This window comes from Pseudomonas sp. NBRC 111130, assembly GCF_001320485.1.
GTDB classification, from domain to species: domain Bacteria; phylum Pseudomonadota; class Gammaproteobacteria; order Pseudomonadales; family Pseudomonadaceae; genus Aquipseudomonas; species Aquipseudomonas vlassakiae.
Genome location: NZ_BCBG01000036.1, coordinates 1 through 54,018, shown reverse-complemented (window position 1 = coordinate 54,018; position 54,018 = coordinate 1). Strand labels below are relative to the sequence as shown.

Below are 54,018 nucleotides of genomic sequence, written 5' to 3'. Positions count from 1 at the left end.
CGCCGCCAAACTATCGGCATACGCCTGCAGCCGTCCAATCCCTTGTGAACACCCGTTCACCCAGCCCTCTCTCTCCCGTACACTGCGCGATTGCGACAGTGTTTGTCGCATTGCCGAAAGCCTGGCTAAAACAGGGTTTTGCGCTGTAACAAGTTGTCGCTTGGCCGCAAGGACAGGCGCGGTTCAGTCCTTACAATCCCCCCATCGCTCGCCACTTCCAGGCCAGCGTTCCTCTTCAGGAGACTCAGATGTCCGTTGAGCAAGCCCCGGTGCAACGTGCCGATTTCGACCAGGTCATGGTCCCCAATTATTCTCCGGCGGCCTTCATTCCTGTGCGAGGCGAGGGTTCCCGCGTCTGGGACCAGTCGGGCCGCGAACTCATCGACTTTGCCGGCGGCATCGCGGTGAACGCCCTGGGCCATTGCCACCCGGCCCTGGTCAAGGCCCTGACCGAACAGGCCAACACCCTCTGGCACGTATCCAACGTATTCACCAACGAACCAGCCCTGCGCCTGGCGCACAAGCTGGTCGATGCCACCTTTGCCGACCGGGCGTTCTTTTGCAACTCCGGCGCCGAGTCCAACGAGGCCGCCTTCAAGCTGGCCCGTCGCGTCGCCCATGACCGCTTCGGCCCTGAGAAGCACGAGATCATCTCTACCGTGAACAGCTTCCACGGTCGCACCCTGTTCACCGTCAGCGTCGGTGGCCAGCCCAAGTACTCCGACGGCTTCGGCCCGAAGATCACCGGCATCAGCCATGTGCCCTACAACGACCTGGAAGCGTTGAAGGCACAGATTTCCGACAAGACCTGCGCCGTGGTGATCGAACCGATCCAGGGCGAAAGTGGCGTGGTACCGGCCGACAAGGCTTACCTGGAAGGCGCGCGCAAGCTGTGCGACGAGCACAATGCCCTGCTGATCTTCGACGAAGTGCAGACTGGCGTTGGTCGCACCGGCTCGCTGTACGCTTACCAGCACTTCGGCGTGACCCCGGACATTCTGACCAGTGCCAAGAGCCTGGGCGGCGGTTTCCCGATCGGCGCCATGCTGACCACCACCGACATCGCCAAGCACCTGGCGGTCGGCACCCACGGCACCACCTACGGCGGCAACCCGCTGGGCTGCGCCGTCGCCTGCGCGGTGCTGGACGTGGTCAATACCCCGCAAACCCTGGCGGGCATCAAGGCCAAGCACGAGCGCTTCAAGTCCCGCCTGGAAAAGATCGGCCAGCAGTACGGTCTGTTCAGCCAGGTACGGGGCGTCGGCCTGCTGATCGGCTGCGTGCTGTCCGAAGCCTGGAAGGGCAAGGCCAAGGACGTGCTCAACGCTGCTGAAAAAGACGGCGTGATGGTGTTGCAGGCCGGCCCGGATGTGGTCCGCTTCGCGCCAAGCCTGGTGGTCGAAGATGCCGACATCGATGAAGGACTCGATCGCTTCGAACGCGCTGTGGCGCAACTGACCCAAGGCTGATCGGCCTGCGGTCCGTTCACCGGCCGGGGCCGTTCGAGGCCTCGGGCCGGTGAACCTCGAATTCCAGTGCGGGGGCTGATACGCCCGCCGATTTTCCGTGCCGTCGTGAATGGCCCGTTTTTCCAAAGGAGTGACACCATGCTGGTGATGCGCCCCGCGCAAATGGCTGATCTGAACGAAGTGCAGCGCATGGCTGCCGACAGCCCCGTTGGTGTCACCTCGCTGCCGGACGATGCCGCCCGCCTGGGCGACAAGATTGCCGCCTCGGAAACCTCCTTCGCCGCTGAAGTCAGCTTCAACGGTGAAGAAAGCTACTTCTTCGTGCTCGAGGACAGCGAGACGGGCAAGCTTTCGGGGTGTTCGGCCATCGTCGCCTCGGCTGGCTATTCCGAGCCGTTCTACAGCTTCCGCAACGAAACCTTCGTGCATGCTTCGCGTGAACTGAAGATTCACAACAAGATCCACGTCCTCTCGTTGTGCCACGACCTGACCGGCAACAGCCTGCTGACCAGCTTCTATGTGTTGCCGGAACTGGTGAACAGTGGCTGGGCCGAGCTCAACTCCCGTGGCCGCCTGCTGTTCATGGCCTCGCATCCGGAGCGCTTCGCCGACTCGGTGGTTACCGAGATCGTCGGCTACAGCGACGAACAAGGCGAATCGCCGTTCTGGGATGCCATCGGTCGCAACTTCTTCGACCTCAACTATGCCCACGCCGAGCGCCTGTGTGGCCTCAAGAGCCGCACCTTCCTCGCCGAACTGATGCCGCATTACCCGATCTACGTGCCACTGCTGCCCGACGACGCCCAGGAAGCGATGGGCCAGGTGCACCCACGGGCACAGATCACCTTCGACATCCTCATGCGCGAAGGCTTCGAGACCGAGCACTACATCGATATCTTCGACGGCGGCCCGACGCTGCATGCGCGTACCTCGGGCATTCGCTCGATCGCCCAGAGCCGCGTGGTGCCGGTCAAGGTGGACGACACCCCGGTCAAGGGCGGTCGTCCTTACCTGGTGTGCAACGGCCAGTTGCAGGATTACCGCGCCGTGCTGCTGGAGCTGGACTGGGTGCCGGGCAAGCCGGTCAGCCTCAGCAGCCAGGCGGCCGAAGCCCTCGGTGTTGGGGAAGGCGCCAGCGTGCGCCTGGTCGCCGCCTGAGCCACGGTGCGCTAGCCGGGAGAACCGGCGGTATAGAGAGTCACGCGGCAGGCACTGGCCACCGCACAAGGAGATAGCATGATCGTTCGTCCTGTACGCAGCAGCGATTTACCCGCGCTGATCGAATTGGCCCGCAGCACCGGCACTACCGGGCTGACCACCTTGCCGGCCAACGAGGAGCGCCTTGGCCACCGCGTCGGCTGGGCTGAAAAGAGCTTCCGCGGAGAAGCCGAGCGTGGCGACACCGACTACCTGTTCGTGCTGGAGAACGATGAGGGCCTGGTGGTTGGCATCAGCGCCGTCGCCGGCGCCGTGGGCCTGCGTGAGCCTTGGTACAACTACCGGGTCGGCCTGACGGTCAGCGCCTCCCAGGAGCTGAAGATCTACCGCGAAATCCCCACGCTGTTCCTGGCCAACGACCTGACCGGCAACTCCGAGCTGTGCTCGCTGTTCCTGCGCAGCGATTACCGCTCCGGGCTCAACGGCCGCCTGCTGTCGCGTGCGCGCATGCTGTTCATTGCCGAGTTCCCTGAACTGTTCGGCAACAAGATCATCGCTGAAATGCGCGGCATGTCCGACGAGCAGGGACGTTCGCCATTCTGGGAAAGCCTGGGCCGGCACTTCTTCAAGATGGAATTCAGCCAGGCCGACTACCTCACTGGCGTGGGCAACAAGTCGTTCATTGCCGAGCTGATGCCCAAGTTCCCGCTGTACACCTGCTTCCTGTCCGAAGCTGCGCGCAATGTCATCGGCCGTGTGCACACCGACACCGAACCTGCGCTGGCGATGCTCAAGCAGGAAGGCTTCAGCTACCAGGGCTATGTCGATATCTTCGATGCCGGCCCGGCCATCGAATGCGAGACGTCGAAGATCCGCGCCGTGCGCGACAGCGAGACCCTTGTGCTGGCCGTGGGCACGCCGGGTGATGACGCGACCCCTTACATCATTCACAACCGCAAGCGCGACGACTGCCGCATCACCGCAGCCCCCGCGCGCCTCGCCGCGGGCACCCTGGTGGTCGACCCGCTGACCGCCAAGCGCCTGCGCATGGGCGCCGGCGACAACGTACGCGCCGTGCCGCTGTCGGCAAGCCGGGAGGCCCAGTAAATGACTACGCATTACATCGCAGGCAACTGGCTGGCAGGCCAGGGCGAAGCCCTGCAGTCGCTCAACCCGGTGACCCAGGCGGTCGTCTGGCAAGGGCAGGGGGCCGATGCCGGCCAGGTCGACGCAGCCGTCAAGGCGGCTCGCCAGGCGTTCCCGGCCTGGGCGCAACTGAGCCTGGAGGCCCGCATCGAGGTGCTGGAGAAGTTCGCCGAGCAGCTGAAGCAGCATGCCGAGGCATTGGCACATTGCATCGGTGAGGAAACCGGCAAGCCGCTGTGGGAATCGGCCACGGAAGTGACCAGCATGGTCAACAAGGTAGCGATTTCCGTGCAGAGCTACCGCGAACGTACCGGCGAGAAGAGTGGCCCGCTGGCCGATGCCACCGCCGTGCTGCGGCACAAGCCCCACGGCGTGGTGGCGGTGTTCGGCCCGTACAACTTCCCCGGACATTTGCCCAATGGCCACATCGTGCCGGCACTGTTGGCGGGCAATTGCGTGGTGTTCAAACCCAGCGAGCTGACCCCCAAGGTCGCCGAACTGACGGTCAACTGCTGGATCGCCGCTGGCCTGCCGGCCGGTGTGCTCAACCTGGTGCAGGGCGCCCGTGAAACCGGTGTGGCGCTGGCCGCCAACCCGGGTATCGATGGCCTGTTCTTCACCGGCTCCAGCCGCACCGGCAACCTGCTGCACCAGCAGTTCGCCGGCAGGCCGGAGAAGATCCTCGCCCTGGAAATGGGCGGTAACAACCCGCTGGTGGTGGATGAGGTCAAGGACCTTGATGCCGCGGTGTACACCATCATCCAGTCGGCATTCATTTCTGCCGGCCAGCGCTGCACCTGTGCGCGCCGTCTGCTGGTACCGCAGGGCGCCTGGGGCGATGCGCTGATCGCGAGGCTGGTCGAGGTGTGCCGCAGCATTACCGTCGGCGCCTTCGACCAACAGCCGGCACCTTTCATGGGCTCGGTGATCTCGTTGCAGGCTGCGCAGGCATTGATGACGGCCCAGGCCGAACTGCTGGCCAAAGGTGCGCTGGAGCTGCTGGCAATGACCCAGCCCCAGGCCGACGCCGCGCTGCTCACCCCGGGTATTGTGGATGTGACTGCGCTGGCCGAGCGCCCGGACGAAGAGTTCTTCGGCCCGTTGCTGCAGGTTATCCGCTACGCCGACTTCGATGCCGCCATCGACGAGGCCAACAACACCCAGTACGGCCTGGCCGCCGGCCTGCTGTCCGATTCCCGGGCGCGTTACCAGTACTTCTGGCTGCGCAGCCGCGCCGGTATCGTCAACTGGAACAAACAGCTGACCGGCGCCGCCAGCAGTGCGCCGTTCGGTGGGGTCGGTGCCAGTGGTAACCACCGCGCCAGTGCTTACTACGCAGCCGATTACTGCGCTTACCCCGTGGCTTCGCTGGAGACCGCCAGCCTTGCCCTGCCGGCGACCCTGACGCCGGGCGTCACCCTATAACAACAGGTCACGGAGCCTAGCCGATGAAATCCTATGAAGTGAATTTTGATGGCCTGGTGGGGCCAACCCACAACTACGGCGGCCTGTCCTACGGTAACGTGGCTTCGCAGAGCAACAGCCAGCAAGGGTCAAACCCGCGGGAAGCGGCGCGCCAGGGCCTGGCCAAGATGAAAGCGCTGGCCGACCTGGGCTTCAAGCAGGGCGTGCTGGCGCCGCAGGAACGCCCGGACGTGGCCGCCCTGCGCCGCCTGGGCTTCAGCGGCAGCGATGCCGAGGTGATTCGGCGTGCCGCCAAGGAGGCCATGCCACTGCTGGTCGCCAGCTGCTCGGCCTCAAGCATGTGGGTGGCCAACGCCGCCACCGTCAGCCCGAGCGCCGACACGGCCGATGGTCGCGTGCACTTCACGGCTGCCAACCTCAACTGCAAGTACCACCGCAGCATCGAACACCCGACAACCAGCCGTGTGCTGGCGGCGATGTTCAACGACGACAAGCACTTCGCCCACCACGAAGCGCTGCCCGCCGTGGCGCAGTTCGGCGATGAAGGCGCGGCCAACCATACGCGCTTCTGCCGCGAATACGGTGAAGCCGGGGTGGAGTTCTTCGTCTATGGCCGCAGTGCCTTCGATAGCCGCTACCCCGCGCCGCAGAAGTATCCGGCGCGGCAAACGCTGGAGGCCTCCCAGGCTGTGGCGCGGCTGCACGGCCTGAACGAGGACGGTGTGGTCTACGCTCAACAGAACCCGGCGGTGATCGACCAGGGCGTGTTTCACAACGATGTGATTTCGGTCGGTAACGGTGAAGTGCTTTTCTATCATGAGGACGCTTTCCTCGAGACTGACGCGGTGCTTGGCCAGCTGCAGGCTAAACTGGCCAGCAAGGGTGGCAACTTCCAGGCCATCCGTGTGCCGCGTGCGGCGGTGACGGTAGAAGATGCCGTGCGCTCCTACCTGTTCAACAGCCAGCTGCTCAGCCGTGACGATGGCTCGATGCTGCTGGTGGTGCCGGAAGAGTGCCGCAACAATGAGCGGGTCTGGGCCTATCTGGGGCAGTTGACCGCCCAAGGCGGTGCGGTGAAGGAGGTCAAGGTGTTCGACCTCAAGCAGAGCATGCAGAACGGCGGTGGCCCGGCTTGCCTGCGGTTGCGCGTGGCATTGAAGGAATCGGAACTGGCAGCGGTCAATCCAGGCGTTATCATGACCGCCCCGCTGTACGACACTCTGCTGCAGTGGGTCGACAAGCACTACCGCGATCGCCTTGGCGAAGCCGACCTTGCCGACCCGCAGCTGCTGCTGGAGTGCCGCACCGCGCTGGATGAATTGACCCAGATCCTGAAGTTGGGCTCGGTGTACCCGTTCCAACGCCAACCTTGAAGAGAGAATTTGCAATGACCGACGCCCTGCGCCTGATCCTCGAAGATGTAGACGGCACCCAGCTGGAAACCTCCTGCACCCGTTTTGCCATTGTCTGGCAAGGCAAGGAAGTGTGGGTCCAGCAGGACGGCCGTGGCCAGCTGCTGATCGGCGTGGATGTCGAGGAAGGCGATGTCGAATACGCCAACCTGCTGCTGCGTCCGATGGCCACCAACCTGGTCAGCCTGCAGCTGGAAATGGAGCCGGCGGAAGTCGGCGAAGAGGACGATCATGTCCATGGCCCTGACTGCGGCCACCACCACTAAGGAAGCGCCTATGCTCGCCCTTGGCAAATTGCTCGAGCTGACCCTGACCGATCACGAACCGGCCGAGAAGACCCAAGTGACAACCAAGGGCGTGCGCTTGCGCTGGTTGGGGGAGGGCGCACTGGAAGTGCGTCCGCCCGAAAACGAGGATTGTGGGCTCGATCTGCTGCTGTCGGCCGGTATTCACGGTAACGAAACAGCACCGATCGAACTGCTCGAAAGGCTCCTGCATGGCGTGGCCAATGGCAAGATCAAGCCGCGAGCACGGATTCTGTTCCTGTTCGGCAACCCGGTCGCCATCCGCAAGGGCGAGCGTTTTATCGAGCAGGATATCAACCGGCTGTTCAACGGTCGTCATGAGCTCTCCAGTGGGTTCGAGGCATTGCGTGCTGCCGAGCTGGAACAGTTCGCCCGGGTGTTCTTCAGCAAGCCTGGGCGTACCCGCCTGCATTACGACCTGCATACCGCCATCCGTGGTTCGAAGATCGAGCAGTTCGCCCTTTACCCTTACAAGGAGGGGCGCAAGCATTCCCGTCGCGAGCTGGCCCGCCTGGCTGCTGCCGGCATGGAGGCGGTGCTGTTGCAAAGCAAGTCATCCATCACCTTCAGTGCCTTCACCTACGAGCAACTGGATGCCGAGGCGTTCACCCTGGAGCTGGGCAAGGCGCGGCCGTTCGGGCAGAACGAGCTCGTCAACCTCGACAGGCTTGAGGAACGGTTGATTCATATCATCGAGGATACCGAGCCTGAAATCGACGGCTCGCTGGACGGCCTCAAGCTGTTCAGCGTCGCCCGCGAGATCATCAAGCACAGCGACAACTTCCACCTGCACCTGCCGGCGGACATCGAAAACTTCTCCGAGCTGAGCAAAGGGTACTTGTTGGCCGAGGACCTGGCGGAGATGCGCTGGGTGGTGGAGGAGGAGGGGGCGCGGATCATTTTTCCCAATCCCAGGGTCAAGAATGGCCTGCGCGCCGGCATCCTGATCGTGCCTGATTCGGGGCAGCGCCTGGGCTGAGGCCGTGGCCGCCGCTGAAAACGGCGGCAGGTTGTCGGATCCGATCGCTGATGAAAACCTTTTAATTCACCGCCTGTTCCATTTTCCCTTCCCTTGGGCGGTAATTGGCTTGCCAGTGGCGAAAGGCTGCATTTAGCATCCGGGCATGTCATTTTCGTTTGCAAGCGCCTTGAAAGCCGTCCAATCGACGCTTTCTATCGCATAAACACACTGCACCTTGCTTGCAGGACCGATATAATGCGGCCCTTTGCCGTCGTTTCGTCGACGTGTTTGCCCCCTAGGGCCGCCGTTTCCGTGGAAGAACCTATGAAAAGCGCAGAAATCCGTGAAGCCTTCCTCCGCTTCTTCGAAGAGCAGGGCCATACCCGAGTCGCCTCCAGTTCGCTGATCCCGAACAACGACCCGACCCTGCTGTTCACCAACGCTGGCATGAACCAGTTCAAGGACTGCTTCCTCGGTGCCGAGAAGCGTGCCTACACCCGCGCTGTCAGCAGCCAGAAGTGCGTGCGTGCCGGTGGCAAGCACAACGACCTGGAAAACGTCGGCTACACCGCGCGTCACCACACCTTCTTCGAAATGCTGGGTAACTTCAGCTTCGGCGACTATTTCAAGCGCGATGCGATCACCTTCGCCTGGACCTTCCTGACCTCCGACAAGTGGCTGAACCTGCCCAAGGAAAAGCTCTGGGTCACCGTCTACGCCTCCGACGACGAAGCCTACGACATCTGGACCAAGGAAGTCGGCGTGCCGGCCGAGCGCATGGTGCGCATCGGCGACAACAAAGGCGCCCCATACGCCTCCGACAACTTCTGGACCATGGGTGACACCGGCCCGTGCGGCCCTTGCACCGAGATCTTCTACGACCACGGCGCCGACATCTGGGGTGGCCCACCCGGCTCGCCGGAAGAAGACGGCGACCGCTACATCGAGATCTGGAACAACGTCTTCATGCAGTTCAACCGCACCGCCGACGGCGTGCTGCACCCGCTGCCAGCGCCGTCGGTGGATACCGGCATGGGCCTGGAGCGCATCAGTGCGGTCATGCAGCACGTGCACTCGAACTACGAGATCGACCTCTTCCAGAACCTGCTGTCTGCCGCGGCCAAGGCCATCGGCTGCAGCAACGACGGCCAGGCTTCGCTGAAAGTGGTTGCCGACCACATCCGTTCCTGCGGCTTCCTGATTGCCGACGGCGTACTGCCGTCCAACGAAGGCCGTGGCTACGTGCTGCGCCGCATCATTCGCCGCGCTTGCCGTCACGGCAACAAGCTGGGCGCCAAGGGCAGCTTCTTCTACCAGATCGTCGCTGCGCTGGCCGCCGAGATGGGCGAGGCCTTCCCCGAGCTGAAGAGCCAGCAGGCGCACATCGAGCGCGTGCTCAAGGCCGAGGAAGAACAGTTCGCCAAGACCCTGGAGCAGGGCCTGCGCATCCTCGAGCAGGACCTGGCTCAGCTCAAGGGCGACGTGGTCCCGGGCGACGTGGTGTTCAAGCTGTACGACACCTACGGTTTCCCGATGGACCTGACCGCCGACATCGCTCGCGAGCGCGAGCTGACCATCGACGAAGCCGGCTTCGAGCGTGAAATGGAAGCCCAACGCGAGCGTGCCCGCTCTGCCAGCAGCTTCGGCATGGACTACAACAGCCTGGTCAAGATCGACAGCGCCACCGAGTTCCTCGGCTATGACGCCACCGAAGGCCAGGGCAAGATCATCGCCCTGTACAAGGACGGCCAGTCTGTCGACCAGTTGGGTGAAGGCGAGCAGGGCGTCGTGGTGCTCGACCGCACCCCGTTCTATGCCGAATCCGGTGGCCAGGTCGGCGACAGCGGCTTCCTGCAGGCCGGCGCAGCGCGCTTCGACGTGCGCGACACCACCAAGACCGGCGGTGCTTTCCTGCACCACGGCGTGGTCGCCAGCGGTGCGCTGGTCATCGGCTCGCCTGTCGAGGCCAAGGTCGATGCCGACGTGCAGCACGCCACCTCGCTGAACCACTCGGCCACTCACCTGCTGCACGAAGCGCTGCGCCAGGTGCTGGGCGAGCACGTACAGCAGAAAGGCTCGCTGGTCGACAGCCAGCGCCTGCGTTTCGACTTCAGCCACTTCGAGGCGGTATCGCCTGCGCAGATCAAGGCCCTGGAAGACATCGTCAACCGTGAAGTGCGCAAGAACACCCCGGTTGAAACCGAGCTGACCGATATCGAAACCGCCAAGGCCAAGGGCGCCATGGCCCTGTTCGGCGAGAAGTACGGTGACACCGTGCGCGTGCTGAGCATGGGCGGCGATTTCTCCGTCGAGCTGTGCGGCGGTATCCACGCCAAGCGCACCGGCGATATCAGTCTGTTCAAGATCATCAGCGAAGGCGGCGTGGCCTCGGGTGTGCGCCGTATCGAAGCGGTTACCGGTGCCGCTGCACTGGCCTACCTGAACGCTGCCGAAGAGCAGGTCAAGGAAGCCGCGCAGCTGGTCAAGGGCAACCGTGACAACCTGATCGACAAGCTGTCGGCTGTGCTCGAGCGCAACCGCCAGCTGGAAAAGCAGCTCGAGCAGCTGCAGGCCAAGGCCGCCAGCGCCGCCGGGGACGATCTCTCCAATGCGGCCGTTGAGGTCAAAGGTGTCAAGGTGCTTGCCGCCCGCCTGGATGGGCAGGATGGCAAGGCACTCCTGGCGCTGGTCGATCAGCTGAAGAACAAGCTCGGCCACGCAGTGATCCTGCTGGGCAGCGAGCATGAGGGCAAGGTCGTGCTGGTGGCCGGCGTGACCAAGGACCTCTCCAGCCAACTCAAGGCTGGTGACCTGATGAAACAAGCCGCTGCGGCAGTGGGTGGCAAGGGCGGTGGCCGTCCGGACATGGCCCAGGGTGGTGGCGTCGACGTCGCTGCGCTGGACCAGGCGCTGGCGCTGGCCGTGCCGTTCGCAGAGCAGGGACTTTGAGATGAAGGGGCGGGTGGTCTAGTCATCTGCTCCTTCATGTTGGATGGTTTTTTTGAGGCCCGGTACGGGCTGAGGCACCATTGAAATGGCGTTGATCGTACAGAAATTTGGCGGCACCTCTGTCGGTTCCATCGAGCGGATCGAGCAGGTAGCCGAAAAGGTCAAGAAACACCGTGAAGCGGGCGACGACCTGGTGGTTGTGCTGTCGGCCATGAGCGGTGAAACCAATCGCCTGATCGATCTGGCCAAGCAGATCACCGATCAGCCGGTTCCGCGTGAGCTGGATGTGATCGTGTCGACCGGTGAGCAGGTCACCATTGCCCTGTTGACCATGGCCTTGATCAAGCGTGGTGTGCCAGCGGTGTCCTACACCGGCAACCAGGTGCGCATCCTCACCGACAGCGCGCACAACAAGGCGCGCATCCTGCAGATCGACGACCAGAAGATCCGTGCCGACCTCAAGGAAGGCCGCGTGGTCGTGGTGGCCGGTTTCCAGGGTGTCGACGAGCACGGCAGCATCACCACCCTCGGCCGTGGTGGCTCCGACACCACCGGCGTGGCCCTGGCGGCTGCGCTCAAGGCTGACGAGTGCCAGATCTACACCGACGTCGATGGCGTCTACACCACCGACCCGCGTGTTGTGCCGCAGGCGCAGCGCCTGGAGAAGATCACCTTCGAAGAGATGCTGGAAATGGCCAGCCTTGGTTCCAAGGTGTTGCAGATCCGCTCGGTGGAGTTCGCCGGCAAGTACAACGTTCCGCTGCGCGTGCTGCACAGCTTCAAGGAGGGTCCAGGTACCCTCATTACCATTGATGAAGAGGAATCCATGGAACAGCCGATCATTTCCGGTATCGCCTTCAACCGTGATGAGGCCAAGCTGACCATTCGTGGCGTACCGGACACCCCGGGCGTTGCCTTCAAGATCCTCGGCCCGATCAGCGCTTCGAACATCGAGGTGGACATGATCGTGCAGAACGTTTCCCACGATAACACCACCGACTTCACCTTCACCGTGCACCGCAACGAGTACGAGAAGGCCTACAGCGTGCTGGAAAGCACCGCGCGTGAGATCGGTGCCCGTGAAGTGATAGGCGACACCAAGATCGCCAAGGTGTCGATCGTCGGCGTTGGCATGCGCTCCCACGCGGGCGTTGCCAGCCGCATGTTCGAAGCCCTGGCCAAGGAGAGCATCAACATCCAGATGATCTCCACCTCCGAAATCAAGGTCTCGGTGGTCATTGAAGAGAAGTACCTGGAGTTGGCCGTACGCGCGCTGCACACCGCGTTCGAACTTGACGCTCCGGCCCGACAGGGCGAGTAACGCCTTGCCTGGAGGGCGCGGCTTGGCCGCGCCCTTCGCGTTTCTGGTCGCCACGCAGGCGTTGGCCTGCCAGCGGGGCGATCATCCAGGCCATGTGCGTCGTCCGCGCTCAGGCCTGACATCCCAAGACTGTAATCCCTGAATGTTTTGCGTAAGGAGAAAGCTATGTTGATTCTGACTCGTCGGTGCGCCGAGAGCCTGATCATTGGAGACGGCGAGATCACCGTGACGGTGCTTGGCGTGAAAGGCAACCAGGTGCGTATTGGTGTCAGCGCCCCTAAAGAAGTGGCCGTTCACCGCGAAGAAATCTACCTGCGGATCAAGAAAGAGAAGGACGAGGAGCCAAGCCTTTAATTTTTTTGAAGTTTTTTTCAAAAAAAGGGTTGCAAACGAGGAAGAGCCTGTTTAATATTCGCCTCGTGTTGCGGTGAGGTGGCCGAGTGGCCGAAGGCGCTCCCCTGCTAAGGGAGTATACCTCATAAGGGTATCGGGGGTTCGAATCCCCCCTTCACCGCCATTATTTGCGTAGGGCGCTGTAAACGGTAAGAACGCTAAGTCGTTGAAGTTAAACGAAAAAGTTCTTGCAAAAATGTTTCAGCGAACTATCATGCGCGGCAAGACACGGACTCATAGCTCAGCTGGATAGAGTACTCGGCTACGAACCGAGCGGTCGCAGGTTCGAATCCTGCTGAGTCCGCCACTTTTGAAGTGGCTTTGCATGCAAGGCTGCTTCAAATCACCAGTGGTAACCTGGTCTAAAATTACCAAACGCGGACTCATAGCTCAGCTGGATAGAGTACTCGGCTACGAACCGAGCGGTCGCAGGTTCGAATCCTGCTGAGTCCGCCACTTTTTTGAAGTGGCTCTGCTTGCAAAGTCGCTTCATGCGCCAGCGGTATCTGGTTTGAAACTGCCAACCACGGACTCATAGCTCAGCTGGATAGAGTACTCGGCTACGAACCGAGCGGTCGCAGGTTCGAATCCTGCTGAGTCCGCCACTTTTGAAGTGGCTCTGCTTGCAAAGTCGCTTCATTCACCAGCGGTATCTGGTTTGAAACTGCCACCCACGGACTCATAGCTCAGCTGGATAGAGTACTCGGCTACGAACCGAGCGGTCGCAGGTTCGAATCCTGCTGAGTCCGCCATACACGATAAGAAGCCCGCTCACTTGAGCGGGCTTTTTGTTTTTCTCTTTCACTGTTTTGTCAGTGATGCCTGACTAGACTGCACAGTAACCAGCCCGACTGACTTTTGCGCGGTAGATGTGTTCTTTATCACGCGCATGCCGTCGCACAGGTGGCATCGAGCGTTGTCCCAGCTTTATCTCGCAAACGATTGTTCTGGCCGAAATTTTAAGCGATCTGACAGCTCAGGCAGTGTATGATTGCGCCCGTCAGCCCCGCCGGGGCTTGTGGAAAACCACCATGGACTTACCCAGTAGTTACTCCCTAACAAGTTTCTTACAGCTAGATCTGACTGATTGATTCTCCCGGCGTGCTCCGCTGCTGGGAGTGGAGTTCGCCTATGACTGAAGTAGAAGTAAAGAAAGCTCAAGAGAGCCTGCAGGATCGCCTGGCCCAGGTGGTCGAACTGCTGCAGCGCCAACGTGTGGTGGAAGACCTGACCCACCGTCAGGAAGGTCAGCACAACGACCTGGTTGAAAACCTCGTCCACCGTCAGAATCTGGTCGACCTGCAGCGCAAGCTGGACGACCTGCACCCTGCCGACATCGCCTACATCCTCGAAGCCTTGCCCTTGCAAGACCGTCTGACCGTCTGGCAGCTGGTGCGCTCGGACCGCGACGGCGACATCCTCCTCGAGGTTTCCGACTCTGTTCGTCAGTCGCTGATCGCCGACATGGACGATCACGAAATCCTGGCTGCCGCCAAGGAAATGGACGCCGACGAACTGGCCGACCTGGCGCCAGAGCTGCCGCGTGACGTGGTTCACGAACTGATGGAAAGCCTCGATGCCCAGCAGCGCGAGCGGGTGCGCTCGGCACTGAGTTACGACGAGGAGCAGGTCGGTGCGCTGATGGACTTCGAGATGGTCACCATCCGCGAAGACGTCAGCCTGGAAGTGGTGCTGCGTTACCTGCGCCGCCTGAAAGAGCTGCCCAACCATACCGACAAGCTGTTCGTGGTCGATTATGAAGGCATTCTCAAGGGCGTATTGCCAATCAAGCGCCTGTTGGTCAACGACCCAGAGAAGAAAGTGGCGGAGGTCATGGCGACCGACCCCGTGTCTTTCCATCCTGAGGAAGATGCCTACGACGCGGCTCAGGCCTTCGAGCGTTATGACCTGGTTTCGGCGCCAGTGGTCGACAAGGGTGATCGTCTGATCGGCCGTCTGACGATTGACGAAATGGTCGACCTGATCCGTGAGGAGAGCGAAAGCGAAGTCCTCAACATGGCCGGTTTGCGTGAAGAGGAAGACATCTTCGCCTCGGTCTGGCGTTCGCTGCGCAACCGTTGGGCCTGGCTGGCGATCAACCTGATTACCGCCTTTGTCGCCTCACGGGTGATCGGTTTGTTCGAAGGATCGATCGAGAAGCTGGTGGCGCTGGCTGCGCTGATGCCAATCGTTGCCGGTATTGGTGGCAACTCGGGCAACCAGACCATCACCATGATCGTCCGTGCCATGGCGCTGGACCAGGTGTCGCCGGGCAATACCAGCCGGCTGATGCGCAAGGAGCTGGCGGTGGGGCTGCTCAATGGCCTGGTCTGGGGTGGGGTCATCGGCGCGGTGGCCTTCTGGCTCTATGGCAGCTGGTCTCTTGGCGTGGTGATGACCGCCGCCATGACGCTGAACCTGTTGCTGGCGGCCTTCATGGGCGTGCTGATTCCCATGACCCTGACGCGCCTGGGGCGCGATCCGGCCATGGGCTCGAGCGTGATGATCACCGCCGTGACCGACAGTGGCGGCTTCTTCATCTTCCTGGGCCTGGCGACACTGTTCCTGCTCTGAGACGGATCATGCAGGAGCGGCCGTGTCGCTTTTAAGACGCAACCAAAAAAGCCAGCATACGCTGGCTTTTTCGTGTCTGCTCGCTGCCGGCCTCAGGAGGCGTCGGCGGCCATTTCCACATCGTGAGCGATGAGGGCCACCAGCGCATTCTGCTGGCGGTGTGACAGCTGGCGGAAACGTTGCAGGAGCTCGCGCTCATGCAGCGACAGCTCCGGGCTGTCCAGGCGCATGCTCAGCTCGTCGCCCAGCGCACCTTCCTGGATAAGGCTCTGCTCCAGGCGCGCGATGATCTCGGAGTTCATGCTGCGGTGATGGTTGCGCGCTACCTCGGCAATGCGCTCACGCATCCCGTCTGGCAGGCGGACGACGAACTTGTCAGCGGTGCGGCTCGAATAAATAGCCTGTTTCATTGGGCGCATATAAATTGACCGGATTTACTGGTTCAGGGGAAGCGGTTCTCAAATTGGCCGCACGGGGTGGAAGTACGACCGTGGCGACGACAAAATGTTCAACCGTCATGAATATTTGGAAGGTCATCTTGCCTCATGGTCGCCGTTTCCTTGGCGTCAATTCTGTGACAAATAGTGAGCCGGATAAAGGCTTTTTGCCAGTACCAATTATCAGAAATGAGTACTGGTTTGAAAAGTTTTACATCATCCGGCCCGTCGCACCGTCAGCCTTTTGCCGCCAAAAACCTGTAAAACGCAGCAAAGGACACAGAAAACACCTAGAATGCGCGGGTTTCCTTCCATAGAGCATAGTGGCTATGCAACATGACGCAAGCGCCCGAGATGGAGCCTCAGGCCGCCTGATATTCCTGATAGGACCCTCAGGTTCGGGAAAAGATTCCCTGATCGATGCTTCTCGCGCGCAATTGTCCGCCGCAGGGGTGGAAATTGCCCGTCGCGTTATCACGCGTTCCGCCGAGGCCAAGGGTGAAGCAGCCCATGGCGTAAGCGCGGAGCGGTTCGCGCAGATGCGCGAGGAGGGCGCCTTCGCCATGCACTGGCGGGCCAATGGCCTGGAGTACGGGATCCCGGCCCAGGTGGATCAGTGGCTGGCGCAAGGGCACTCGGTGCTGGTCAATGGTTCGCGGGCTTATCTGCCTGAAGCGCAGACGCGCTACCCTGATCTTTTGGCCGTGTGCCTGGAAGTGCAACCCGAGGTGCTGCGTGAACGCTTGCTCGCCCGTGGGCGGGAAACGCCGGGGCAGGTCGACCAGCGCCTGGCGCGCAATGCCCGGCTGAAATTGGAAGCTGCACCGTCGATCCACCACCTCGACAATTCAGGTGACCTGGCAACGGCAGTTGTGGCCCTGCTCGGTCTGCTGCGTCAGGAAAAATTGATTGCCTGAACGGCACTCAGAAAAAACCTGCGTGCAAAAAGCCCGATTCAGGCATGACAAACGGTGGCGCGCTGGTTAACATGCTCGCCGTCCCGCTGTTGCTGCATTCAGGCAGCACACATGGCTGGCGGGTTTCAGTCCCTGTAGTTTAATGGATAGAACGGGGTCCTCCTAAGACTCTGGTGCAGGTTCGATTCCTGCCGGGGACGCCATCCACGCTAAATCCCTCCCTCTTCCCCTCGTTTCCTTTGCACAAGGCCGACGTGCGCTGCGCGCGCCCGAACCGGAGCTTGCTGTCATTTCATCGAGGGTCGAAGGATGCTTGCCGCCACCTGCTTCAAGGCCAGCCAGGCGCTGCCTGTTGCCTATCAATTGCTGCTCAGCCCGCTGCGGCCGGTTGCCGCAAGGGGGAGATCATGAGCGCCATACTGGAACTGCTGGCCCGGCCTCTGCTGCCTGGCCAGCGCAGCCTGCCCTTGCTGGTCGAGGCGCCCCACGCCGGCCTGGACCTCAACGAGGCGCTGGAGCCGATCCGCGAGCTGGTCGACCGCCACTTGCTCGACGCCGGCGGCATCCTCTTTCGCGGCTTCGATGTGGGCGGCGCCGAGGCTTTCCGTAGCTTCGCCGGCGGCTTCGGCCACCCGCTGCTCAATTACGAATTCGGCTCTACCCCGCGCAGCAACGTTACCCAAGGCGTGTACACCTCCACCGAGTACCCGCCGCACCAGAAGATCCCGCTGCACAACGAACAGGCCTACACCCGTGAATGGCCGATGAAGATCTGGTTCTACAGCATGATCGCCGCCGAGAGTGGAGGGGAAACACCCATCGCCGACAGCCGCGAAGTGTTCCGCCGGATCGACCCGCGCATCCACGAACGTTTCAACCGCCATGGGCTGATGTATGTGCGCAACTTCGGCAATGGCCTGGATGTGCCTTGGGAGCAGGTGTTCAACAGTGACGACCCGGCAGTGGTGGAAGCCTACTGTCAGCGCCATGCGATCACCTGCGACTGGAAGGACGACGGCGAGTTGCGCACCCGCCAGATCTGTCAGGCCGTGGCCCGCCACCCGCGAACCGGCGAGGATGTGTGGTTCAACCAGGCGCACCTGTTCCATGTGTCCAACCTGCCGCCCGAGGTGCGCGAGAGCCTGCTGGAGGTCGTCGACGAGGAAGACCTGCCACGCAATGTCTACTACGGCGACGGTTCGCCCATCGAAGACTCGATCCTCGACGAAGTGCGCGGTGTGCTGGATGAGTGCACCATTGCCTTCCCCTGGCAGGAAGGCGATGTGCTGATGCTCGATAACATGCTCGCCGCCCACGCCCGCAGCAGCTTCACCGGCAAGCGCAAGGTCATCGTGGCCATGGCCGAGGGGCACGGCGCAGGTTGAGCCGCGCAGCGCGGCAGTCAGCGCATGCGCGCTGCCGCAAAAGCGCTGCGATGGTTTTACCAACAGCACCTAAATGCAAGCCGGAACCATTCGTTCAACAGGTATCGCGGAGCCCAGGGCGGCTCCCATCACCGGTTCGGACGACCTATGAGCACCCTCGATCAATCCCTGAAGCTGGCGCGCCGCTTCATTGAACTGCCGCTGGAAAAACGCAGTGTCTTCTTCGCCGCCCTGCGCGACGAGCAGGTCGATTTCACCAGCTACCCCATCCCCGACTGCAGCGGCATCGCCGGCCGCGACCAGCTCTCCTATGCCCAGCAGCGCATGTGGTTCCTCTGGCAGCTGGAGCCGGGCAGCGCTGCCTACAACCTGCCAGGGGCCGTGCGCCTGCTCGGCAGGCTTGATCATCAGGCGCTTGACCTGGCCTTTGCCGACCTGGTGCAGCGCCACGAGTGCCTGCGTACCACCTTCGAGGAAGTTGACGGGCAGGTGTTGCAGCGTGTCGGTGACGGTGCGCAGGTACAGGTCCGCCATGTCGACCTGTCCGCCCTTGATGCGGGTCAGCGCCTGCAGCGAACCCGTGAAGAAGTCGCCCGCGAAGCCGGCCAGCCGTTCGACTTGCGACAAGGCCCGCTGCTGCGGGCCGCGCTGCTGCAACTGGCTGCGGATGAACATGTGCTGCTGCTGACCATGCACCACATCATTGCCGACGGCTGGTCGATGAACATCCTGATCGACGAGTTCATGCGCTGCCTGGACGCCCGCAGCGCCGGAAACCAGGCCCAATTACCGGCGCTGGCCGTGCATTACCGTGACTACGCCCTGTGGCAGCGCAGCTGGATGGAAGCCGGTGAGCAGGCCCGTCAGCTCGACTACTGGCGAGCTCAGCTGGGCGAGGAGCATGAACCCCTGGAATTGCCCACCGACCGGCCACGCCCGGCACAGCCGAGCCATGCCGGTGCGCGCCTTGAATTCGCCATTGACGCTGAGCTGCGCAGCGGCCTGAAGGCGCTGGCCCAACGTCAGGGGACGACCTTGTTCGTGGTGCTGCTGGCAGCCTTCAAAACCCTGTTGTACCGCTACAGCGGGCAGGGTGATATCCGCGTCGGAGGCCTGATCGCCAACCGCAACCGCGGTGAGGTCGAGGGACTGATCGGCTTCTTCGTCAATACCCAGGTACTGCGCAGTCAGCTGGATGGGCAGCAGACGTTCGAGCAGCTACTGACAGCGCTGCGTCAGACTGCCCTCGGCGCCCAGGCCCACCAGGAGCTGCCATTCGATGCGCTACTGGAGGCGCTGCAGCCCAACCGCAGCCAGAGCCACAACGCGTTGTTCCAGGTCATGTACAACCATCAGCCGCAGGTCACCGACATCCAGGGCATGCGCCTGGGTTGCGGCTTGCAACTGGCGCATCTGGACGCCGAACAGAGCGTGGCCGGCGCCCGCAGCCATGCCGCTGCCAGCGACCTGATGCTGGAAACCCGCGAGGAAGGCGAACGCCTGCTGGCGGCCTTCACCTACGCCACGGATCTGTTCGATGCCGCCACCGTCGAGCGCATGGCCGGCCACTGGCGCAACCTGCTGCGCAGCGTGCTGGCCAACCCGCAATGTCGAATCGGCGAGCTGGAATTGCTCGATGCGGCTGAATCCCGCCAACTGCAGGCTTGGGCACTGCGAGCACCTGCACCTCAGGCAGCGGCGTTGGCCCACCAGCGCTTTCAGGCCCAGACAGCGCGCACGCCCGAGGCGGTCGCGCTGGTGCTGGCTGGCGAAGGGCAGGGCGCCAGCCTGAGCTATGCCGAGCTGGAGCGTCGCAGCAACCGCCTGGCCCAGTGCCTGGTGCGGGCGGGTGTCGGCCCCGAGGTACTGGTCGGTGTGGCGCTTGAGCGTTCGCTGGACATGGGGGTCGCCCTGCTCGCGGTGCTCAAGGCCGGCGGTGCTTATGTCCCGCTGGACCCGCAAGCGCCCGGCGAACGCATCGCCCAGGTGTTCGCCGACAGCGGCCTGCGTCTGCTGTTGACCCAATCGACCCTGCTGAGCCAACTGCCAGTGGCTGAGGGTATCGAGGTTCTGTGCCTGGACCAGGCACAGGGCGAGCAACCTGAGCATGCACCACAGGTATCACTGCAGCCGGGCAACCTGGCCTATGTGATCTACACCTCCGGCTCCACCGGCCGTCCCAAGGGCGTCGCCATCAGCCACGGCGCGCTGGCCGAGTTCTGCGAACTGGCCAGCGACTATTCGCGCCTGACCGCCGATGATCGCGTGCTGCAGTTCGCCACCTGCAGCTTCGACGGTTTCGTCGAGCAGTTCTACCCACCGCTGTGCGTCGGTGCCTGTGTGGTGCTGCGCGACCGCCACCTGTGGGACAGCACCCGCTTCCTGCACGCACTGCAACAGCACGGCATCACTGTCGCCGACCTGCCGGCTGCCTACTGGCACATGCTGGTGCAGGACTACGCGCGCGACACGCCACCGGCATTTGCCGCATTGCGCCAAGTGCATGTTGGCGGCGAAGCCATGGCGGTGGACGGGCTCGACCTGTGGCGCCGCGCCGGCCTGGCCGGTGTGCGCCTGCTCAATACCTATGGCCCGACCGAGGCCACGGTAGTGTCCAGCATCCACGACTGCACGGCGCTTGCCTCGCGGGATGTGTCCTGGCGCGGTATCCCCATCGGCCAGGGGCTGGCCGGCCGGCGCCTGTGCATCCTCGACGGCGAGATGCAGCCCGTGCCGGTTGGCGCCATTGGCGAGCTGTATATCGGTGGCCCGGGCCTGGCGCGCGGTTACCACGGCCAGCCCGCACTCAGCGCCGAACGCTTCCTGCCCGACCCCGACGTGCCCGGCACACGCTTGTACCGCACGGGCGACCGTGCCCGTTTCGACGCCAATGGCGCCATCGAGTACATCGGCCGGGTCGATCATCAAGTGAAGGTGCGCGGCTTCCGTATCGAGCTTGGCGAGATCGAGATGCGCCTGCAGCAATGCCCCGGCGTTCGCGAAGCGGCGGTGCTGGCCCTGGACATGGCAGGTGGGCGGCAGCTGGTGGCCTATGCGGTCACCGACGCCGACGGCAGCGATGCCGAGGCACAGCGCCAGGCGATCCGCCAAGGCCTGCGTGCGACGCTGCCGGACTACATGGTGCCGTCGCATCTGGTGCTGCTGGACCGCCTGCCGCTGACCCCTAGCGGCAAACTCGACCGCAAGGCCCTGCCCGCGCCAGACCCGAGCCAGTTGCAGGCCGGCTTCCGTGCGCCAGTCAGCGAGCCGCAGCAACGCCTGGCGGCAATCTGGATGGAAGTCTTGCAGGTGCCCCGCGTCGGCCTCGACGACAGTTTCTTCGACCTGGGCGGGCATTCGCTGCTGGCAGCCCAGGTCATTGCCCGGGTCAAGTCCGAACTGGGCGTCGCGCTGCCCATGCGCAGCCTGTTCGAACGCCCACACCTGGCTGCCCTGGCCGAAGAGCTGGAGGCCCTGGGCGGTAGCGCCGACGAGGACTGGGCCGACATGGAAGCGTTCATGAATTCACTGGAGGAGGTTTGAGCATGACCCGCAACACGACGCTGCGTATCGCCGAGAAGTTCATCGGGTTGCCGCTCGAACAACGCCGCCAGTTCCTCGCCAGGCTGCGCCAGGATGGCAAGGACTTCGGCCTGCTGCCGATCCCGGTCAGCCGCCACGGCCTTGAGGCCATTCCACTGTCCTACGCCCAGCAGCGCCTGCTGTTCCTTTGGCAACTGGACCCGCAGAGCGCGGCCTATAACATGGCCGCCGGCCTGCGCCTGCGCGGTAAGTTGGACCATGACCGTCTGCAAGGCGCCTTCGACGCCCTGATCGAGCGCCACGAAGCGCTGCGTACTGTGTTCCAGGTCGACGGCGAGCAGCCGCTGCAACGGGTGCTGGCGGCCGAGCCCCTGGCCTTGCGGCATGTCGACCTTGGCACCGCCGGCGAGGCTGAGCTGGCCCGACAGGTAGAAGACGAAGTCAGTCGCCCGTTCGACCTGCTCAACGGCCCACTGCTGCGCGCCAGCCTGTTCCGCCTGGGCCAGGACGAATACGTGCTGGTGGTGTGCATGCACCACATCGTCTGCGACGGTTGGTCGATGGACGTGATGGTCCGCGAGTTCGTCCAGTGCTACCAGGCCGGCCCTCAGAGCCTGTCAGCTTTGCCGTTGCAGTATGCCGACTATGCCGTGTGGCAGCGCCGCTGGCTGGAAGCCGGCGAGGGCGAGCGGCAGTTGCAGCACTGGCGCGAGCAGCTCGGCGATGACCACCCCTTGCTCGAGGTGGCGGCCGACTTCCCGCGCCCGCCAGTGCAGAGCCTGCAAGGCGAGACCCTCAAGTTCGATTTCGGCGGGCCGCTGTCACAGCGCCTGCGCGATGCCGCCCGGGCCCAGGGCGTGACGCTGTTCATGTTGATGCTGACCGGCTACGCCGTGTTCCTCTCACGCCATTCCGGCCAGCGCGACATCCGCATCGGCGTGCCCAACGCCAACCGCGGGCGCGAAGAGGTGGAAGGGCTGATCGGCTTCTTCGTCAACACCCAGGTGCTTCGCTGCGTGGTCGACGAGCGCCTGTCGCTGAATGAGCTGCTAGTGCGGGTGCGCGAGGCGACCTTCGCCGCCCAGGCCAATCAGGAACTGCCTTTCGAGCAACTGGTGGAAGTGCTCGCGCCCGAGCGCAGCCTTGGCCACAACCCGTTGTTCCAGGCCAAGTTCAACCAGAACGTCGGCGTGCAGAAGCAGACCGCGCTGCAACTGCCAGGGCTGGCCGTCAGCGAGTATCCGCTGCGCAAGGAAGGCACCCACTTCGACCTTGCCCTGGACATCACCGACGACGGTAGCCTGGTGCACGGCGAGATGACCTATGCCAGCGATCTCTACCAGCGTTCCACCATCGAAGGGTTCATCGCTGCGTTGCGTGAGCTGTTCGACACGTTGCTGACTGCGCCAGACACGCCGCTGCATACCCTGGTCAAGGCGCCTGTCGCAGAGGTTGCCAGCCACCGTGAGCAGCCGGCCCTGGTTCTGCAGCGTTGGGACGAGCAGGTGCGCCGCCAGCCCGAAGGCATCGCGGCCGCGTGTGCGGGGCAGCAGCTCAGCCATGCCGAACTGGACAGCCAAGCCAATCGCCTGGCCCATCAGCTGCGCGACCTGGGTGTCGCCACGGGGGCACCGGTCGCGGTGCTGATGGAGCGCTCGCTGGACTGGCTGGTGTGCCTGTTGGGCGTTCTCAAGGCCGGTGGCGTGTACCTGCCGCTGGACAGCAAGGCGCCAGCCGAACGCCTGCAAGGCATGCTGCAGCGCAGCGGCGCGCAGGTACTGCTGTGTGAGGCTGCTGAACTGCGTCAGCAGGCGTTGGCAGCGTCTGGTTGCCAGGTACAGCCCTATGCGCCAGAGCGCTGGGCCTCGCTGCCGGGTGATGCGCCAGAAACCGGGACACTGGCAGGTGCGCCAGCCTACGTGATCCACACTTCCGGCTCCACCGGCCAACCGAAGGGGGTGGTGGTCAGCCATGGCGCGCTGGCCAGCTATGTCGACGGCCTGCTGCAACGCCTGGATCTGGCCACGGACGCGAGCATGGCGCTGGTCTCCACCATCGCCGCCGACCTTGGTCACACGGTAGTGTTCGGCGCCCTGTGCTCCGGGCGCACGCTGCATGTGTTGCCAGAGACGCTGGGCTTCGACCCGGATGCCTTCGCCGCCTACATGGCCCAGCAGCGCATCGGCGTGCTGAAGATCGTCCCCAGCCACCTTAACGGCTTGCTGCAGGCGGCCAATGCTGGCGACGTGTTGCCCGATCATGCGCTGATCGTCGGTGGCGAGGCCTGCTCACCCGCGTTGTACCAGAAAGTGCGCGAGCTCAAGCCAGGCTGCCGCTTCATCAACCATTACGGCCCCAGCGAAACCACGGTCGGTGTACTGACCCATGAGCTGCAAGGTGCAGTGACCCAGGCGGTGCCGTTGGGCACTGTCCTGCCGGGGGCCAGCGTGCGGGTGCTGGACGATGTGCTCAACGGGGTGCCGGCGCGGGTCGCTGGCGAGCTGTACATTGGCGGCGACAGCCTGGCGCAAGGCTACCTGGGCCAGGCGGCTCTGACCGCCGAGCGTTTCGTGCCCGACCCGTTCGGCGCGCCGGGCACGCGCCTGTACCGCAGCGGTGACCGCGTGCAGCGCGACAACGCAGGCTTGCTGCACTTCCTCGGGCGTGCCGACGATCAGGTGAAGATCCGTGGCTATCGTGTCGAGCCAGGAGAGGTCGGCCGCGTGCTGCGTGGCCTGGCGGGCGTGCATGACGCCGTGGTGCTGGCCGTCCCGCAAGGGGATGACGCCGCGCAGCTGCAACTGGTCGGCTGGTGTGTGGCGGGCACCCCTCAGCTGAGCGTCGAGGCCCTGCGCGAGCAGTTGCAGGCGCTGCTGCCGGACTACCTGGTACCGGCCCATCTGCTGTTGCTGGAGCGCCTGCCGCTGACCGCCAACGGCAAGCTGGACCGCCGCGCGCTGCCGCAGCCGCAGGTACATCTCAAGCGCCATGTCGCCGCCAGCACACCGCTGGAGCAGCAACTGCTGGCCATCTGGCAAGCGGTGCTCAAGCGTGAAGACATCGGCGTCGAGGACAACTTCTTCGAGCTCGGGGGCGATTCCATCCTCAGCCTGCAGATCATCGCCCGGGCCAAGCGCCAGGGCATCAGGCTGAGCCCGCGCCAGCTGTTCGAGAAGCAGACCATCGCCCAGCTGGCCCAGGTCGCCAAGGTGATTACTGCAGCGGCCAAGCCTGCCGCTGTTGCGCAGGTCAGTGGTGGCATGCCGCTGCTGCCGGTGCAGGCGCGCTTCTTCGAACTGGGCCTGGATCAGCCTGGGCATTACAACCAGGCGGTCATGCTGCAGCCACGCCAGGCGCTGACGGCGAGCATCGTCGAACAGGCCCTGGCGTTGCTGGTCAACCAGCACGACGCACTGCGCCTGGCCTTCAGCAAGGTGGACGGCAGCTGGCATGCCGAGCACCGCACCGGCGCGCCTGGTGGGCTGCTCTGGCACCGCCAGGCGGCCGATGCCGCGCAACTGCTGGCCATCGCCGAAGAGGCGCAGGGCAGTCTCGATCTCGCCCAGGGGCCGCTGCTGCGCGCCGTGCTGTGCGACCTCGCCGACGGTGGGCAGCGCCTGCTGCTGGTGATTCATCACCTGGTGGTCGACGGTGTGTCCTGGCGGGTGCTGCTGGAAGACCTGGAGCAGGCCTGCGTCGCCCTGTTGGCCGGGCGCACACCCGCACTGGCGGAGAAGGGCACGGCATTCAAGGTCTGGGCCGAGGGCTTGGTGGGCTGGGCCCAGGCGCCTGCCCGTGATGCAGAGCTGGCCTACTGGCAAGCGACTCTCGCGGGGCAGACCGGCGACCTGCCTGCAGCACGCCGCGACGCCGGGCTGCAGGTGCGTCACGCACGCACCGTGCGCTGCCGGCTGGATGCCGACACCACGCAGAGCCTGCTGCAGCAGGCTCCAGCCGCCTATCGCACACAGGTCAACGACCTGCTGCTGACTGCCCTGGCGCGGGTGCTGTGCCGCTGGACCGGGCAGGTCAGTGCGCTGGTCCAGCTGGAAGGCCACGGCCGTGAGGACCTGTTCGACGGCGTGGACCTGAGCCGCACCGTGGGTTGGTTCACCAGCCTGTTCCCGGTGGCGCTGACCCCGACCGACGACCTGAGCGGTTCGCTCAAGGCCATCAAGGAACAATTGCGTGGCGTGCCCGGGCGCGGCATCGGCCATGGCGTGCTGCGTTACCTCGGCAGCCCGGCGCAGCAGGCGGCGTTGCAAGCGCTGCCGCAAGCGCGGGTGACCTTCAACTACCTCGGCCAGTTCGACCAGGGCTTCGGCGAAGACCGGCTGTTCGCGCCCGCCCTGGAAAGCGTTGGCGCTACCCAGGCGGCCGATGCGCCATTGGGCAACTGGCTGAGCGTCAACGGCCAGGTGCTGGGCGGCGAACTGGAGCTGGGCTTCACCTTCAGCCAGGCGATGTTCGACGAGCCGGTGATCGCCAGCCTGGCCGATGACTACGCCGGTGAGCTGGCCGCGCTGGTCGCCCACTGCCTCGACCGCCAGGCCGGCGGCGCCACCCCGGCTGACTTCCCGCTGGCTGGCCTGACCCAGGCGCAGCTTGATGCGTTGCCGGTCGACCTGCGCCAGGTCGAGAACATCTACCCGCTGGCACCGATGCAGGAAGGCATGCTGTTCCACAGCCTGTACGACGGCCAAGCCAGCAGCTACGTCAACCGCCTGCGCCTGGACCTCGACGAGCTCGACCCCGAGCGCTTCATCCAGGCCTGGCAGCAGGCGCTGGACCAGCACGAATCGCTGCGTGCCGGGTTTGCCTGGGAGCAGGGCCTGGAAGCGCCACGCCAAGTGGTTCTGCGCCACGTCCAGCTGCCGGTCGAACGCTTCGACTGGGCTGGCGAGGCCGATATCGGCGCCCGCCTGGAAGCGCTGGCGCAGGCCGAGCAGGCTCGTGCCTTCGACCTTGGCCAGGCGCCGCTGCTGCGCGTGGTACTTGTGCGCACCGGGCCGCAGCGCCATCACCTGATCTACACCAGCCACCACATCCTGATGGACGGCTGGAGCAATTCGTTGCTCTTTGCCGCCGTGATGCAGGCTTATTCGGGGCAGCCTGCCGCGCTGGCGCAGGCCACCCGCAGCAACTACCTCGGCTGGTTGCAGCAGCAGGATCGCGCCGCTGCCGATGCGTTCTGGAAAGCCCAACTGCTCGACCTGGACGGCCCGACACTGCTCGGCGGCACACGCGATGCCAGTGAAGCCGGGCAGGGCGCCGTAGTGCTGGAGCTGGGCGAGGCCTTGAGCCAGGCCCTGAAGCACTTTGCGCAGGCTCAGCAAGTCACCCTCAACAGCGTGCTGCAGGCTGCCTGGGTACTGCTGTTGCAGCGCCGCACCGGCCAGCGGCGGCCGTGCTTCGGCGCCACCGTGTCCGGGCGCCCGGCGGAGTTGCCGGGGATCGAGCAGCAACTGGGCCTGTTCATCAACACCCTGCCGGTGGCCGCCGAGCCGCAAGGGCAGATGCCGGTCGCCGACTGGGTGCGTAAAGTGCAGGCGCTCAACCTGCGCCTGCGCGAGTACGAGTACCTGCCGCTTTACGCCATCCAGGCAGCGGCCGGGCGCCATGGCGAGGCGTTGTTCGACAGCCTGCTGGTGTTCGAGAACTACCCGCTGGCCCAGAGCCTGTCCGACAGCAGTGCCGGGTTGCGCCTGTCTGGCCTGGACTATCAGGAATACAGCGGCTACCCGCTGACCCTGATTGCCGAAGCGCGGGATCAGATGCAGCTGACCTTCGCCTACCAGCGCCAGGTCTTAGGCGATGCGCAGGTGCAGCAAATAGCGGCCGAGCTGCGCCACTTGCTGCAAGGCTTCGCCAATGCGCCGCACGCCTTGCTGGGCAGCTTCGGGCTGGTCGACGCAGAGGCTCATTCGCGAATCGTGAAGGGTTGGAATGACACGGCACGGGACTACCCGGGCACGCCTTATCTACACCAGCTGTTCGAACAGCAAGCCGCCCGCCAACCGCAAGCGCCGGCACTGACCTTTGCCGACCGCACCTTGAGCTATGCCGAACTCAATGCCGAGGCCAACCGCCTGGCTCTGTATCTGCGCGGTCAGGGTGTCGGCCCGGACGTGCTGGTCGGCATCGCCGCCGAGCGCTCGGTGGAAATGGTCGTCGGCCTGCTGGCAATCCTCAAGGCCGGTGGCGCCTATGTGCCGCTGGACCCGGAATATCCGCAGGACCGCCTGGCCTACATGTTCGAGGACAGCGGCATTACCTTGCTGCTGACCCAGTCGCACCTGCGCGACGGCCTGCCGATCCCGGCCGGGCTGACGGTGCTCGATCTGGATCGAACCGAAGCCTGGAGTGCGCTGGGCGCGCACAACCCGGACGTGGCACTGCACCCGGAAAACCTCGCCTACGTCATCTATACCTCCGGCTCCACCGGCAAGCCGAAGGGCGCCGGCAACCGCCATATCGCCTTGCACAACCGCCTGGCCTGGATGCAGGAGGCTTATCAACTCACTGCCGCTGACAGCGTGCTGCAAAAGACACCGTTCAGCTTCGACGTCTCGGTGTGGGAGTTCTTCTGGCCGTTGATGGAAGGCGCACGCCTGGTCATGGCGCTGCCGGGTGACCACCGCGACCCGGCGCGCCTGGCCGAGCTGATTACCCGCGAGCAGATCAGCACGCTGCACTTCGTCCCGTCGATGCTGCAAGCCTTCGTCGGCGACGAAAACGCTGCCCGCTGCACCTCGCTGCAACGGATCATCTGCTCCGGCGAAGCACTGCCGGTGGAGCTGCAACGCCAGACCCTGGCGCTGCTGCCACAGAGTGGCCTGTACAACCTCTACGGCCCGACCGAAGCGGCCATCGACGTCACTCACTGGACCTGCGTCGAGGAAGGCAAGGACAGCGTGCCGATCGGCCAGCCGATCGCCAACCTGCAGACCTACGTGCTGGACGGCGAATTGAACCCCGTCAGCCCCGGCGTGACCGGCGAGCTGTATCTCGGAGGTATCGGCCTGGCCCGCGGCTACCACCGTCGTCCGTCGCTGACCGCCGAGCGTTTCGTCATCAGCCCGTTCGGCGCAGGCCTGCGGCTGTACCGCACCGGCGACCTGGCACGCCAGCGCGAAGATGGCGTGATCGAGTATGCCGGGCGCATCGACCACCAGGTGAAGATCCGCGGCCTGCGCATCGAACTGGGCGAGATCGAAGCCCGCCTGCAAGAGCTGGAGGCGGTACGCGAAGCCGTGGTGGTAGCCGGCGAAGGTCAGCTGGTGGCGTATCTGGTAGCTGAGCAGGCCGACAGCCTGGCGGCGATCAAGGCACATCTGGCCGCTGTACTACCGGACTACATGGTGCCAGCGCAGTGGGTTTTGCTCGAACAGATGCCGTTGTCGCCCAACGGCAAGCTCGACCGCAAGGCCCTGCCGAAACCGGAGCTGGGCCAGTCGCGGCGCGAGTACGTGGCGCCGCGGAACGAACTGGAGCAACGCCTGGCCGCGATCTGGCAGGAGGTGCTGCAGGTCGAGCGGGTCGGCCTCACTGACAACTTCTTCGAACTGGGCGGGCACTCGCTGCTGCTGGTGCGCCTGGTATCCCGACTCAAGACCGAGTTTTCCGTGGAATTGCCGATTCAGGACGCCTACCTCGCCGACGACCTCGCTGCCCTGGCCGCCCTGGTGACGCGTAACGCGAGCCCGGCTGAACAAGACTACGACGCCATTTTTGACGCCTTGGACGAACTGGAGGCATTTGATGCTTAAGCAAGGGACCCAACAGGGCAATGAGCTGGTCCAGCGGATCAGCGGGCTGAACCACGACAAGCGCGTGGCCCTGTTCAAGCGCCTGCTGGAGAAAGGTGTCGATCTGGGCCGCCTGCCCATCGTGCCGCTGGCCGACGGCGAGACACTGCGCCTCTCCCATGCCCAGCAGCGCCAGTGGGTGCTCTGGCAACTGGACCCGGACGGCGCTGCCTACAACATGGTCACCGTGCTGCGCCTGCGCGGGGCATTGAATCTCGAGGCCCTGCGCCAGGCATTCGACGACCTGGCGACGCGGCATCAGACGCTGCGCACGCGCTTCTTCCTCGATGCCGACGGCCAGCCACGCCAGTGCATCGAGGCGGCCGGGTCGCTGACGATCGACACGCGTCAGCTTGGGCAAACTGATGAGCCGGCATTGCTGGCCGCCATCGAGGCCGAAGCGACTCGCCCGTTCGACCTGGAAACGGGCCCGCTGTTGCGGGTAGCGCTGCTGGAAGTGGGCGATGCGGACCGCGTACTGGTCCTGACCCAGCACCATATCGTCTCCGACGGCTGGTCCATGCAGTTGATGGTCGATGAACTGATCAGCCTGTACCAGGCTCACTGCCAGGGCGTTGCAGCGCAGCTGCCGGCCTTGCCGATTCAGTATGTCGACTACGCCGGCTGGCAGCGCCAGTGGCTGGCCGCTGGCGAGCGCGAGCGTCAGTTGAATTACTGGACGCAGCGCCTGGCCGGGGAGCAAGGCCCGCTGGAGCTGCCGTTCGACCGCCCACGGCCGGCGCGCCGCAGCAGCCAGGGTTCACGGGAAATTCTCGAGCTTCCAACCGCGCTGCTGCAAGGCATCCGGCAACTGGCCCAGGCCCAGGGATGCACACCGTTCATGGTGCTGCTGGCCTCGTTCCAGTTGTTGCTGCATCGCTACAGCGGCCAGGCTGACATCCGTGTCGGCGTGCCTTCGGCCAACCGCAATCGCGCCGAGACCGAGCGCCTGCTGGGCTTTTTCGTCAACACGCAGGTGCTGCGCGCGGACGTCGATAGCCAGGCAGGCTTCCTCGACCTGCTCAAGCAGGTGCGCCAGGCTGCACTGGAAGCCCAGGCTCACCAGGATCTGCCCTTCGAACAGCTGGTCGAAGCCCTGCAGCCGGAGCGCAGCCTGAGCCACAGTCCATTGTTCCAGGTGATGTTCAACTATCAGGTGAGCGAGGGCGCTATCAGTGACGGCGTGCAACTGCCGGGGCTGGATGTGGCGCAGATGCAGTGGGCCATGCCCAGTGCGCAGTTCGACCTGAGCCTGGACTGTGTCGAGCACCCACAGGGGCTCAGCGCCTCGCTGATCTACTCGACCGACCTGTTCGATGCGCCTCGCGTCCAGCGCATGGCCGTGCACTGGCAGAATCTGTTGCAGGCGATCATCGAAGCGCCGGCACAACGCATGGGCGATTTGCCCATGCTGCACGATGACGAGCGAGCGTTGGCGATCACTGGCTGGAACGCCACGGCGCGGGACTACCCAGGTACGCCGTACGTGCACCAGCTGTTCGAACAGCAGGCCACCCGCCAACCGCAAGCACCGGCACTGACCTTCGCCGACCGGACCTTGAGCTATGCCGAACTGAATGCCGAGGCCAACCGCCTGGCGCAGTATCTGCGTAGTCAGGGCGTCGGCCCGGACGTGCTGGTGGGCATCGCCGCCGAGCGTTCGGTGGAAATGGTCGTTGGCCTGCTGGCGATTCTCAAGGCCGGTGGCGCCTACGTGCCGCTGGACCCGGAATATCCGCAGGACCGCCTGGCCTACATGTTCGAAGACAGCGGCATCACTTTGCTGCTGACCCAGTCGCACCTGCGCGACGGCCTGCCGATCCCGGCCGGGCTGACGGTGCTCGATCTGGATCGAACCGAAGCCTGGAGTGCGCTGGGTGCGCACAACCCGGAGGTGGCACTGCACCCGGAAAACCTGGCCTACGTCATCTACACCTCCGGCTCCACCGGCAAGCCGAAGGGCGCCGGCAACCGCCATATCGCCTTGCACAACCGCCTGGCCTGGATGCAGGAGGCGTATCAGCTCACGGCCACTGACAGCGTGCTGCAGAAAACGCCATTCAGCTTCGACGTGTCGGTGTGGGAGTTCTTCTGGCCGCTGATGGAAGGCGCACGCCTGGTCATGGCGCTGCCCGGCGACCACCGCGACCCGGCGCGCCTGGCCGAGCTGATCACCCGCGAACGGATCAGCACGCTGCACTTCGTGCCGTCGATGCTGCAAGCCTTCGTCGGCGACGAAAACGCCGCCCGCTGCACTTCGCTGCAACGCATCATCTGCTCCGGCGAAGCACTGCCGGTGGAACTGCAACGCCAGACCCTGGCGCTGCTGCCGCAGAGCGGCCTGTACAACCTGTACGGCCCGACCGAAGCGGCCATCGACGTCACCCACTGGACCTGCGTCGAGGAAGGCAAGGATGCGGTGCCGATCGGCCAGCCGATCGCCAACCTGCAGACCTACGTGCTGGACGGCGAACTGAACCCGGTCAGCCCCGGCGTGACCGGCGAGCTGTACCTGGGCGGCATCGGCCTGGCCCGGGGTTACCACCGTCGCCCATCGCTGACCGCCGAGCGCTTCGTCACCAGCCCGTTCGGTACTGGCCAGCGGCTGTACCGCACCGGCGACCTGGCGCGCCAGCGCGAGGACGGCGTGATCGAGTACGCCGGGCGCATCGACCACCAGGTGAAGATCCGCGGCCTGCGCATCGAGCTGGGCGAAATCGAAGCGCGCCTGCAGGAACAGGACACTGTGCGTGAAGCGGTAGTGGTGGCCGCCGATGGCCCGAGCGGCAAGCAACTGGTGGCCTATGTGGTGCCAGAGCCGACTTCCCTGGCACGCGCTGAGGCCGAGATTCAGGGCGGCTACCTGCAAGGCGTCAAGGCGCAATTGCAGGATGTGCTGCCGGACTACATGGTGCCAGCGCAGTGGGTGCTGCTCGAACAGATGCCGCTGTCGCCCAACGGCAAGCTCGACCGCAAGGCCCTGCCCAAGCCCGACCCGGCGCAATCGCGCAGCGAGTACCAGGCACCGCGCAACGCCCTGGAGCAGCGCCTGGCGCTGATCTGGCAGGAAGTGCTGCGCCTGGAACAGGTCGGCGTGGACGACAATTTCTTCGAGCTGGGCGGGGATTCGATCATCTCCATCCAGATCGTCAGCCGGGCACGCCAGGCCGGGATTCGTTTCGCGCCGCGTGACCTGTTCCAGCATCAGAGCATTCGCCGCCTGGCCACTGTGGCGCAACTGAGCGAGACCCTGCAGATCGACCAGGGGCCGGTGACCGGTGAGGCGCCGCTGCTGCCGATCCAGCAGACGTTCTTCGCCACTGAAATCCCCAACCGTCAGCACTGGAACCAGTCGCTGCTGTTGGCCCCGTCCGAGCCGCTGGACAGCGAACTGCTGACCCGGGCCCTGGCCGCAGTGATGCAACAGCATGACGCCCTGCGCCTGCGCTACCAAACGTTGGACGGTGGCTGGGTACAGCACCATCAGCCACAGGCGAGTGCCGAAGGACTGATCTGGCAAAAGCAGTTGGCCAGCCTCGACGAACTGCCTGCGTACTGCAGCGAAGTGCAGCGCAGCCTCGACCTGGGCGCAGGCCCCATGCTGCGCCTGGGCCTGATCACCTTGCCGGACGGTACACAGCGCTTGCTGCTGGCGATTCACCACCTGGTCATCGATGGCGTTTCCTGGCGCATCCTGCTCGAGGACCTGCAGACGGCTTATCGTCAGCTGCAGGCGGGGCAGGTGCTGCAGTTACCGGCCAAGACCACCTCGTACAAGGCCTGGGGCGAGCGCCTGGGCGAACATGCCCGCTGCGCGCCGATGGTCGCGCAGCTCGGCTACTGGCAGCAGCTGCTGGAAGGCGCGCCGCAGGATCTGCCGCGCGACAATCCGCAAGGGGGGATGGACAACCGGCATGCGCGCAGCGTCGCCACCCGGCTGGACGCTACCCGTACCCGCCAGTTGCTGCAGGAGGCGCCAGCGGCGTACCGCACCCAGGTCAACGACCTGCTGCTGACGGCCCTGGCCCAGGTCGTCTGTGCCTGGAGTGGCGAGGCGTCGGCGTTGGTGCAACTGGAAGGGCACGGCCGCGAGGACCTGTTCAGCGACATCGACCTGTCACGCACGCTGGGCTGGTTCACCAGCCTGTTCCCGGTGCGCCTGACGCCAGCCAGCGACCTTGGTGCCGCCATCAAGGGCATCAAGGAGCAGCTGCGCGCGACTCCGGACAAAGGCCTGGGCCATGGCCTGTTGCGCCACCTGGGTAGCGATGAGGCACGCGCAGCGTTGGCCGCCTTGGCGCAACCGCGCATCACCTTCAACTACCTGGGGCAGTTCGATGGCGACTTCGCCGATGGGGCGTTGTGGGTGCCCGCCAGCGAAGGGCGTGGTGCCGGGCAAGATCCGCAGGCGCCGCTGGGCAACTGGCTGAGCGTCGATGGCCAGGTGTTCGGCGGCGAACTGAGCCTGAACTGGACCTTCAGCGGCGAGGTGTACGCCGAGGCGACCATCGCGCGCCTGGCCGAGGCCTATCAGCAGGCCCTGGAGGCGCTGATCGCGCACTGCCTGGTCGAGAGCAACGCCGGGCTGACCCCGAGCGATGTGCCGTTGGCCGGGCTTGGCCAGGCTCAACTCGATGCCCTGGCCTTGCCTGCCCGGGCCATTGCCGAGATCTATCCGCTGTCGCCGATGCAGCAAGGCATGCTGTTCCACAGCCTGTACGAAGCCAGCGGCCGTACCTACGTCAACCAGATGCGCCTGGATATCCGTGGCCTCGACGTCGAGCGCTTCGCCAGTGCCTGGCAGCAGGCGGTCGACCGCCACGAGCTGCTGCGCGCAGGCTTTCTCTGGGACGCGGGGCTGGAAGCGCCGCGCCAGGTGATTCACCGCCAGGCCAGCCTGGAAATCGTGGTCGAGGAGGGCGGCGATGGCACTGCCCGCCTGCTCGACGAGCGTGCCGGCCATGAGCTGGACCGCGGTTTCGATCTGGCCTGCCCGCCGCTGCTGCGCCTGTGCCTGCTGCGCACTGGCGCTGACAGCCATCACCTGATCTACACCAGCCACCACATCCTGATGGACGGCTGGAGCAATTCGCGCCTGCTCGGCGAGGTGCTGCAAAGCTATGCCGGCCAGGCCGTCGCCGCGCCGGAAGGCCGCTACCAGGACTACCTTGCCTGGTTGCAGGGCCAGGACCAGGCGGCCAGCGAGCGCTTCTGGCAGGCGCAGCTGGCGCCCCTGGAGGAGCCGACCCGGCTGGCCCTGGCCTGCGCCCGGGCGTACCTGGCCGAGCCCGGCCAGGCCTTGCACAGCGCTCGGTTGAACGGCGAGCAGACCCGCCGCCTGCAGGCCTTTGCCCGGCAGCAGCAGGTGACCCTCAACACCCTGGTGCAGTCGGCCTGGCTGTTGCTGTTGCAGCGTTACACCGGCCAGCGCAGCGTGGCCTTCGGCGCCACCGTATCCGGGCGCCCGGTGGAACTGCCGGGGATCGAGCAGCAACTGGGCCTGTTCATCAACAGCCTGCCGGTGATCGCCAGCCCGGATGGCGCGCTCAGCGTCGCCCAGTGGGCCCAGGCGGTGCAGGCGCAGAACCTTGCGCTGCGCGACCACGAACATACACCGTTGGCAGACGTGCAACGCCTGGCCGGGCGTAACGGCGAGGCGCTGTTCGACACGCTGCTGGTGTTCGAGAACTATCCGGTTTCCGAAGCCCTGCAAGCGGCCCCGGGCGGCCTTGGTTTCAGCAACCTGGGCTACAGCGAGCAAAGCGGTTATGCCCTGACCCTGATCGCCCAGGTCGGCGATGAGCTGGAACTGGCCTTCAACTACCTGACACAGGACTTCGCCGAGCCGACCATCCGCCGCATCGCCGGGCAACTGACCCAGTTGCTGCTGCAGTTCATGGCGCACCCTGATAGCCCACTGGGCGAGCTGCCGCTGCTGGAGGAAAACGACCGCCTGCAAGTCGTCGAGCAGTGGAATGCCACGGCGCGGAGCTACCCGGGCACGCCTTATGTGCACCAGCTGTTCGAACAGCATGTCATGCTTCAGCCGCAAGCACCGGCACTGACCTTCGCTGACCGCACCTTGAGCTACGCCGAACTGAATGCCGAGGCCAACCGCCTGGCGCAGTATCTACGCGGTCAGGGTGTCGGCCCGGACGTGCTGGTCGGCATCGCCGCCGAGCGCTCGGTGGAAATGGTCGTCGGCCTGCTGGCGATCCTCAAGGCCGGTGGCGCCTATGTGCCGCTGGACCCGGAATATCCGCAGGACCGCCTGGCCTACATGTTCGAGGACAGCGGCATTACCTTGCTGCTGACCCAGTCGCACCTGCGCGATGGCCTGCCGATTCCCGCCGGGCTGGCGGTGCTCGATCTGGATCGAGCCGAAGCCTGGAGTGCGCTGGGCGCGCACAACCCGGAGGTGGCACTGCACCCGGAAAACCTCGCCTACGTCATCTACACCTCCGGCTCCACCGGCAAGCCGAAGGGCGCCGGCAACCGCCATGTCGCCTTGCACAACCGCCTGGCCTGGATGCAGGAGGCGTATCAGCTCACGGCCACTGACAGCGTGCTGCAGAAAACGCCATTCAGCTTCGACGTGTCGGTGTGGGAGTTCTTCTGGCCATTGATGGAAGGCGCACGCCTGGTCATGGCGCTGCCTGGTGACCACCGCGACCCGGCGCGCCTGGCCGAGCTGATCACCCGCGAACGGATCAGCACCCTGCACTTCGTGCCGTCGATGCTGCAAGCCTTCGTCGGCGACGAAAACGCCGCCCGCTGCACCTCGCTGCAGCGCATCATCTGCTCCGGCGAAGCACTGCCGGTGGAACTGCAACGCCAGACCCTGGCGCTGCTGCCGCAAAGCGGCCTGTACAACCTGTACGGCCCGACCGAAGCGGCCATCGACGTCACCCACTGGACCTGCGTCGAGGAAGGCAAGGATGCGGTGCCGATCGGCCAGCCGATCGCCAACCTGCAGACCTACGTGCTGGACGGCGAACTGAACCCGGTCAGCCCCGGCGTGACCGGCGAGCTGTACCTGGGCGGCATCGGCCTGGCCCGTGGCTACCACCGTCGCCCATCGCTGACCGCCGAGCGCTTCGTCACCAGCCCGTTCGGTGCTGGCCAGCGGCTGTACCGCACCGGCGACCTGGCGCGTCAGCGCGAGGACGGCGTGATCGAATACGCCGGGCGTATCGACCACCAGGTGAAGATCCGCGGCCTGCGCATCGAACTGGGCGAGATCGAAGCGCGCCTGCAAGAGCAGGACGCGGTGCGTGAAGCGGTGGTGGTGGCCGCCGATGGCCCGAGCGGCAAGCAACTGGTGGCCTACCTGGTGGCCGGGCAGGCTGACAGCCTGGAAGCGATCAAGGCGCACCTGGCGGCCGTGCTGCCGGACTACATGGTACCCGCGCAGTGGGTGCTGCTTGAGCGCATGCCGCTGTCGCCCAACGGCAAGCTCGACCGCAAGGCCCTGCCGAAACCGGAGCTGGGCCAGTCCCGGCGCGAGTACCTGGCGCCGCAGAGCGAACTGGAGCAGCGCCTGGCCGGCATCTGGCAGGATGTGCTGAAAGTCGAGCAGGTGGGGCTCAACGACAACTTCTTCGAACTGGGCGGTGATTCCATCGTCTCGATCCAGCTGGTCAGCCGTGCCCGCCAGCAAGGCCTGCGCTTCACGCCCAAGGACGTCTTCGAGCAGCAGACCTTGCAGCGCCTGGCCGGCGTCGTCGACCAGGACCAAGTCAGCCAGGTCGAGCAAGGCCCGGTAACTGGCGAGGCACCGTTGCTGCCGATCCAGCAGCTGTTCTTCGAAACCGACATTCCGGCCCGCCACCACTGGAACCAGGCGCTGCTGCTGGCGCCGGTCGAGCCCCTGGATGGCGAGCTGCTGCACGCCGCGCTGCAGCACGTAACGTTGCACCACGATGCCCTGCGCTTGCGCTATCGCCAGGACGCAGCGGGTTGGGTCCAGTACCACGCCGCCGTCGACCAGGCCGTGCAGTTGCAGTGCGTACAGGTCGAAAGCCTCGAACCCGTGGCCGCCGAGGCCCAGCGCAGCCTGTCGCTGCAGCACGGTCCGCTGTGCCGCGCGCTGCTTGCCAGCCTGGCCGATGGCAGCCAGCGCTTGCTGCTGGTGGCTCACCACCTGGTGATCGACGGTGTTTCCTGGCGCATTCTGCTGGAAGACCTGCAAGCCACTTACCGCCAGTTGCAGCAGGGCGGTGTACCACGCCTGCCAGCCAAGACCAGCGCGTACAAGGCCTGGGGCGAAAGCCTGGTCGCCCACGCGCAGTCACAGGCGATGAACGACGAACTGAGCTACTGGCAGGCGCAGCTTGCCGAGGGTGGCGAAGGCATCCTTGCCGACCACCCAGAGGGTAGCCAGGCCAAACGCCATGCCCGCACACTCACCAGCCGCTTCGACCTTGCATTGACCCGCGCGCTGCTGCAAGAGGCACCGGCGGCCTATCGCACCCAGGTCAACGACCTGCTGCTGACCGCCCTGGCCCAGGCCCTTTGCGCCTGGAGCGGCGAGGCATCGGCACTGGTGCAGCTGGAAGGGCATGGCCGTGAGGAACTGTTCGACGCTATCGACCTGTCGCGCACCCTGGGCTGGTTCACCAGCCTGTACCCGGTGCGCCTGCAACCCGCTGCCGATATCGGCACGTCGATCAAGCGCATCAAGGAACAACTGCGCAGCGTACCGAACAAAGGCATCGGCTATGGCCTGCTGCGCCACCTCGGCCCACAGGCAGCCCGGGAGGTGCTGGCCGCTCTGCCGCAGCCACGCATCACCTTCAACTACCTGGGCCAGTTCGATACGGGCTCGGCAGAAGATGCGCTGTGGCGCCTGGCGGATGAGTCGGCAGGCAGCGGCATCGATGACGATGCTCCACTGGGCAACTGGCTGAGCCTGGATGGCCAGGTGCACGAAGGTGTGTTGAGCCTGAGCTGGACGTTCAGCACCTGCACCTTCGAGGCAAGCCGGGTACAGGCGCTGGCGACGGCATTCGAAGACGCCCTGCAGGCGCTGGTGGAGCATTGCCAGCAACCGGCCAACCGTGGCGTGACAGCGACGGACTTCCCGCTGGCCGGCCTCGACCAGGGCCAGCTCGACGCGTTGCCGGTGGCAGTGGATGACATCGAGGACGTTTACGCGCTATCGCCGATGCAGGAGGGCATGCTGTTCCACACCCTCTCCGACGGTGGCTCGGCGCTGTATGTCAACCAGGTCTGCCTGCCTGTCGAGGGCCTCGACCCGCAACGCTTCGCCGCCGCCTGGCAGCGTGTCATGGCTCGCCACGACATCCTGCGCACCAGCTTCCACTGGCAAGGGCTGCCGCGCCCGGTGCAAGTGGTGCACCGCCAGGCCCGCCTGGACTTCGAGGTGCTCGACTGGCGCGGTGAGGCGGTGGACGAGCAACGTCTCGCCGCGCGTGCCGAAGCGGAATGCGCCCGTGGTTTCGACCTGACCCGCGCGCCGTTGCAGCGGCTGCTGCTGATCCGCGTGGCGGAGCAAGGCTACCAGATGGCCTGGACCAGCCACCACATCCTCATGGATGGCTGGTCCAGCTCGCAGTTGTTCGGCGAGGTGATGGAGCAGTACCACCAGGGCAGCAGCAACGCAGAGGTGGGCCGCTATCGCGACTTCATCGCCTGGCTGCAGCGCCAGGACCAGGGCGCCCTCGAGGGCTTCTGGAAAGCTCGCCTGCAACGCCTGGACGAACCGACCTCGCTGAGCCAGGCCGTACACCCGCGGCATGTCAGCGACGAACCAGGCCATCACGCGCTCTACACCCGCTGGGACGGCGAGCGTACCGCCCGCCTGCAGCAGCGTTGCCGCGAACTGCGCATCACTGCCAACACCGTGGTGCAGGGCGCCTGGCTGCTGTTGCTGCAGCGCTACACCGGCCAGGCGGCGCCGTGCTTCGGCGCCACCGTCGCCGGGCGGCCTGAAGGCCTGGCTGGGGCAGACCGCATGCTCGGCCTGTTCATCAACACCCTGCCGGTGATCGGCCGGATGGATGCCGAACAGACACTGCTCGACTGGCTGCAGGCCTTGCAGCGCGACAATCTGGAGCTGCGCGAGCACGCCCATGCGCCGTTGGCTGACGTGCAGCGCTGGTCGGGGCAGGGCGGACAGCCGCTGTTCGACAGCATCATCGTCTTCGAGAACTACCCGATCGACCAGCGCCTGGGCGACAGCGCGACCAGTGGGCTGAGCTTCGGCCAGTCGTCCAACCACGACGTCACCAACTTCCCGATGGACCTGGCGGTGCACCTGGGCGAACAGCTGTCGATCGAATACCTGTACCTGCGTGGTTGCTTCAGCGAGCCGGTGGTGCAGGGTATTCGCGCCATGATGGAGCACCTGCTGGAAGAAATCCTCGCCAACCCGCAGGTGGCCCTGGGCAACCTGCAGCGCCTGCCAGCGGCACAACGCTCGGCCTTGCAGGGCTGGAGCACGGCGCCCGGCAATACCTGGCAGGCACAGTCGCTGGTCGAGCTGATCGCCCGCCATGCCGAGCAGCGCCCGCAAGCGCTGGCGGTACAGTGTGGCGCGCAGCAGCTCGACTACCTGCAACTGGAGCGCTCGGCCAACCGCCTGGCTCATCGCCTGCAAGCGCTGGGCGCAGGCCCCGAAGTGGTGGTCGGCGTCGCCCTGGAGCGTTCGGTGCAAACCCTGGTGGCCTTGCTGGCGGTGATGAAGAGCGGCGCTGCCTACCTGCCACTGGATATCGACTACCCGGCCGAGCGCCTGGCCTACATGGTCGAGGACTCGGGGATGGGCTTGCTCATCACCGAGAACGGGCTGCAGGACCGCGTGCCGGCACCGGCCGCCCTGCAGCGCGTGCTGCTCGATGCCGAAGACCAGGGTCATTGGCCAGAAACCGCCCCCGTGTCGCAGGCGCGGCCGGGCAACCTGGCCTACCTGATCTACACCTCGGGCTCGACCGGCCGACCGAAAGGCGTGGCCGTGCCGCAAGGGCCACTGAGCATGCATTGCCAGGCCATTGCCGAGCTGTACGAGATGGAACCTGGCGTGCGCGAGCTGCACTTCATGTCGTTCGCCTTCGACGGCGCGCACGAACGCTGGCTGACCACGCTGATGGTCGGTGGCACGCTGGTGATTCGCGATGGCAGCCTTTGGACCCCGGAGCAGACCTGCCGCGCGCTGCACGAGCAGCGTATCGACATCGCCTGTTTCCCGCCGGCCTACCTCAAGCAGATGGCCGAGTTCGTCGAGGGCAGTGGCATGCCGGCGCCGCCTGTGCGCATCTACTGCTTCGGTGGTGATGCGGTACCGGAGCGCAGCTTCGAGCAGGTCCGCGCTGCACTGCGCCCGTGCTACTTCACCAATGGCTATGGCCCCACCGAGACCGTGGTCACGCCGTTGCTGTGGAAGGCGGCGGGTGGTGACCACTGCGGCGCCGACTACGCGCCCATCGGGCGTGCCGTAGGCGAGCGCAGCCTGCATGTGCTGGACGAGCAGCTCAACCCGTTGCCGGTGGGCTTCCCCGGCGAGCTGTACATAGGTGGTGAAGGGGTCGCCCGTGGCTATCAGAATCGCCCTGGGCAAAGCGCCGAACGCTTCATGCCCGATCCGTTCGGCAAACCCGGCGCACGGCTGTATCGCACCGGCGACCTGGTACGCCTGCGCGAAGACGGCATTCTCGATTACCTGGGGCGTATCGACCAGCAGGTGAAGATCCGCGGTTTCCGTATCGAGCTGGGTGAAGTCGAAGCGGCGCTGCGTCGCCAGCCGGGTGTCGAGGATGCCTTGGTGGTGGCACGCGACAGTGCTTCGGGCAAGCAGCTGGTGGGCTACGTGGTGGGTGAGCCGTCGCTGTCGGGAGACCGGCTGAAGATGGCCCTGCGCGCCAGCCTGCCGGACTGGATGGTGCCCATGCAGGTCATGGTGTTGCCCGTGTTCCCGGTCACGCCCAATGGCAAGCTGGATCGCAAGGCGCTGCCGGAACCGAGCTTCCAGCAGGAGGCCTATGTGGCGCCACGCAACCTCGAAGAACAGCTGCTGGCCGAGATCTGGGCACAGGTGCTGCAGGTCGAGCAGGTCGGCATCGAAGACAATTTCTTCGAGCTGGGCGGTGACTCGATCCTCAGCTTGCAGGTGGTGTCGCGGGTGAAGAACCACCCAGGCCTGGAACTCGACCTGAAGCTGCGTGACCTGTTGCGTTATCAGACCATTGCCGGCATCTGCGAGCGGCCGGTGGAAACCGTCAGCGGCAAGCTCGAGGATCACAGCCTGCAGGCTGGCGAAGGTGCCTTCCGCCTGCTGCCGATCCAGGAATGGCTGTTCGCCGAGGACATGCGCGAGCCGCAGCACTTCAACCAGGCGCTGATGCTCAAGGCGCGCGGTGCGCTGGACCTGGATGCGCTGGAACGCGCCCTGGGCGTGATCCAGCGGCATCACGATTCGCTGCGCTTGCGCTTCAGCCGCGACGGTGGCCGTTGGCTGCAGCACTACCTGGCCGAGGACGCCTGTGCGCCGCAGCTGTGGCGCCGCGAGGCCGCCGATGCGCAAGCGCTGGAGCAACTGGCCAACCAGGCGCAACGCAGCCTGGACCTGGGCGAGGGCCCGATGTGGCGTGCGATGCACGTGAGCATGGCCGACGGTGAAGCCCGCCTGTTGCTGGTAATCCACCACCTGGTGGTGGATGCGGTGTCGTGGCGTGTGTTGCTGGAAGACCTGCGCACTGCCTACGAGGCCTGCTGCCTGGGCCAGGAACCCAGGCTGCCGATGCGCAGCAGCAGCTACCGCGCCTGGGTCGAGCGCCTGGTGCAGGATGCCGGGCGTATCGCCGCCGAAGAAAGCGACTGGTGGCTGGGGCAGCTGGACCGTGCGGGCCAGGACCTGCCGTGCGACAACCCCAGGGGCCGCAACCAGGTCAGTGAACAGGCAGTGGCCAGGGTCGTGCTCGACAGTACCCCGACCAGCCGCCTGCTCAAGGAGGCACCAGCGGCCTATGGCACGCAGATCAACGACCTGTTGCTGACCGCCCTGGGCCGTGTGCTGTGCCGTTGGAGCGAACAGGAGTCGGTGCTGGTGCAACTGGAAGGCCATGGCCGCGAAGACGTGTTCGAGGCCCTCGACCTGTCGCGCACGCTGGGTTGGTTTACCAGCATGTTCCCGGTTCGCCTGCAGCCCGAGGCGGATATCGGCAGCTCGATCCTGGCTATCCAGGGGCAACTGCAGGCGGTGCCCAACAAGGGTATCGGTTATGGCGTGCTGCGCTACCTCGGTGAACCAGCGCTCGGCGAGCGCCTGGCGCGCCTGCCGCAGGCGCGGATCACCTTCAACTACCTGGGGCAGTTCGACCAGAGCTTCGATGACAAGGCACTGCTGGTGCCAGCGGCCGAGGGCACGGGGGATTGCTACAGCCCTGTGGCGCGCCTGGGCAACTGGCTGGAGATCATCGGTCAGGTCTACGACGGTTGCCTGGCGCTGCGCTGTGTCTACAGCACGCGCCGCTACCGCCCGGAGACCGTGCAGGCGCTGATGGACGACTACCGTGCCGAGCTGGAGCTGCTGATCGACCACTGCCTGGCACGACTGGGCTGAGCCTTTCCACCATCCTATCGGGGGAGGCCGCTGCAGGCCTCCCTCTCTCGAGGAACACCATGCTGCATCCTGAACTTGAAGCTTTTCTCGACCTGGCCGAGGCCAATGCCGGCAACGCGCCGTTCCATCACATGAGCCCCGAGCAGGCTCGCCGAGTCTTCCAGCAGTCTACCGAGCAATTGCGCTGGGCAGCGCCCGAGGGCCTGGCCGTCGAAGCGCTGCAAGCGCCGGGCAGGGACGGTGCGGCCATCCCGCTGCGCCTGTACCGGCCGCCGCAGGCAACGGCCCCGCTGCCGGTGCTGGTGTATTTTCACGGCGGTGGCTTTGTCGTCGGCAGCCTCGACAGCCATGATGGCGTGTGCCGCGAACTGTGCGCACGGGCCGGTTGCGCGGTGCTGGCGGTGGGTTACCGGCTGGCGCCGGAGCACCGCTTCCCGGTGGCCCTGGAAGACGGCCAGGATACCTTGGCCTGGTTGGCCAGCGAGGCTGAACAGTTGGGCCTGGACAGTGCGCGTGTGGCCTTCGGTGGCGACAGCGCCGGCGCGACCTTGGCCACGGTGCTGGCAATCGAAGCGGCGCGCGCGGGGGAGCAGGCGGTGCTCAAGCCTTGCGCCCAGCTGTTGTGCTACCCGGTCACCGATGCCAGCCGGCAGAGTGTTTCGCGTACGCTGTTTGGTGAGGGCTATCTGCTGGAGAGCGATACCCTGGAGTGGTTCTACGACCATTACGCACGCACCCCGCAGGACCGCCACGACTGGCGTTTCTCGCCGCTGCTGGCCGAGGACCTGAGCGGTGTGGCGCCTGCCATCATTGCCTTGGCCGGGCTCGATCCGCTGCTGGATGAAGGCCGGGCTTATGCCGAGCGGTTGCGCGATGCGGGGGTCAAGGTCGAGCTGGTGGAGTTGCCGGGGTTGACCCATGACCTGCTGCGCATGGCTTCGGTGCTGCCGGATGTGCTGCAGGTGCATGAGCGGTTGTGTGCAGTTTTGAGTAGGGTGTTGGGGTAGGGGTGGGGGTGGGGCTGCGGTGTTCGCCTTGAGGTTTGCAGCGCCTGTGAGATCGAGCGCCGCCCGCGCGGCGCATCGCGGGCAAGCCCGCTCCCACATCTGTTTCGGGCCAGTCTCTCCTGTGATGCCAACAGGGACCGCCTTGTTGGCATGGCGATGCATTTCAATGGGCGCTGATGCCGCTTCACCTGTCTCCAGTCATGCACCAAGGCGAATCCTGTTGGCGGCACAGGAGTAACTGGCCCGAAACAGATGTGGGAGCGGGCTTGCCCGCGATGCGCCGCGCGGGCGGCGCTCGATCTCACAGGCGCTGCAACTCTCAAGGCAGGCACCTGCTGCCCTTGCCACACTCTCAATACAGAAAACCAGAATACACAACAAACAAAAAGGGCCGCTAAGCGGCCCTTTCCATGTTCAAGCAAACGCTCTTCAGAAATCGCCCTTGAGGGTCAGCATGAAGTTGCGTGGCTCGCCATAGTAGTTACCCCAACCGGTAGCACCGATGGTGGAGTAGTACTTCTTGTCGAACAGGTTGTTGCCATTGACTGCCACCGTCCAGTGCTCGTCCAGGCGGTATTGCACGCGGCCGCTCCACAGGGTGTAACCCGGCTGCTCGATATGGATGTTGCCCTGGCGGCGGAAGTTGTCGCTCTGGCTGGACACCCCGGCACCGATGGTCCAGCGATCCAGCGCGCCATCGAGCTGGTAGTCACCCCAGACCTTGAGCATGTGCCGCGGAATGAAGCTGGAAGTGAAGGTCAGCTCGGTCGGGTCGGTATCGTTGATGGTCTTCAGGTACTTGGTCTGGGTGTAGGTGTAGCCAGCCAGCAACTGCAGGCGATCGATCGGCGAACCGCTGATCTCGGCCTCGAAGCCCTGGGCGCGCACCTTGCCGCTGTCGGTGTAGCAGTAGCCATCGCTGGAACCGGCACAGACATTCTCGTAGTCGGTTTCGGCGCGGTGGTCTTCGATGGTGCGGAACAGGTTGAACGAGGTGTTCAGCTGGCCGTCGAGCAGCTCGCCCTTGATGCCGAGCTCATAGCTGCCACCGGTCTTGGGCTGCAGCGATTTCCCATCGGCGGTAGTCAGGTTGCCTTGTGGCTGGAAGATCTGCGCATAGCTGGCGTAGGCGGTCCACTGGTCGTTGAGGTCGTAGAGCAGGGCGCCGAACGGGGTGACCTCGCCATTTTCCTGGCTGCGGATATGCTCCCAGGTGTCCCAGCGCTGGGTGTAGGAATCGCGGTTGTTGCGGTACCAGCTGACGCGGGTGCCCAGCACCAGGGTGAGGGGCTCGGCCAGTTTCAGGCGCAGGTTGGCATAGGTGCCCCACTGGGTGGTGGTGGAGTCGGTCGGAAACGGGCCGCCGCGGATGGTGCCGGTCTGGTAGTCGGCCTTCGACGGATGCGGGAAGTTATCCGATGGGTCGAACGGGTTCTGTGTGCCGCTCAAGGCCAGCAGGGCGAAGTAGTCGTGGTTCTTCTGGCGGCTGGCGTTGGCGCCGATGATCAGCTCGTGCTCCAGGCCGAACGCCTCGAATTTACCGTCGATGTAGCTATCGAAACCGTAGTCGTCCTGGTCGTAATCGAAGCGGCCGGAATAGCGGCCCATCGCTCCGGTGGTGGCGCCCACCGGCACCGAGCCTTCGGAATAGCCGTACTCGATGTTCTGGTTGTTGTGGGTGTAGACCGAAGCGAAGTTCAGCGACCAGTCATCGTTGAAGCGGTGCTTGGCGTCGGCGAAGGCGGTGATGCGCTCGCTCTGCAGGTCGTTCCAGCTGGCACCCAGGCAGGTCGAGCGGGACAGCTTCAGGTCGCTGCCGTCGGCATAGCGCGGCAGGCCGTGGTAGCAGGGAGTGGCGTCGACATCCTCGTACGCCAGGCCGAAGCCCAGGGTGGTGTCGGGGGTGACGTCCCAGTCGATGGCGCCGTAGGCAATACGGTCCTGGCGCTTGGAGTTGTCGTAGAAGTACTGCTTGTCCTGCAGCGCCGCCACGGCGCGGCCACGCACGGTACCCGACTCGTTCAGCGGGCCGCCCACGTCCACCTGGCTGCGGTAGTTGTCCCAGCTGCCGGCGGACAGGGTCACGCTGGTGTGGGCCTTGTCCTGGCCACGCTTGCGCACGAAGTTGACGCCACCGGCCGAGGAGCCGGAGCCTTTCATCATGCCGGCCGCGCCCTTGAGGATCTCGACCCGGTCATAGAACGCCATGTCGCTGGAAAAGCTGTTGGCCTGCACGTAGTTGCCGCCCACATCCAGCGGTACGCCGTCGTACTGGTACTGGCCGTCGAGGTTGAAACCGCGCGAGTAGAAGTACTTGCCGCCCATGGGCGAGTCGTAGGTGGTGATGCCGGGCGTCTTGTCCAGCACCTGCTCCAGGGTGTTGAGGTTCTGGTCGTCGAGCATCTTGCGGGTCATGACGGTGACCGACTGCGGCGTTTCCTTCAGGGTATGCACACCTTTGCCAATGGTCACGGCGCGCGCTGCGTACGAGTTGGTCCCCTCACTCGTGGCGTTCAGTGCATTGGCATTGATGTTCAGCGGTCCCAGCTCCATCGCCGAAGACGAACCCGATGCGCCATTGAGGATCACCGTGTGGCCGTCGATCTGGTAGGTCAGGCCGCTGTCACGCAGCAGCAGGCGCAGCGCCTGTTCCGGCTCCATGTTGCCGCGCACTGCCGGTGCGGTGGTGTTGCGCACGGTTTCCGGGCTGTACAGCAGCTGCAGGTCGGCCTGCTTGGCCAGTGTGTTGAGTGCCCCGACCAGCCCTTGAGAAGGGATATTCAGTTGCACGGGCTCGGCGTGGGCGCTCATCGAAGCTGCCAGCGCACAGGCCAGCAGCGACGGGGTGAGCAATGCCAGTGATTTGCTGCGAACCGCCCGGGCGAGCGGCGAAACCGTGGTAATCGACATGCGGATACTCAGTGTTGGCAGATTGACTAGTTATGAGATTTATTTGCATTTATGTGACGTACCGGCTCCCCAGAACCGGAAAGATCAATGTGAAAATTCTGTTAATTCTTCTTCCACCCGCTTGCCGTTGCGCAGACGCAGCAGGTGATCGGCCACGTCGAAGTAGCGGTCGTCGTGGCTGATGACGATGATGGTCTTGCCCAGGCGCTTCAGTTCCGGCAGCAGTTCGGTGTAGAAAATGCGGCGGAACGTCGGGTCCTGGTCGGCGGCCCATTCGTCGAATACCAGCACGGGGCGTTTCTCCAGCCAGGCGTTGACCAGTGCCAGGCGCTTGCGCTGGCCGGTGGACAGGTCGGTGGTGGTGAAGGCGCCGTCACGGATCTGCACCTTGTGCGCGATCTCCAGGCGTTGCAGGTACTTGCCGGCGTCCTCGGGCAGGGCCTGGGCGTCCTGCAGTAGGTCATCGAACAGGTAGTAGTCGGCAAACACAGTGGTGAACAGCTGGCGGTAGTCATCGCGGTTGGCTGCGGTGACCGGCTGGCCATCGAGCAGGATCTCCCCCTGCTGCGGCGCGTACAGGCCCAGCAGGAGCTTGATCAGGGTGGTCTTGCCGCAACCGTTCTCACCGACGATGAACAGGATGTCGCCCTGTTCGATGCGCAGGTTGACCGGCCCCAGCGCGAACGGCGACGCACCGGCGACTGGTGGGAAGGCAAAGCCGACGTCGCGCAGTTCGAGGCTGCGGATCTGCTGGTCCGGCACTTCGGCGGCTGCGAGCAGCAGGTGCGGCTCGGGCGAGGAGAACTGCTGCGACAGCTCGGCAATGCGGCGGAAGGCGATCTGCGCACGGCTGACGATCGGCAGGGTCGAGACCAGGTGCTCCAGCGGCCCTTTCATGTACAGCAGCACCAGCACGAAGCCGCTGGTGACCTTCGGGTCGCTGACCAACTGGGCCTGCTGCAGGGCCAGCACCAGGCCGATGACCACGAAGAACAGCATCGAGCCCAGGCTCTTGGCGATGACGAAGATGTTGATCGAGCGCACGTGGGTATCGCGGATGTAGTTCGCCGTGCGGCTGATGCGTTCGTTGAACATGCGCTGGCGGCGCGGCCGGCTGATGCGCAGTTCCTTGGCACCCGAAGCGACGCCATCGTAGTGCTTCTGCAGTTCGTCTTCGGCTTCGCGCGCCGCATTGAAACCGCGAATGCCGCGGATGCGTGCGATGTACTGCACGGCCGTGCCGATCAGCACGGCAAGCGCGGCGATCAGGAACATCGGCCAGGACAACTGCGCCAGGTAGCCGAGGCAGCCCAGGGTCACCGACAGCGAGATGGCCAGCGGCGCGAAGGCGAAGGCGAAGTCGCTGATGGTGTCGACGTCATGGGTCAGCACCGGGATCAGGCGGTGGCTGCGGTAGCGCTCGATCTGTTCGATCGGTGCGCTGAGCACCTTTTCGCCCAGGTCGCGGCGCAGGCCGGCAATGACGTGCTGGCCGACATAGTTGGTGCCGATGTCCGAGGCGATGGAGGAGGCCAGCGCCACCAGGCAGATGCCGGCGAACGCCAGCACCACGCCCCAGCTCAGGGCGCCGGGGGCATGCAGCAGGTTGTTGATGTTGGCCAGCAGCAAGGTGATGCAGAAGCCGCCGACGATGCCCAGCCCGACGGCAAAGGCGACGATCAGCCGGTAGGGTTTGAGCAAGCCGAGGAGTTCGCGAAGGGCGCCAGGGGTCGATTGGTTCATGCTGAGTTCCTGGTGGATGCGCGGATGCGCTTTGGGGCGCTGTGCGGGGCAGGCGCCGTGCGGGCCATTGCCCTGTGAGGAAGACGTTCGAGAAGTGTTCTTATTTAGGAAGCCCAGGCCGTGGGCCTGGGCAGGTGCAGCTGGGGGGCGCGCTTCAGAGCTCGCGGGCTACCCGGAAGCCCAGCCAGTCGCCGCGCACGTAGGGTTCGCGGTAGTTGCGGTTGCCGGAGCGGGAGAACACCGGCGCTTCGCTGTAGTCATTGCCACGGATGTGGTTGTACTCGCAGCTCGCTTCCATCCAGGCGCTGCCGTCGCTGGGGGCGCCGACGTAACTGTCATGCATGCAGTCGGCAACCCACTCGTAGACGTTGCCATGCATGTCGTACAGACCGAAGGCGTTGGCCGGGAAGCTGCCGGCAGGCGAGGTGTAGTTGTAGCCGTCGGCGGCGCCATAGGTGTTGGCATGCTTGGCGATGCTGTATTCCTTGCCTTCATCGAAGGGGAACGGGAACGGGCCGCTGGTGCCTGCGCGAGCACCGTATTCGCGCTCGGCTTCGCTGAGCATGCGGTAGTGCTTGCCGGTCTTCTTCGACAGCCAGGCGACGTAGGCCTTGACCTCGTCATAGCTGATGCACACCGCCGGCTGGTCGGGGCCTTGCGGGTAGCTGGGCTTGCCGTTGGTGCAACGCCGGCCCGGGCGGTCGTCGCCGTCGGGGAGGGTGACCTTGGCGTCGCGCTGCCAGGCCTCCAGCTGCTTGGCCTGCACCTGGAACTGGCTGATGGCGAAGGGCTTGGCGAAGGTCACGGTGTGCATCGGGCCTTCGTCGGGCTGGCGGCCGACTTCGTCATCGGGTACGCCCATGGTGAAGCTGCCGGCCGGCAGCACGACCATCTTAGGGCAATCCTTGCAGTCCTTGAACGTCTTGCCAGGTGCGTGCGCGTCGGCGGCGAAGGCCGGGGCGCTGGCGAGCAGGGCGGCCACCAGGGCCAGGGGCTTGAACATGTGCATGGCGGTTCTCTTGAAAGGCAAAAGGTCAGGCGAGTTGCGGGGCGAGGATGGCCATCACCCGGTCGATCTCGGCTTCGTCGTTGAGCAGGCTCGGGGCCAGGCGCACCACCGGGCCGACGTCACGGTCCACGGCGTCGCTGATTACCTTGTTGGCCATCAGGTGGCGGGCGACGGCGTCACACGCGCGACCCTCGACGCGGAAGAAGGTGAAGCCTGCGGACAGCTGGCTGCTGCGTGGCGTCACCAGCTGCACCTTGGCGTGCTCGGCGAGGCGCTGCTTGAGGTAGTCGTTGAGCTGGTGCACGCGGGCCTGGACATCGGCCTTGCCCAGTTGCAGGTGCAGTTCGAACGCCTTGCCCAGGGCCAGGCGATGGTCGAAGGCGTGGTAGCCACCGGGGGTCATCAAGGTGCCGAAGTTCTCGCCCTTGGTGAAGGTCGGCAGGCTGGGCACCAGGTACGGCTGCGGCTTTTCTTCGCGGGCGATGATCACGCCGGTGCCGCGTGGGCCGAACAGCCACTTGTGGGTGCCGGCGATGAAGTAGTCGCAGTTGAAGTCGGCGAAGGTCACGTCTTCGATGCCGAAGCCGTGCACGCCGTCGACCACGTAGATGATCCGGTCCTGCTCGTCGCGGCTCTGGTTGAGGGTTTTCACCAGTTCGCCGACTTCGCGGATCGGCAGCTTGACGCCACTGCCGGACTGCACCCAGGTCATGCCCAGCACGCGGGTTTCCGGGCGGATGGCCCGGCGAATATTGCCGAGCATTTCGTCCACCGAGGCCAGTTGCGGCTCCTTGAACAGCTTCACGCGGCGCACCTGGGTACCCATCAGTTGCTCGCGGTAGGCCAGGCGGGTGTTGGTGGAATAGTGCTCGTGGGCGCTGACCAGGATCTCCTTGCCCGGCGCCACCTGCAGGCCGCCGTAGATCATCGACAAACCTTCGGTGGTGCTGCCGGTCAGGGCCACCTGGCCTGGTTGCACGCCGAAGTAGCGACCGGCCCAGGCGCGCACGTCATTTTCATAGCCCCAGAGCTCTTCGCGGTCCCAGTCGACCATTTCGCCCGGGTTCTGGTCCAGCCGCGCACGGAAGCGGGCGATGGCCTCGCTGACCACGCGGGGGTGCGAGGCCAGCAGGAAATTGCAGAAGTGCAGGTAGGCCGGGTCCAGGTCGAACTGCTGGCGCAGGGCCTGCCATTTGTCCTGGCCGGTTTTTGCCGCAGGCGCGGCTGCCAGTGCGGTCTGGGCAAAGTTGCCGGTCAAGGGCAGGGCGGCGGCGAGCAGGCCGGCCTGCTTGAGAAAGCGGCGACGGTCGTTCATCAGCCACGCTCCGCTTGAGTGTTGGCAGCGGGCTTGGCCAGGCGCTGTACTTCTTCCCACACACGCAGGAAGTTGCCGCCCCACAGCTTGGCGATATCGGCATCGGAGTAGCCGCGCTGGATCAGTTCGGCGGTGACATTGCGCGACTCGCCGACATTCATCCAGCCAGTGACGCCGCCACCGTCGTTGAAGTCGGAGGCGATGCCGACATGATCGATGCCGATCTTGCGCACCGTGTAGTCGATGGCGTCGACCATGTCCTTGACCGTGGCGCGGGGCTCTTCGTCGAGGATGGCGTAGAGCGCGCTGGCGTATTCGCCGAACTTCTTCTCGGGCCAGATGGAAATGATCGCGTCACCCGGCATCAGGGCGTTGGCCAGGCCGTTCAGCGGCTGCAGGTCGAAGCGCTTGCGCAGGGCATTGAGCTTGTCCAGGGTGCCCTGGCTCAGGGGCTTGAGGTAGGCCGGGAAGCCCACCACCTGCACCACGCCACCGCTGTGCTTGATCGCTTGCAGCTCGTGGTCGCTGAGGTTGCGCGGGATGTCCACCAGCGCCCGCGGTGCGGAGTGGGAAGCGACCATCGGCGCGCGGCTCAGGCGGGCAACGTCTTCCAGGGCCAGGGTGGACATCTGCGACACGTCGATGATCACGCCAAGGTCGTTGAGCCGACCCACAGCCTGCTCACCCAGCGGCGACAGGCCACCGAGGGCATCGGGGGTGTCGTTGAGGAACGGCAGCGGACGCGAGGAGTCGGCCCAGGCGTTGTTGCCCACGTAGCTGAAGCCGAACATGCGCATGCCGCGTGCGGCCCAGGTGTCCAGGGCATCGAGGTCGTGGCCCAGCGGGTAGGCATTGAGCATGCTGAGGAAGATCGCGAACTTGCCTTCGCCATGCAGGCGGCGGAAGTCGGCGGGGGTGTAGGCGATGGCAACCTGGTTGGGGTAGTCGCGGACCATGCCGGTGAGGATCTTGTAGCGCATCTCCTGCTGTTGGCGCGCTTCGTCGACGAAGGCGGCGGTCGGGCGATGGGGGGCGTTCGGGCCATTCCAGATTTCCGGCCAGCCGAAGATCGTCAGCGCAGCGCCGGAAAGGCGACCGCGGCCGGCCTTGACCAGGTCGAACTGGCCGCTGCCATCCTTGTCGGCCTCCTTGCCTTCGGTGCCGAAGTTCAGCGGCACGGTGATGTGGCTGTCGAAGGAGATGATGCGCTCCTGGAGTTCTTCGGCATGTTTCATCACCTCACGCGGGTAACCGGCCGGCAGGTAGATGAAGAAGTACCAGGCCGCGGCGCCCGCAAGCGCGAGGATCAGCGCCAGGGCAGCGAGGTAGGGGGCCTTGCGCAAGCGTGTCGTGTTCATTGCCATCCCGTTGGTTGCAGGGTCGATGCGGTTGCGGCAGCCGCGATCACGGGGCTTGCCTGTCACGGAGGGACGAGAGCGACAGCGGGAAATTTAGCGACGTGCTGCCGGTAAATTTGCCGGGCGGCGTCTCGTTCTAGCTCGATAGGCGTGGCTGACACGGATACGGATGTGGTGATGAGGTTTTCCAGGCGTGGGTTCATGGTGGGGCTGGCAGTCGCCGGGGCGGCGGGTTCGGCAGCGTGGTATGCACGCCAGCCGCGTGACCATGATGAAAAGCTCAACAAAGATGAGGTCGAGACCCCCGGCGAAGCCACGGTAGAGGCCGCCGCAGGTATCGGCGTGCGCACTGCTGACAAGCTACGCGGCATCTGGGACCTGCGCTTTACGGGTACCGAGGCTGGCCTCGATGGCCTGCCTCTTGAGGGTGTGCAGATGCTCCTTGATGTCGGCCCGACCGGGCGCTCGCTGCGCGGTTTTGCTGACCTCGGTGAACGCCTGCGCGGCGCTGACGAACCGCGCTATCGGGTGCTGGGCGAGCTGGTGAGCGCTGATGCGGGCAAGGTCCGCTGGCGCCTGGTACCGGCGGATAGCTCGGCGCCCAGCCATGAACTGGAGGCCACCCTCGACGAGGTCTGGGCAAGTTGGGGCGAAGCGGGAGCCGGCACCCTGAGCGGGCGTATCCGCCGTATCGATCGGCCACTGCTGAGCACTGAACCGGACAACCATTTCGTCGCCAGCAAGCGTGCCTTCCCCGAAGCACGCCAGGTCACGCCGTTGGCGCCAGCGCTGTTGGCCTGGCTGGTATCGCCCGAGCACCGCCTGTTCCACCAGGTGTGGCACGCCACCCGAGACAAGTGGCATCGGCTCGACGAAGACAAGCGCGACGGCCTGCGCGGCGCCGGCTGGCAGCCCGGCCCGCGTGACGCCGAGCGAGGCGCGCGCGGGCGGCGCAAGCACCTCAACGGTTCGGGTGAAGACTTTTTCTTCATGCACCGGCACATGCTGGCGCACGCCCGCCAGCTGCAGCCCGACCTGCCGAACTGGACGAAGCTGCCGCTGCCGTCACCTTATGTCGAAAGCGACCGGCTGGGCTTCATCCGTTATCAGGAGAACCATGACGGCAATTCGGTGCCGCCGGCGTGGGTCGCAGCGGATGACGAGGAGCTGAGCCAGTGGCTGCATGGGGTCAAGGCGGCGGAGACTTTCTTCAGCAATTTTCAGGTCTGGGAATCGCAATACCAGGACCCGGATTACCTCAGCCGCCTGACCCTGGGGCAGTTCGGTTCGGAAGTGGAGATGAACATTCACGACTGGCTGCACATACGTTGGGCCACGGTCACCCGCGACCCGTCCAACGGCATGCCGGTGCTGGGTGACCGCGAGCAGACGGACTACGCGGCACGCTGGTTCCGTGAGGAAAGCGACTTCCTCGGCGACCCGTTCTCTTCCCATGTGAACCCGGTGTTCTGGCGTTTCCATGGCTGGATCGACGACCGCATCGAGGACTGGTACCGGGCCCACGAGCGCGCCCACCCGGGGGAAGTGCAGCGGCGTGAGGTCAATGGTGTGTCGTGGTTTGCGCCGGGGCGTTGGGTGCAGGTTGGCGACCCTTGGCTTGGGCCGATGACCCATGGGTGTGGGGGGATTTCAGATGCCGGGGGCGGGGCTGGGGAGATGGAGGTTGAGGCGATGAAGCTGGCGCTGCGTATTGCCTTCAGTGGTGAGCGCGATGTTGGCGACCTGCTGCGGCGGACGCCGCGCAGGCCTTGGTATGCGCGGCATATGAAGTTGCCGGAGGGGGTGTGATATGGCTTTTGCGCGGGAGAGTTGTGTAGTGGCTTACAGGTGTTCGCCACAACATTTTCAGCGCCTTTGAAATCGAGCGCCGCCC

The 54,018-nt window shown here is 65.0% G+C and carries 24 protein-coding genes and 6 tRNA genes; 24 read left to right on the top strand and 6 right to left on the bottom strand.

Features of this window, described 5'->3' with window-relative positions:
• The first annotated feature begins 248 nt into the window (after nt 1-248).
• The 16 genes from APH33_RS16750 (at nt 249) to mgtE (ending at nt 15,113) form a co-directional block, all read left to right on the top strand.
• The gene (locus APH33_RS16750) at nt 249-1,469 is read left to right on the top strand and encodes an aspartate aminotransferase family protein (RefSeq protein WP_054886212.1); all 1,221 of its coding nucleotides are present in this window, start codon (nt 249-251) and stop codon (nt 1,467-1,469) included.
• 138 nt (nt 1,470-1,607) lie between these two features.
• Nucleotides 1,608-2,627, top strand: a complete 1,020-nt coding sequence (gene aruF, locus APH33_RS16745; protein WP_054886211.1) for an arginine/ornithine succinyltransferase subunit alpha — start codon at nt 1,608-1,610, stop codon at nt 2,625-2,627.
• Between the two features lie 78 nt (nt 2,628-2,705).
• On the top strand, nt 2,706-3,734 hold the full coding sequence (gene astA / locus APH33_RS16740) for an arginine N-succinyltransferase (RefSeq protein ID WP_054886210.1): 1,029 nt from the start codon (nt 2,706-2,708) through the stop codon (nt 3,732-3,734).
• The gene (gene astD, locus APH33_RS16735; protein WP_054886209.1) at nt 3,735-5,198 is read left to right on the top strand and encodes a succinylglutamate-semialdehyde dehydrogenase; all 1,464 of its coding nucleotides are present in this window, start codon (nt 3,735-3,737) and stop codon (nt 5,196-5,198) included. It begins immediately after the preceding gene.
• A gap of 23 nt (nt 5,199-5,221) precedes the next feature.
• Nucleotides 5,222-6,571, top strand: a complete 1,350-nt coding sequence (astB, locus tag APH33_RS16730) for an N-succinylarginine dihydrolase (protein ID WP_054886208.1) — start codon at nt 5,222-5,224, stop codon at nt 6,569-6,571.
• Nucleotides 6,572-6,585: 14 nt separating this feature from the next.
• Complete coding sequence (locus APH33_RS16725; protein WP_054886207.1) at nt 6,586-6,876, top strand: hypothetical protein; 291 nt, start codon at nt 6,586-6,588, stop codon at nt 6,874-6,876.
• Between the two features lie 10 nt (nt 6,877-6,886).
• Nucleotides 6,887-7,894: a succinylglutamate desuccinylase gene (gene astE, locus APH33_RS16720; RefSeq protein ID WP_054886206.1), complete on the top strand. Its 1,008-nt coding sequence runs from the start codon at nt 6,887-6,889 to the stop codon at nt 7,892-7,894.
• A gap of 306 nt (nt 7,895-8,200) precedes the next feature.
• Nucleotides 8,201-10,825, top strand: a complete 2,625-nt coding sequence (alaS, locus tag APH33_RS16715; RefSeq protein ID WP_054886205.1) for an alanine--tRNA ligase — start codon at nt 8,201-8,203, stop codon at nt 10,823-10,825.
• An 85-nt stretch (nt 10,826-10,910) separates the two neighbouring features.
• The gene (locus APH33_RS16710) at nt 10,911-12,146 is read left to right on the top strand and encodes an aspartate kinase (RefSeq protein ID WP_054886204.1); all 1,236 of its coding nucleotides are present in this window, start codon (nt 10,911-10,913) and stop codon (nt 12,144-12,146) included.
• 165 nt (nt 12,147-12,311) lie between these two features.
• Nucleotides 12,312-12,500, top strand: a complete 189-nt coding sequence (gene csrA, locus APH33_RS16705; protein WP_003254503.1) for a carbon storage regulator CsrA — start codon at nt 12,312-12,314, stop codon at nt 12,498-12,500.
• A 72-nt stretch (nt 12,501-12,572) separates the two neighbouring features.
• Nucleotides 12,573-12,663: transfer RNA gene (locus APH33_RS16700), tRNA-Ser, on the top strand.
• A gap of 106 nt (nt 12,664-12,769) precedes the next feature.
• Nucleotides 12,770-12,846: transfer RNA gene (locus APH33_RS16695), tRNA-Arg, on the top strand.
• Nucleotides 12,847-12,918: 72 nt separating this feature from the next.
• Nucleotides 12,919-12,995, top strand: a tRNA-Arg gene (locus tag APH33_RS16690).
• A gap of 72 nt (nt 12,996-13,067) precedes the next feature.
• Nucleotides 13,068-13,144, top strand: a tRNA-Arg gene (locus tag APH33_RS16685).
• 70 nt (nt 13,145-13,214) lie between these two features.
• Nucleotides 13,215-13,291: transfer RNA gene (locus APH33_RS16680), tRNA-Arg, on the top strand.
• Nucleotides 13,292-13,670: 379 nt separating this feature from the next.
• Nucleotides 13,671-15,113 carry a magnesium transporter gene (mgtE, locus tag APH33_RS16675; protein WP_054886203.1) on the top strand — a complete coding sequence of 481 codons (1,443 nt, stop codon included), beginning with the start codon at nt 13,671-13,673 and terminating at the stop codon, nt 15,111-15,113.
• A 92-nt stretch (nt 15,114-15,205) separates the two neighbouring features.
• On the opposite strand, the gene APH33_RS16670 is transcribed toward mgtE, so the two are convergent.
• Nucleotides 15,206-15,532, bottom strand: a complete 327-nt coding sequence (locus tag APH33_RS16670; RefSeq protein WP_003254499.1) for an Arc family DNA-binding protein — start codon at nt 15,530-15,532, stop codon at nt 15,206-15,208.
• 347 nt (nt 15,533-15,879) lie between these two features.
• Between APH33_RS16670 and phnN the strand changes: the two genes are divergently transcribed.
• From phnN to APH33_RS16635, 7 genes are all read left to right on the top strand, one after another.
• Nucleotides 15,880-16,467 (top strand): phosphonate metabolism protein/1,5-bisphosphokinase (PRPP-forming) PhnN, encoded by a 588-nt coding sequence (phnN, locus tag APH33_RS16665; RefSeq protein ID WP_054886202.1) that lies wholly within the window; start codon nt 15,880-15,882, stop codon nt 16,465-16,467.
• 128 nt (nt 16,468-16,595) lie between these two features.
• Nucleotides 16,596-16,670 (top strand) — tRNA-Arg (locus tag APH33_RS16660).
• A gap of 204 nt (nt 16,671-16,874) precedes the next feature.
• Nucleotides 16,875-17,852, top strand: coding sequence for a TauD/TfdA family dioxygenase (locus tag APH33_RS16655; RefSeq protein WP_054886201.1), 978 nt, complete (start codon nt 16,875-16,877; stop codon nt 17,850-17,852).
• Nucleotides 17,853-17,999: 147 nt separating this feature from the next.
• Complete coding sequence (locus tag APH33_RS16650) at nt 18,000-21,395, top strand: non-ribosomal peptide synthetase (RefSeq protein WP_054886200.1); 3,396 nt, start codon at nt 18,000-18,002, stop codon at nt 21,393-21,395.
• Nucleotides 21,396-21,397: 2 nt separating this feature from the next.
• Nucleotides 21,398-29,164: a non-ribosomal peptide synthetase gene (locus tag APH33_RS16645; RefSeq protein WP_054886199.1), complete on the top strand. Its 7,767-nt coding sequence runs from the start codon at nt 21,398-21,400 to the stop codon at nt 29,162-29,164.
• The gene (locus tag APH33_RS16640; protein ID WP_054886198.1) at nt 29,157-42,782 is read left to right on the top strand and encodes a non-ribosomal peptide synthase/polyketide synthase; all 13,626 of its coding nucleotides are present in this window, start codon (nt 29,157-29,159) and stop codon (nt 42,780-42,782) included. The genes APH33_RS16645 and APH33_RS16640 overlap by 8 nt, the downstream gene beginning before the upstream one ends.
• Before the next feature lie 59 nt (nt 42,783-42,841).
• The gene (locus APH33_RS16635) at nt 42,842-43,789 is read left to right on the top strand and encodes an alpha/beta hydrolase (RefSeq protein ID WP_054886197.1); all 948 of its coding nucleotides are present in this window, start codon (nt 42,842-42,844) and stop codon (nt 43,787-43,789) included.
• Nucleotides 43,790-44,218: 429 nt separating this feature from the next.
• Here the strand turns inward: APH33_RS16635 and APH33_RS16630 are convergent, their stop codons facing one another.
• From APH33_RS16630 to pvdM, 5 genes are all read right to left on the bottom strand, one after another.
• Nucleotides 44,219-46,699, bottom strand: a complete 2,481-nt coding sequence (locus APH33_RS16630; RefSeq protein ID WP_082433630.1) for a TonB-dependent receptor — start codon at nt 46,697-46,699, stop codon at nt 44,219-44,221.
• Between the two features lie 84 nt (nt 46,700-46,783).
• Nucleotides 46,784-48,442: a cyclic peptide export ABC transporter gene (locus tag APH33_RS16625; RefSeq protein ID WP_054886196.1), complete on the bottom strand. Its 1,659-nt coding sequence runs from the start codon at nt 48,440-48,442 to the stop codon at nt 46,784-46,786.
• Nucleotides 48,443-48,596: 154 nt separating this feature from the next.
• A complete protein-coding gene (locus tag APH33_RS16620) occupies nt 48,597-49,451 on the bottom strand; it encodes a formylglycine-generating enzyme family protein (protein WP_054886195.1) in 855 nt (284 codons plus the stop codon).
• 25 nt (nt 49,452-49,476) lie between these two features.
• Nucleotides 49,477-50,766, bottom strand: coding sequence for a pyoverdine-tailoring periplasmic protein PvdN (gene pvdN, locus APH33_RS16615; RefSeq protein WP_054886194.1), 1,290 nt, complete (start codon nt 50,764-50,766; stop codon nt 49,477-49,479).
• Nucleotides 50,766-52,124: a pyoverdine-tailoring dipeptidase-like protein PvdM gene (gene pvdM, locus APH33_RS16610; protein ID WP_054886193.1), complete on the bottom strand. Its 1,359-nt coding sequence runs from the start codon at nt 52,122-52,124 to the stop codon at nt 50,766-50,768. The genes pvdN and pvdM overlap by 1 nt, the downstream gene beginning before the upstream one ends.
• 177 nt (nt 52,125-52,301) lie before the next feature.
• Here pvdM and APH33_RS16605 point away from each other — a divergent pair, with 177 nt between their 5' ends.
• Entirely contained in the window at nt 52,302-53,933 is a 1,632-nt protein-coding gene (locus APH33_RS16605) for a twin-arginine translocation signal domain-containing protein (protein ID WP_054886192.1), read from the top strand.
• The last annotated feature ends 85 nt before the right edge of the window (nt 53,934-54,018 follow it).

Excerpts from the sequence above, each read along its gene's own strand:
- APH33_RS16625 (WP_054886196.1), bottom strand. The coding sequence starts at position 48,442 with ATGAACCAATCGACCCCTGGCGCCCTTCGCGAACTCCTCGGCTTGCTC.
- astB (WP_054886208.1), top strand. The coding sequence starts at position 5,222 with ATGAAATCCTATGAAGTGAATTTTGATGGCCTGGTGGGGCCAACCCAC.
- astE (WP_054886206.1), top strand. The coding sequence starts at position 6,887 with ATGCTCGCCCTTGGCAAATTGCTCGAGCTGACCCTGACCGATCACGAA.
- APH33_RS16750 (WP_054886212.1), top strand. The coding sequence starts at position 249 with ATGTCCGTTGAGCAAGCCCCGGTGCAACGTGCCGATTTCGACCAGGTC.
- APH33_RS16650 (WP_054886200.1), top strand. The coding sequence starts at position 18,000 with ATGAGCACCCTCGATCAATCCCTGAAGCTGGCGCGCCGCTTCATTGAA.
- APH33_RS16635 (WP_054886197.1), top strand. The coding sequence starts at position 42,842 with ATGCTGCATCCTGAACTTGAAGCTTTTCTCGACCTGGCCGAGGCCAAT.
- csrA (WP_003254503.1), top strand. The coding sequence starts at position 12,312 with ATGTTGATTCTGACTCGTCGGTGCGCCGAGAGCCTGATCATTGGAGAC.
- phnN (WP_054886202.1), top strand. The coding sequence starts at position 15,880 with ATGCAACATGACGCAAGCGCCCGAGATGGAGCCTCAGGCCGCCTGATA.
- astD (WP_054886209.1), top strand. The coding sequence starts at position 3,735 with ATGACTACGCATTACATCGCAGGCAACTGGCTGGCAGGCCAGGGCGAA.
- pvdN (WP_054886194.1), bottom strand. The coding sequence starts at position 50,766 with ATGAACGACCGTCGCCGCTTTCTCAAGCAGGCCGGCCTGCTCGCCGCC.
- APH33_RS16655 (WP_054886201.1), top strand. The coding sequence starts at position 16,875 with ATGAGCGCCATACTGGAACTGCTGGCCCGGCCTCTGCTGCCTGGCCAG.
- mgtE (WP_054886203.1), top strand. The coding sequence starts at position 13,671 with ATGACTGAAGTAGAAGTAAAGAAAGCTCAAGAGAGCCTGCAGGATCGC.
- astA (WP_054886210.1), top strand. The coding sequence starts at position 2,706 with ATGATCGTTCGTCCTGTACGCAGCAGCGATTTACCCGCGCTGATCGAA.
- pvdM (WP_054886193.1), bottom strand. The coding sequence starts at position 52,124 with ATGAACACGACACGCTTGCGCAAGGCCCCCTACCTCGCTGCCCTGGCG.
- APH33_RS16670 (WP_003254499.1), bottom strand. The coding sequence starts at position 15,532 with ATGCGCCCAATGAAACAGGCTATTTATTCGAGCCGCACCGCTGACAAG.
- APH33_RS16725 (WP_054886207.1), top strand. The coding sequence starts at position 6,586 with ATGACCGACGCCCTGCGCCTGATCCTCGAAGATGTAGACGGCACCCAG.
- aruF (WP_054886211.1), top strand. The coding sequence starts at position 1,608 with ATGCTGGTGATGCGCCCCGCGCAAATGGCTGATCTGAACGAAGTGCAG.
- APH33_RS16640 (WP_054886198.1), top strand. The coding sequence starts at position 29,157 with ATGCTTAAGCAAGGGACCCAACAGGGCAATGAGCTGGTCCAGCGGATC.
- alaS (WP_054886205.1), top strand. The coding sequence starts at position 8,201 with ATGAAAAGCGCAGAAATCCGTGAAGCCTTCCTCCGCTTCTTCGAAGAG.
- APH33_RS16645 (WP_054886199.1), top strand. The coding sequence starts at position 21,398 with ATGACCCGCAACACGACGCTGCGTATCGCCGAGAAGTTCATCGGGTTG.
- APH33_RS16620 (WP_054886195.1), bottom strand. The coding sequence starts at position 49,451 with ATGCACATGTTCAAGCCCCTGGCCCTGGTGGCCGCCCTGCTCGCCAGC.
- APH33_RS16710 (WP_054886204.1), top strand. The coding sequence starts at position 10,911 with ATGGCGTTGATCGTACAGAAATTTGGCGGCACCTCTGTCGGTTCCATC.
- APH33_RS16605 (WP_054886192.1), top strand. The coding sequence starts at position 52,302 with ATGAGGTTTTCCAGGCGTGGGTTCATGGTGGGGCTGGCAGTCGCCGGG.
- APH33_RS16630 (WP_082433630.1), bottom strand. The coding sequence starts at position 46,699 with ATGTCGATTACCACGGTTTCGCCGCTCGCCCGGGCGGTTCGCAGCAAA.